We start from the raw sequence: 55,431 nt of genomic DNA on the forward strand, positions 1-55,431 counted from the left end.
TGCCGCTCGGCGAGACGGGCGAGCTGCTGCTCCGCGGCCCGCAGGTGTTCCAGGGGTACTGGAACCGCCCCACCGACTCCGCGGCGACGCTGCTCGACGGGGGGTGGCTGCGCACGGGTGACATCGCCTCGGTCTCGCCCGACGGGTTCGTCACGATCGTCGATCGCCTGAAAGAGATCATCATCACCGGTGGCTTCAACGTCGCCCCGAGCGAGGTCGAAGACGTGCTCACCTCGCACCCCGACATCGAGGGGGCCGCGGTCGTCGGCCTGCCCAAGGCGCGCGGCGGCGAAGACGTGGCGGCGGCGATCGTCGTGCGCGACGGAGTCGAGATCGCTCCCGACGCCGTGCGCGACTACTGCAAGACGCGCCTGGCCGACTACAAGGTGCCGCGTCGGATCGTCGTCGTCGACGACCTGCCGCGTTCGCTCATCGGCAAGGTGCAGCGGCGAGAGGTGCGCGAGCGCCTGATGGCCTGACGGACGGAGGGATGCCACGGCGTCGAGCCGTCGGCATCCCCCACGCCCCTCGCGTCAGCCGTAGAACAGCTTGTCGAACACGCGGCGGGCGCGTCGCGTGGCGCCGAGGTAGTCCTCTTCGACCTGCGTCGCGGAGCGCGGGGCGTACTCGAGGATGCGTCCGATCCCGTCGAGTCGCAGGCGGTCCGTGGGAAGCACGTTGCTGGTCTGTCCCGACAGCAGGGTGTTGGCCGAGCGCAGGCGACTGGCGAGATGCCACGCGGCCGCGAGTTTCTCGGCAGCGTCGGGCTCGACGATCCTTGCCTCGACGGCGGCCTCGAGAGCCCCCAGCGTCGAGGTGGTGCGCATTCCCGGAACGGTGCGCGCGTGCTGCAGCTGCAGCAGTTGCACGAGCCACTCGACGTCGCTCAGCGAACCCGGACCGAGCTTGAGATGGCGCGCGGGATCGGCGCCCTGCGGGAGGCGCTCGTTCTCGACGCGGGCTTTGATGCGCCGGATCTCGCGCAGGCCGTTCTCATCGGCGGTGACGGGGTAACGCACCTCATCGGCCAGCTCCATGAACGCGTTGATGAGCTTGACGCTCCCCGCGACGCCGCGGGCGCGCAGCAGCGCTTGAGCCTCCCACGACAGTGACCAGCGCCGGTAGTACTCGGCGTAGGACTCGATCGAGCGGACCAGGGGGCCGCTCCGCCCCTCGGGACGCAGTTCGGCGTCGAGGTCGAGCGGGAGGCGGTGGTCTTCGGAGTGCTCGCGCAGGCCCGCGACGAGCTTGAGAGCCAGGGTGCCGGCCCGCTGCGGATCGACACCGTTCGAGCGGTAGACGTACATCACATCGGCGTCGGAGCCGAAGCCGATCTCGCGCCCGCCGAAGCGCCCCATCGCGATGACCGCGAAATCGAGGTCGTCGTCTTCGGGCGGAACGACCACGCGCCGTACCGCCCGCAGGGTCGCCTGGATCGTGACCTCGGTGATCGTCGACAGCGCGTCGGACAGCTCCTCGAGCGAGACCGTGCCGAGCACGGCCGCCATCGCCACGCGCAGCATCTCGCGGCGTCGCAGCGCGCGCACCGATCGCATCGCGTCGTCGATGTTCTGCCAGCGCGTCTGAATCGCCCGCGCCTCTTCTTCGAGAGCCTTGCCGGAGCGGGGGCGCAGCAACGCGTCGTCGTCGAGCCATGCGACCGACTCGGGGATCCACTCCATCAACTCGCCGATGTACCGCGAGCCCGACAGCACGTGAGTGAGGCTTTCGGCGGCACCGGCGGAATCGCGCAGCATGCGCAGGAACCAGGGCGTGTTGCCGAGGCGTTCGCTGATGCGACGGAAGACGAGGAGGCCGTAGTCGGGATCGACGCCGTCGGCGAACCACCGGATCATGATGGGCATGAGGTGCCGTTGGATGGTCGACTTGCGGCTCAGTCCGCTGGTGAGGGCGGCGATGTGACGCAGGGCGCCGGCCGGGTCGCGGAAGCCGATGGCCGCCAGACGATCACGCGCCTGCTCGGTCGACAGGGTACGCTCGCCCTCGGGCAGCGCCGCCACCGCCGACAGCAGCGGGCGGTAGAACAGGCGCACGTGGATGTCGCGCACCTCGCGCTTGATGCCCTCCCACACCGTCTGCACCCCGGAGGCGGAGTCTGCCAGCCGAGACGCGCGCGCGAGGACCCGCAGGTCGTCGTCCTTCTCGGGCAGCAGAGCGGTACGGCGCAGGCCGCGCAACTGCAGGCGGTGCTCGAGCAGACGCAGCAGACGATAGTCGCGGCCGAACGCCTCGGCCTCGGAGCGGCCGATGTACCCCTCGGCGACGAGGGCGTCGAGAGCGTCGAGCGTGCCGCGCTGACGGATGCGCTCGTCGGTCAGGCCGTGCACGAGCTGCAGCAGCTGCACGGTGAACTCCACGTCGCGGATGCCGCCCGGACCGAGCTTGAGCTGGCGGTTCACCTCGCTGGCCGGGATGTGGTCGGTCACCCGCTCGCGCATGCGCTGCACGCCCTCGACGAAGTTCTCTCGCGCGGCGCTGTGCCAGACGAGCGGTTGCACCGCGGCGACGTACTCGGCGCCGAGGGTGGCATCGCCCGCCAGCGGGCGCGCCTTCAGCAGCGCCTGGAACTCCCAGCTCTTGGCCCAGCGGGCGTAGTACTGCTCGTGAGAGGCGAGGCTGCGCACCAGAGCGCCCTGCTTGCCCTCGGGGCGCAGGTTGGGGTCGACCTCCCACAGGGGCGGTTCGATCTCGGGCCCCGAGATACCCCGCATCGTCTGCACGGCGAGGCGCGTGCCGATGTCGATGGCGCGCGCTTCGGTGACGATGTCTTCGTCGGCGGAGCCGCCGACGAAGATCACGTCGACATCGCTGACGTAGTTGAGTTCACGGGCGCCGGTCTTGCCCATCGCGATGATCGCGAACCGGGTGGCCTCGACCTGCGCCCTCGGGAACGCCGCCGGGCCCGTACCGCTCACGCGGCCGCGCGCCACGCTCAACGACGCCTCGAGGGCCGCGCCGGCCAAGTCGGCGAGCGAGGCCGAGACGATGTCGATCGCGCCGGCGGGATCGTCTTGACCGAGGTCGTAGGCGGCGATGCGCGCCAGAAGACGCCGGTACCGCACGCGGAGCGCGACCCAGGCGGCATCCGAGGTATCCGTCGCGAAACCCTCGACGTCGCCGACGGATGCCAGCAGCTCGGCCCGCATGGTCGGCTCGTCGGGCAGGGTCAGACCCGCGCCCGAGAGGTGACGCAGTTCGTCGGGGTGACGCAGGTAGAACTCCGCGAACCCGTCGGAGGCGCCGACGATGTCCCACAGGGCCCGCCACGCTCCCGGATCGCCCGCCGCACCGCGCACCGCGTCGGCGTCGCGGCGCGCCACCTGAACGATCGCCCACAGGGCGCGGTCGGGATCGGCCACGCGCTGGGCGAGCTGCATGGCGCCGACCCGCTCCACGCCCACCAGCTCCGCGAGCTCGCCGAGCAGGGTGTCTGCTTCGGCGAGCTGCGAGAATCCGGTGCGGGCGAGTGCGGTGAGCGCGGTCGTGCGGTCACCTGAGGTCATGGCGGCTTCCGTCAGAGCGCTTCGAGGTTGCTCTCGAGCTCGAACGGCGTGACCTGGGCGCGGTACTGCTGCCACTCGCGTCGCTTGTTGAGCAGCACGTACTTGAAGACCTGCTCCCCCAGCGTCTCGGCCACGAGCTCGGACTCCTCGAGGTACTCGAGAGCGTGGTCGAGGCTCGCCGGCAGCGGCGCGTAACCCAGGGCGCGGCGTTCCGCGTCGGTGAGCGACCACACGTTGTCTTCGGCCTCGGCCGGCAGTTCGTACTCCTGCTCGATGCCCTTGAGCCCGGCCGCGAGCATGAGCGCGTACGACAGGTACGGGTTCGCCGCGGAGTCGAGCGCGCGGTACTCGACGCGCGTGGACTGCCCCTTGTTGGGCTTGTACAGCGGAACGCGCACGAGGGCAGAACGGTTGTTGTGACCCCAGCAGATGAAGCTCGGGGCTTCGTCGCCGCCCCAGAGGCGCTTGTACGAGTTGACGAACTGGTTGGTGACGGCCGAGATCTCGTTCGCGTGGCGAAGCAGGCCGGCGATGAAGTGACGGCCGACCTTCGACAGCTGGTACTGCGAGCCCTCTTCGTAGAAGGCGTTCATGTCGCCCTCGAACAGTGACAGGTGGGTGTGCATGCCGCTGCCGGGCTGGCCGCTGATGGGCTTCGGCATGAAGGTCGCGTACACGCCCTGCTCGATGGCGACCTCTTTCACCACCGTGCGGAACGTCATGATGTTGTCGGCCGTGGTGAGGGCGTCGGCGTACCGCAGATCGATCTCGTTCTGGCCGGGACCACCCTCGTGGTGGCTGAACTCGACCGAGATGCCGAGGTCTTCGAGCATGCGCACCGAGCGACGACGGAAGTCGTGCGCCGTCCCACCCGGGACGTTGTCGAAGTAGCCCGCCGAATCGACCGGCTGCGGGCGCCCATCGGCACCGAGCTGCGACGACTTGAGCAGGTAGAACTCGATCTCGGGGTGCGTGTAGAACGTGAACCCCGCGTCGGCGGCCTTCGCCAGCGTGCGCTTGAGCACGTGGCGGGGGTCGGGGACGGCCGGTTGTCCGTCGGGCGTGGTGATGTCGCAGAACATGCGCGCCGTCGGGTCGATCTCGCCGCGCCACGGCAGGATCTGGAAGGTCGTGGGATCGGGGTGCGCGAGCAGGTCGGACTCGTAGGAACGCGTCAGTCCCTCGATCGCCGATCCGTCGAAGCCCAGGCCCTCGGTGAAGGCCCCCTCCACCTCAGCGGGGGCGATCGCCACCGACTTGAGCGTTCCCACCACGTCGGTGAACCAGAGGCGGACGAACTTCACGCCCCGTTCTTCGATCGTCCGCAGGACGAAATCGCGCTGCTTGTCCATCGTCATCCCTCGTTTCGGTAAGGCTGTCAGGCCTTGACGCCGTCGGAGCCCCAGTCCGCGTCGCGGGCGTCGTCGTCATCCCACTTCTCGGAGCGCTGGCGCAGGATCTCGGGCGCACGTTCGGCTTCTTCGGCGGTGTCGAAGGGGCCGGCACGGTCGGCCATCGGAGAGGCGAAGCCCTGCTCGACCTGCTTGGTCTCGAGGTTGTACCAGTACTTGTTGCTCTCGTCGCTCACGATGGCTCCTTCGGTGGGTCTCGCGTCTCGGCGCAGAACCGCCGGTGCTCCCCCGATCCTACTGATCCCGACCGTGCGCCTGGATAGGCTGGGGGGTATGGCAACGAATGCATCGCGTGCGGTCGGAGTGGACATCGGCGGAACCGGCATCAAGGCGGGGATCGTCGACCTCGATGCCGGCGAACTCGTCAGCGATCGGGTGAAGGTGGCCACCCCCGCGGGGGCGGAACCCGCCGACGTGCTGGCCGCGGTGCGTCAGGTGCTCGACACCCTCGAAGCCCCGGCCGATCTGCCCCTCGGCGTCGCCTTCCCGGCAATCGTGAAGAGCGGCAAGACGCTGTCGGCCGCCAACGTGTCGTCGTCGTGGATCGGCTTCGAGGCCGAGAAGTTCTTCGAAGACGGGCTGTCGCGTGGCATCCACTTCGCCAACGACGCCGACGTGGCCGGCATCGCCGAGGTGCGCTACGGCGCCGCGAAGGGCGTCGACGGTCTCGTCATCCTCACCACCCTCGGTACGGGCATCGGCTCGGCCATGATCTACGACGGCGTGCTCGTGCCGAACAGCGAGCTGGGCCACCTGCAGCGCGCCGGGCACAAGAAAGACGCGGAGCACTTCGCCGCCTACTCGGCGATGGAGCGCGAGGAGCTGTCGTGGGACAAGTGGGCAAAGCGTCTGCAGTGGTACTACGACTACGTCGAGTTCCTCTTCAGCCCCGACCTGCTCGTCGTCGGCGGTGGGGTGTCGAAGCACTCCGAGAACTTCCTGCCGCTGCTGAAGCTGCGTGCCCCGATCGTGCCCGCGAAGCACCGCAACAACGCCGGCATCATCGGTGCGGCCTCGCTCGCGGTGGCCGTGCCCGAGGCGCTGCCCGCCATCAAGTAACCGTCCCGAGGCTGAGCTCGACGCCGGGTCGAGCTCCCAGGTGAATGTCAGGGTCGATAGGGTGACGGCATGAAGCGCCCCCTCGCCCTTGCCGCCGTCTCCTTCGCTCTCGTGTTCCTCGCGGGCTGTACCAGCGAGACGACGTCGGAGACGATCACCATCACCCCCGGCCAGTCGGGAACGTTCACCAACGGGGATTCCACCATCGTCGTCGGTGGGGACGCGACCGACGCCCCGCGGGACGAGACTGCGTACCTGAGCGAGATCCGAGACGGCGGCGCGGCCGACAGCGTCCTCCTCTCCGCCACCGACGCCGATCTGCTCGCCGCCGGGCAGGCCGCCTGCGACCAGCTCGCCCAGGGCGTCGACGACGACGACATCGCTCTCACGGTGGCGGGCCGGACGGTGAAGGCGGGTAGCGACGACGCCACCGCCATCGTCGACGCGGCGTCCATCGCACTCTGCGGGTGACGGCGGCCCGGGCCGCGGGCGCTTGCGTCGGCGGTACGCGGCTGTCGCGAGGCGACGACATTCGCGCTCTCCGACGAGCGGCACGAAGCTCCCTCTGCGGCTGAGACCAGGGCTCGCGCCCGCTCGGGTGGCGGCCCGGTTCGACCCGGTGATTCACGCCGCTCCCGAGCGGGACATCGCTTGGGCGCAGTGTGGGGCGCGAATGGGCCGGCCTGTACGCCGGGTTCTGTCCGGGGGCCGAAGCCCCGTGGACGGTCATCTCTCTCGGCGACACGTTGCCGTGCCACTCCAGCGGCCTACCCGGGGACTCGGCGAGCCGCGTCAACATCCCCTGTCTGGCCTTGCTCCGGACGAGGTTTACCTCGCGGATCGTGTCACCACGACCCCGGTGGTCTCTTACACCACCCTTTCACCCTTACCCGCTCCCACGACGAGCGTGGTGCGGGCGGTCTACTCTCTGTGGCACTGTCTCGCGGATTGCTCCGGGTGGGCGTTACCCACCGTCCTGCCCTGTGGAGCCCGGACGTTCCTCGGCACGGGCGAACCCGTGACGCGACCGTCCAGCCGACCCATTCGCGTCATTCAGTCTACCGGCGGGTCCGCCGTCGCCCCGCCGCCGCCTCGGTCGGGCCTACCCCGGGCGATCGGGACGATGGCTCAGCCCTTCTCGGCCGTCTCCGAGATGCGCAGATCGAGCGGGAAGTCGATGGGGAACGCGCCGAAGAGCAGCCGCCCCGCCGACGCGGCGGAAGCACGAACGGCGTCGGCGACCGCATCGGCGTGCACGGCCGGGGTGTGGACGACGATCTCATCGTGCAGGAAGAACGCCAGGTGCGGCACCCGATCGAAGACCGGGCCCGACGCGGGCGCCGCGTCGGCGGCATCCACCGCGGGGATCGTCGCCAGGCGCGCGCGCAGGTCGGCGAGCCAGGCCAACGCCCACTCCGCCGCGGTGCCCTGCACGACGAAGTTACGGGTGAAGCGTCCGCGGTCCCGAGCGGAGCGCCGGGCCCGCGTCTCGTCGACCCCCGACGCCTCGGCGTCGCTCGCACGGGACTGCACCGCCCGCCAGTCCTCGCCCGCCGTGGGTGACGTGCGCCCGAGCCAGGTGTGCACGAGCCCACCGTCTTCTCCCGTGCGCGCGGCGTCGTCGACGAGGCGCATGGCGCGGGGGAAGGTGCGCCGCAGGCGCGGCAGCAGGCGACCGCTCTCGCCCGTGGTCGCGCCGTACATCGCCCCCAGCATCGCGAGCTTGGCCTCGGGGCGGCTGGCCACGGCCCCGGTGTCGACGATGCCCGCGTATAGATCGCGACCGGATGCCGCCTCGGCCAGCGCCGTGTCTCGCGCCATGGCCGCGAGCACCCGCGGTTCGAGCTGCGCGACGTCGGCCGTCACGAGCGTCCAGCCCCGGTCTGCCCGCACGGCGGTGCGCAGTTGCCGGGGGATCTGCAGAGCGCCGCCGCCCGACGACGCCCACCGCCCGGTCACGACGCCGCCGGGCACGTAGACGGGGCGAAAACGCCCGTCGCGCACCCACTCGGCCAGCCACGCCCAGCCGTTCGCCGTGTAGAGCCGCATCTGCTTCTTGTAGACGATGAGCGGGGCCACCACCGGATGATCGTGCTCGCTCAGCTCCCACCGGCTGGTCGACTCGACGAGCAGACCGGCGCGGTGCAGCGACCGCAGCAGACGCGGATGGGAGTCCAGCGACACCGAGGGATCGCCGAGGGCCGCGCGCACCGCCGCCGCGGTCTGCTCGATGCGGGCGGGCAGGCCGCCACCGTGCCGGGGGCCGAGCTCGTCGTGCAGGATCCGCTCGTGCGTCTCGACGCTCCACGGCACACCGACGGCGTGCAACTCGACGGCGATGAGCGCTCCGGCGGATTCGGCGGCGCAGAGCAGCCGGAGCGACCCCGCCCCCGGTGAGCCGTCGAGGGCGGCGCGCTGACGCCGGTACTCCGCGAGCGCTTCGACGGCGGTGTCGGGCAGACCGGACGCCGCGTCGCCGAGGTCGAAGAGCGTGTCACCGCTCTCGGGGGCCGCGGCCGCGGCATCCCAGTGACGCGCATCGCGCAGGCCGTGGTCGGCGTCGATCGCCGCGGCGTCGCGGAGGAGGACGTGTACGAGCCGAAGGTCCCACGCTCGTGCGACCCGCACTCCCCCGGTCAGGAGCGGTCCGTACCAGGTGGGCGTGTCGGACCAGATCCATCGGACGTCGCCGGCCGCCTCACGCGCGGCGATGGTGGCGGCCAGCGCGTCTCGGGCGACCTCGGTCGTGCGGACCGGTGCCGCTTCGGCATCGAGGTCGATCAGGGCGATCTTGCCCGAGACCGCGCGCCCGACGACGACCGTGTCAGACGCCACGGACGTCGGCGGGGGTCACCGCGATTCTTCGGTGCGGACGAGGATGGCGCCGCACTCGGGGCAGAACACGACGTCGTCGGTCTGCGCGCGCCGGATCGTCGCGATGTCGCTCGGCGGGATCACCATGCGGCAGGCTTCGCAGGCGCCGGCGCGGAGCAGGCCCGCGCCGTTCCCGCGCGAGGCGAGGCGCTCGTAGAGCGCGAGGAGCGCGGCGGGGACCGAGGCCGCGACGGCGTCACGGTCGCGGCGGGCACCTTCGAGACGCGTCGTGGCGTCGGCGACGACGGTCTTGGCCTCGGCGCTGAGCTCGGCGCCGAGGGCGTTGGTCTCGGCGATCACGGCCTCTTGCTCGGCGATCGCCGCATCGGCCGTCTCGAGGCGCTCCATGAGCGCGATCTCCATGTCTTCGAGATCGCCCTTGCGGCGGTTGAGGGAGGTGAGCTCGCTCTCGAAGCTCTGCGCCTGCTTGGGGTTGGTCGCGGCGGCGAGACGCTGGGTGTCGCGGGCGATGCGGGCGTCGACCACGGCGACGTCGGACTCGAGCCGCGCGATCTCTGCGGTGATGTCGTCACGCGCGTTGGCCCGCGCCGACAGCTCTTGCGAGAGCGTCGCGCGCTGCGCCAGCAGCTCCCGCACGCGCGGCGCCTGCGGAGGGTTCGCCGACAGGTGCTGATCACGGAGGATGCGGGCATCGAGATCGGCGAGATCGAGCAGTTTGCGCTGGTCGGCGGGGTCGGCATTCACAGGACCCACGCTACCCCGGGGGTCCGACATCCGTAGCCGCGGGCGCCGCCGATGCACATCCGATGCGCGAAGGCTCGTAGACTCATGGCATCCCGGGCCTTTAGCTCAGCTGGTAGAGCGCCACGTTTACACCGTGGATGTCGTCGGTTCGATCCCGGCAGGGCCCACCGCACTCAGTTCAAGATGTTCACGCTGCGCGAGATCACCAGAGCGAGCAGGATGAACCCCGAGATGGCCTGCACCATCATGAACACCTTCGCGCGGCTGCTCAGTGGCATGACGTCGGTGGGGCTGAAGGCCATGGCGTTGGACGCCGAGAAGTAGAGGTAGTCCACGTAGCCGGGCGCCCAGTCCTCGACGTCGGACGAGCGGCGGGCCACCTCGCTGACCGCGTCGCGGTCGGAGTCCTGCGGGAACTGGAAGTCCGCCGCGGGCAGGGCGTCGCGCGCGTCGCGGCGCCGGGCGATGGGACCGCCGCGGTCCATCTCCCAATAGACGACGGCGTAACCGATGACGTTGATCGCCCACACCTGCGCCGCGCCGAGCAGGGTGGTCGCCCCACTCCCCTCTCCGCGCAGCAGCTGCTGGACGAGCAGAAGGAGCGCCACCTGGTTCGCGAGCAGCAGCACCGTGGTGAAGGCGAGGGCAAAACCGCGCCCCACGCGTGACTCCCGGGTGAGCCGCGCCGGGTTGGTCACGACCATGGGGATCGCGCACAGCACGCCGGCGATCACCACTACGTAGCGCAGGATGCCGGAGGCGTCGCTCGGGAGGACGGCGTAGAGCCCCGTGCCCACCGCCAGGGCGATCAGCACGGGCCATCGGTGCTCGGGCCGCGTGCGGAATCCCGCGTGATCGTGCGTGTTCACGCGCTCAGGCTAGACCTCCGCCCGGTGGCGGATGCTCGACATCGAGGCATCCGGGCACCCGGGAGAGTCGGCTCGGCCTTCATGAACAGCCGATGTCGTTGAGACTCGCTAGGCTGGACGCTGGTTGATTGTGCGGAGCGAACAAGGGTTGCCGCACTTTTATGGCGATTCTCTGGCATGACCTGCCAGACGACGAAAGGTCTTCCGTGACTGTTCACGACCAGGATCCGTATTCGCAGGGGCCGCAGGACAGCGACCCGGAAGAGACCGGGGAGTGGCAGGAATCCCTGCGACAGCTCGTCCAGGCGAAGGGTCCGGCTCGCGCCCGCGAGATCATGCTGAGCCTGCTCAAGGGCTCCAAAGAACTGCACCTCAATGTGCCGATGGTTCCGACCACCGACTACATCAACACCATCGCGCTCAAGAACGAGCCCGAGTTCCCCGGTGATGAGGAGCTCGAACGCCGCTACCGCAAGTGGATCCGCTGGAACGCCGCGGTCACCGTGCACCGCGCTCAGCGCCCCGGGATCGGTGTCGGTGGGCACATCTCGACCTACGCCTCGTCGGCCGCCCTCTACGAAGTCGGTTTCAACCACTTCTTCCGAGGCCTCGACGACCCCTCGGGCGGCGACCAGATCTTCATCCAGGGCCACGCCTCCCCCGGTGCCTACGCACGCGCCTACCTCGAGGGCCGCCTCACCGAAGCGCAGCTCGACGGCTTCCGCCAGGAGAAGTCGCAGGCGCCCAACGGCATCCCGTCGTACCCGCACCCCCGTCTCATGCCGGAGTTCTGGCAGTTCCCGACGGTCTCGATGGGTCTCGGCCCGATCAACGCCATCTACCAGGCGATGTCGAACAAGTACATCTCGAACCGCGGGATCAAAGACGTGGGCGACTCGCACGTCTGGGCCTACCTCGGCGACGGCGAGATGGATGAGGTCGAGAGCCGCGGTCAGCTGCAGGTCGCGGCCAACGAGGGCCTCGACAACCTCACGTTCATCGTCAACTGCAACCTCCAGCGCCTCGACGGACCCGTCCGCGGCAACGGCAAGATCATCCAGGAGCTCGAGAGCTTCTTCCGCGGTGCCGGCTGGAACGTCATCAAGGTCGTCTGGGGCCGCGAGTGGGACGACCTGCTCGCCCGCGACACCGAGGGCGCGCTGCTCAACCTCATGAACAGCACCCCCGACGGCGACTACCAGACCTACAAGGCCGAGAACGGCGCCTACGTGCGCGAGAACTTCTTCGGCCGCGACCCCCGCGCCCTCGAGCTGGTCAAGGACTTCACCGACGACCAGGTCTGGAACCTCAAGCGCGGTGGCCACGATTACCGCAAGGTGTTCGCCGCGTTCAAGGCGGCCAAGGAGCACAAGGGCCAGCCGACGGTCATCCTCGCCAAGACCATCAAGGGCTACGGCCTCGGTCCCCACTTCGAGGGCCGCAACGCCACGCACCAGATGAAGAAGCTGACGCTCGACGACCTCAAGTCGTTCCGCGACGCGATGGACATCCCGGTCACCGACGCGCAGCTCGAAGAGAACCCGTACCAGCCGCCGTACTACACCCCCGGTGAGCAGGACGAGACGATCCAGTACATGCTCGAGCGTCGTCGCGCGCTCGGCGGCTTCCTGCCCGAGCGTCGCACGACGCACGTCGGTCTGGAACTGCCCGGCGATGCCGCGTACGCGCTGCCCAAGAAGGGCTCGGGCACGCAGGAGATCGCCACGACCATGGCGTTCGTGCGTCTGCTCAAAGACCTGCTGCGGGTGAAGGACTTCGGTCACCGCATCGTGCCGATCATTCCCGACGAGGCGCGCACGTTCGGTATGGACGCGTACTTCCCGACGGCGAAGATCTACAACCCCAAGGGCCAGCACTACACCTCGGTCGACCGCGAGCTGCTGCTGGCGTACAAGGAGAGCCCGCAGGGGCAGATCATCCACGTCGGCATCAACGAGGCCGGTGCACTCGCGGCGTTCACCGCTGCGGGAACGGCGTACTCCACGCACGGCGAGCCGCTCATCCCGGTCTACGTCTTCTACTCGATGTTCGGCTTCCAGCGCACGGGCGACGCCCAGTGGGCGGCGGGCGACCAGATGGCGCGCGGCTTCATCATCGGCGCGACCGCCGGTCGCACGACGCTGACGGGCGAGGGCCTGCAGCACGCCGACGGACACTCGCAGCTGCTGGCGTCCACCAACCCGGCGACCGTGTCGTACGACCCCGCCTACGGCTATGAGATCTCGCACATCGTGCGTTCGGGTATCGAGCGCATGTACGGCGGCAACCACCCCGACCCGAATGTCATGTATTACATGACGGTCTACAACGAGCCCTACGTGCAGCCGGCCGAGCCCGAGGGTGTTGATGTCGACGGCATCGTCCGCGGCATCCACCACATCTCCTCCGGCGAGGGCGATGGCCCCCGCACGCAGCTCCTCGCGTCGGGTGTCGGTGTGCCGTGGGCGCACGAGGCCCAGCGCCTGCTGAAGGACGACTGGGGCGTGGTCGCCGACGTGTGGTCGGTCACCTCGTGGACCGAGCTGCGCCGCGACGGCCTGGCCGCCGACGAGCACAACTTCCTGCACCCCGAAGAGGAGCCGCGCGTGGCCTACCTCACCGACAAGCTGAAAGAGGCCGAGGGCCCGGTCGTCGCCGTGAGCGACTGGATGCACGCCGTCCAGGACCAGATCCGCCAGTGGGTTCCGCAGAACTACTGGACGCTCGGTGCCGATGGCTTCGGCTTCTCGGACACGCGCGCCGCGGCCCGTCGCTTCTTCAAGATCGACGGCCCCTCGCTCGCCGTCCGCGCCCTGCAGGCGCTGGCCGAAGAGGGCAAGGTCGATCGCGCTGTCGTCGGACAGGCGATCGAGAAGTACCGTCTGCACGACGTCAACGCCGGCACCAGCGGTAACGCGGGTGGCGAGGCCTGATCGCGTGAGCGATCCGGAGATCGGGACCGGCCCCGCCCTTTCGGGTGGGGCCGGTCCCGATCGCGTTTCCCCCGTCGGTGGCGAGACCGGCGCCGCGCCCGCCGGCACCGACCGCGTCGCGCGCGACAAGGCCGAGACCCTCGCGTGGCTCCGCCGCATCTCGGGCGACCTCGCCACGGCGACCATCCAACGCCTCGAGGACACGCTCCCCTGGTACGCCGGCATGCCCCCGGCGCGCCGCTCGGCCGTCGGGCTCGTCGCCCAGGCCGGCATCACCTCGTTCACCCAGTGGGTCGAGGACCCGGCGCAGACCCCCGCGATCGCGTCCGACATCTTCGCCGCTGCCCCCCGCGAGCTGTTGCGCAGCGTCAGCCTCACCCAGACGCTGCAGTTGGTGCGCGTGACCGTCGAGGTCATGGAGGAACGCGTCGCCGGGCGCAGCAAGACCGTGCGCGAGGCCATGCTGCTCTACTCGCGCGAGGTCGCGTTCGCCGCGGCCGACGTGTACGCCCGCGCAGCCGAAGCCCGAGGCCTCTGGGACGCCCGGCTCGAAGCCCTCGTCGTCGACTCGATCCTCACCGGCGAAGCCGATGACGAACTCCCCAGCCGCATCGCGGCCCTCGGCTGGCACGGCCACGGCGAGGTCGCCGTGCTGGTGGGCACCACTCCCCCGCAGTTCGACGTCGACCAGGTGCGTCGCACCGCGCGCAAGCTCGGCGTCGACGTGCTCATCGGCGTACAGGGGTCGCGGCTCGTGCTGGTGCTCGGACGCGCCGACCTCCCCGCCCGCGGGGGTGACGAGGTCACCGAGCTCGCCTTCACCGAGATCGCCAAGCGCCTCGAGCCCGGCTTCGGCACGGGGCACCTCGTGCTCGGGCCGCCCGTCGCCGCTCTCGTCGACGCGGGACAGAGTGCGCGCGCCGCGCTGGCGGGCTTCGCCGTCGCGCGCGCGTGGCGGAACGCTCCCCGCCCGGTCGAGGCCGACGACCTTCTGCCCGAGCGGGCCCTCGCCGGCGACGCCGTGGCGAAGCAGACGCTGGTGGAGCGTGTCTACCGCCCCCTGCAGGCGCACAGCGCCGACCTGGTCGCCACGCTCTGGAGCTACCTCGACAACGGTCGGTCTCTCGAGGCCACGGCGCGCGAGCTCTACGTGCACCCCAACACCGTGCGGTATCGCCTCAAGAGGGTGTCGGAGGTCATCGGATGGGATGCCACGGGGCCCCGCGAGGCGCTCATTCTGCAGACCGCGTTGATCCTCGGGTCGATCGGAACCGACGCCACGCGTCGACGCGGACCCGCCGGTCGGCGCTCCTCTCTGCCCCGCTGATGCACGGCGCGCACAAAGACACGTCGCATTTCTTTGTCGATATCTCCAGAACTCGGCGCCTGATCCTTGGCAGGATGGAACGGTGATCATCGCCGTCTTCCCCGGGCAGGGCTCGCAGACTCCTGGGTTCCTGTCTCCCTGGCTCGAGCTCGACGGAGCGCGGGAGCGCCTCGAGGCCTACTCCGAGCAGGCCGGCGTCGATCTCGTCGCCGCCGGAACCGAGTGGGACGCCGACCGTATCCGCGACACCAGCGTCGCGCAGCCGCTCATCGTCGCGGCGAGCCTGCTGTCGTGGTCGGCCCTGACGGCATCCGATGCCCCTCGACCCGCCGGTGTCGCGGGGCACTCCGTCGGAGAGATAGCCGCCCTCGCGGCATCCGGCGTCCTCGACGAGGCCGACGCCCTACGCCTGGTCGGACTGCGCGGGCGCGCCATGGCCGAGGCGGCCTCGGCCGTCGAGACGGGCATGAGCGCCGTGGTCGGCGGAGACGAGGCCACCGTGCTCGAGCGTCTCGAAGCGCTCGGGCTCACCCCGGCCAACTACAACGGCGGCGGTCAGATCGTCGCCGCCGGCGAACTGCCCGCTCTGGCGGAGCTCGCCGCCGACGCCCCGCGCGGCACCCGGGTGATCGCCCTGCAGGTCGCCGGTGCATTCCACACGCGCTTCATGGAACCCGCCGTCGAGGCGCTGCGCTCCGCCGCCGCCGACGTGTCGGTGTCGGACCCCTCGACGACGCTCTGGACCAACTCCGACGGCACGACCGTCGACGAGGGGCACCGCGCGCTCGACCTCGTCGTCGCCCAGGTGGCGTCGCCCGTGCGCTGGGATCGCTGCATGGCGTCGTTCGCCGAGCAGGGTGTGACCGGCATCATCGAACTCTCGCCCGCGGGCGCCCTGACCGGGCTCGCCAAGCGCGCCCTGCGCGGAACGCCGACCGTGGCGGTCAAGACCCCCGACGACCTCGACGCGGCCGTCTCACTCCTGAAAGAAGACCAGGCATGAGCACCCCCACCCTCCGTCAGCTGCAGGGCCCCGCCCACACGCGCATCTACGCGTACGGCGCCGCGCGCGGCGAGAACTTCGTGCCGAACGACGACCTCGTCGGCCCCATCGACTCGAGCGACGAGTGGATCCGCCAGCGCACCGGCATCGTCACGCGCGTTCGTGCGAACGCCGAGACCGACGTCATCGACCTCGCCTCGGATGCCGCCCGTGAGGCCGTCGAGAAGTCGGGCGTCGCGCCGGCCGACATCGATGCCGTGATCGTGGCGACCATCAGCAACCCCAAGCAGACGCCCTCGGCCTCGGCGATCGTCGCCGACCGGATCGGCGCCAACCCCGCGGCGGCGTACGACCTCAACGCGGCCTGCGCCGGCTTCGCCTACGGCGTCGCCCAGGCCGACGCCCTCGTGCGCGGCGGTCTCGCGAAGCACGTGGTCGTGGTGGGCGCCGAGAAGCTCAGCGACATCGTCGACCCCACCGATCGCAGCATCTCGTTCCTGCTCGGCGATGGTGCCGGCGCGGTCGTCATCGGCCCGAGCGACACCCCCGGCATCGGCCCCACCGTGTGGGGATCCGACGGATCGAAAGCGGATGCCGTGGGCATGAACGCCACGCTGACGCAGTTCCGCGACGGAGCCGCGCCGTGGCCGACGCTGCGCCAGGAGGGTCCCACCGTGTTCCGCTGGGCCGTCTGGGAGATGGTCAAGGTCGCGCGTCAGGCGATCGAGGCGGCCGGCATCGAGCCGTCGGACCTCGCCGCCTTCGTGCCGCACCAGGCGAACATGCGCATCATCGACGAGTTCGCCAAGCAGCTGGGTCTGCCCGAGACGGTGGTCATCGGCCGCGACATCGAGACCACGGGCAACACCTCCGCGGCATCCATCCCGCTCGCCACCCACCGCCTGCTCGAGGAGCACCCCGAGCTCAGCGGCGGGCTCGCCCTGCAGATCGGCTTCGGAGCCGGTCTCGTGTTCGGCGCGCAGGTCGTCGTCCTTCCCTGACGCAGCGTCGCCGAACTCTAGACTGATCGGGGCCCGTCAGGGTCCACCCCTAACAAACAGGAGACATCATGGCATTCACCAACGACGAGGTTCTCGCCGGCCTTGCCGAGCTCATCACCGACGAGACCGGTATCTCGGCCGACGAGGTCGCCCTCGAGAAGTCGTTCACCGATGACCTCGACATCGACTCCATCTCGATGATGACGATCGTCGTCAACGCCGAGGAGAAGTTCGGCGTCACCATCCCCGACGACGAGGTCAAGAACCTCAAGACCGTCGGCGACGCTGTCACGTTCATCACGTCGAACCAGTCCTGACTCTCCCGGTGGGGGCTTCGGCCCCCACCGGTCATGTCTTTCCGGTCGGACCAAGGATCCTTCACCCATGAGCACATCCCGCATCGTCGTCACCGGCATCGGTGCCACCTCGCCCATCGGCGGTACCGCCCCCGAGAGCTGGTCGGCGCTGCTCGCCGGCACCTCCGGCGCGCGCACCCTCGAGCACGAATGGGTCGAGAAGTACAACCTGCCCGTCACCTTCGCCGCCGAGGCGCTCGTGCGACCCGAGACGGTTCTGGATCGTCCCGTCGCCAAGCGTCTCGACCCCTCGGCGCAGCTGGCCATGGTCGCCGCCAAAGAGGCCTGGGAAGACGCGGGCTCGCCCGACGTCGACCCCGATCGCCTCGGCGTCGACTTCGCCACCGGCATCGGCGGCGTGTGGACGCTGCTCGACGCCTGGGACGTGCTGCGTGAGAAGGGCCCGCGTCGCGTCATGCCGATGACGGTGCCGATGCTCATGCCGAACGCGGCCGCCGGCAACCTCTCGCTGCACTTCAACGCCCGGGCGTTCGCGCGCACCGTGGCCTCGGCGTGCGCCTCGAGCACCGAGTCGATCGTGAACGCCGTGCAGCACATCCGCGACGGTCTGGCCGACGTCGTGATCGCGGGCGGAAGCGAGTCGGCGATCCACCCGATCACCATCGCCTCGTTCGCGTCGATGCAGGCGCTGTCGAAGCGCAACGACTCCCCCGAGACGGCCTCGCGTCCGGCGAGCATCGACCGTGACGGTTTCGTCATGGGCGAGGGCGCGGGCGTGCTGATCCTCGAGACCGAGGAGCACGCCCTGGCCCGCGGCGCCAAGATCTACGCCTCGATCGTGGGAGGCGGCGTCACCGCCGACTCGTACCACATCACCGCCAACGACCCCGAGGGCACGGGAGCCGCCCGCGCGGTGCGCCTGGCGCTCGAGATGGCGGGGGCATCGGCAGACGATGTCACGCACATCAACGCGCACGCCACCTCGACCCCCGTGGGCGACCCGAACGAATACAAGGCCCTCCACACGGTGTTCGGCGACCGGATCGACGAGATCCCCGTGTCGGCGACGAAGGCCTCGACGGGTCACCTGCTGGGTGGCACGGGAGCGCTCGAGGCCATCTTCACGGTGCTCGCGCTGAAGAACCGCGTTGCGCCTCCGACCATCAACCTCACCGAGCAGGACCCCGACGTGCCCTTCGCGCTCTCGGGTGCGCCGGTCGAGCTGGGCTCCGGCGACCAGCTCGCTATCAGCAACTCGTTCGGCTTCGGCGGTCACAACGCCGTCGTCGCGATCGCCTCGGTCTGACGCACGAAGAACGCCCCCGGCATCCCGAATCAAATCGGGACGCCGGGGGCGTTCTGCCTTTGTCGGGCGAGGGATACGCGGTCTCGATGCCGGGTGCGATCACCGGCCTCCGGTAGTGGCGCCTCCCCCGCCCGACGTCTTCACCCCACCTTGTGCAGCCAGACGATCTGCTGGTCGTCGCTGGCGTGGCGGAAAGGTTCGAGCTCTTCGTCCCAGGCGGAGCCGAGCGCGATGTCGAGTTCGCGCTGCAGCTCGAAGGCGTCGCCGCCGGCGACGTCCATCGCGTAGCGCACGCGGTCCTCGCCGATCACGACGTTGCCCGCAGCGTCCGTCTGCGCGTAGTGGATGCCGAGACCAGGCGTGTGCATCCAGCGGCCGCCGTCGCTGCGGGGGGTGGGATCTTCGCTCACCTCGAAGCGCAGGTGCTCCCACCCGCGGATGGCACTGGCCAGGGCGGCGCCGGATCCGACCGGGCCCTCCCAGTAGAACTCCGCGCGGCGGCTGCCCGTCAGCACGGGCTGTTCGGCCCAGTCGAAGTTGACGGCGCGGCCGAGAGCGCGTCCGACCGCCCACTCGAGGTGGGGGCACAACGCGCGGGGCGCGGAGTGGATCAGAATCACTCCGCGCGAAGACGTGATCGCCATGGTCTCTCCTTCGTCAGGTACGTCTTCCCCTACGACCTGTGATGGAGTGCCGGCGATTGTTCGGTTGTCCGGCCATTATCGCCCGTTCATAACGAAATCACAACACTGTGATTTCGATGGAGATGGTGAGGTCGTTCGGCCTGCTCCGCGCGGCGTCAGGGTCGCCGCAGATCAGCCGAACCAGAGGGCCCAGTACAGGGCGAAGTTGCGGTTGCCGTAGGCCGAGCACCCGTCGCCCGTCCCCCAGCGTGCCGCGAGAGCCGCGGCGTTGGGTTGGTAGGGCGTGTAGTTGTACAACGCCGCGGTGGCCTCGTTGGTGATCGTCACGTCGGAGCCGCCGCACGCGGCATCGGGCGAGTAGGCGATGTAGTGCGTGCCGGGTTGCCGCATGAAGTCGGAGGCGCTGTACGACTTCAGGTCGGTCGCGCCCTGGGCCACCTGGGCGGCGAAACCTTCGGCGCCCGTATCGCATGCGGCGTCGTCGGGGCAGCGAGCCCCCATCGCCGCGCCGAGCTCGCGCGGTTCGGGGGCTCGGGCTGTGCGACCGGCGACGAGACTCTGTTCTTTCTGCAGCGTGACCAACAGCACCTTCGCCGAGATGCCGCACGCGCGCTGGATGCGGTAGATGATCTCGGCCGCCGTCAGCTCCCCGCCGTCGTAGCCCTCGCAGACCGTCTCTCCCGTGGCATCCGAGACGATCGGCCCCCGAGGGGGAAGGGTGGTCCGCAGGACCGCGAGGCAGGAGTCGTTGCGACACTCACCCACCTGTGCGTCGAGGAAATCCTGGATCTCGCCGGCGGACAGGGCGTTCGCGTCGTAGAAGTCGGCGTCGCTGATGAGGGTGCCGGGATCGAACGTCGTCAGATCGATGGCCTGGCGGCGCGTCTCGGCGTTCCAGGCCGAGACGAGCCCGGCCAGCGGCACGATCGCCAGCACGACGAGGCCCGCGAGCAGGATGCCGACCACACCGACGATGATGCGCCGGCGACGCAGGACACGTGATGCGGGCCGACGCCGACGAGAAGGGCGAGCGCGGGGGCGTCCGGGGGTCGGGCGGCGGGTCCGCGTGCTGTTCGCCACCCCTCGATCGTGCCCCACCGCGCTGACCGCGCGCTGCACGCCGAGGGGCGTGGCGCGACGATCAGCGCGGGTGAGGTGTCACGAACCGGGCTGGGCCGGAGGCGTGGCGCCGGTGCCGGGCTCGGTGCCCGGGGCCGGAGGGGTGGGAGCGGTGCCGTCGGTCGGGGGCGTGGGACGCTCGCCGGCACCCGGTCCGGAGCCCGGGGTCGGCGGGGTGGGGGCGGAGCCGTCGGTGGGCGGGGTCGGGGCGGTGCCGTCGGTGGGCGGGGTCGGGGCCGTGCCGTCGGCGGGCGGAGTCGGCGCGCCGGGACCACCGGGTCCGCACTCGCCCGGCTTGGCTCCGGGACCCGGGGCCGCGGGGGCCGTGCCGTCGGCGGGAGGCGTGGGGGCCGAACCGTCGGCCGGTGCGGTCGGGGCACCGCTCGGGATCGTGCCCGGGGTGGGCGTGGTCGTGCTCGGCGAGACGCCGTCGGCGCTCGGCGCCGACGTGACCGACGCGACGGGCGTCGTGCCGCCCGACGACGCCAGAGCGGCGGTGCCGCCGGTGAGCCCGGCGGCCACGATGACCGCGCCGGCGATGAGGGCGGGACGCTTCCACGACCGACGAAGCGGCTCGTGCGCGTCGTCCATGCGGGGCAGCGGGAGGGTGGGGTTGTCGTCGTTCATGATCTCTTTCTGCGGCGGTGTCGGTCACCGTCTCGAGTACCAGCCTTCGAGCGGGGACTGAAGCGAACCTGAAGCCGCCGACCGTGCGGTCAACCCAGGCCGTTCGCATAACGGGCATGCAGCGATGGGCCCTAGCGTGGGGCGGATGTCCTCTGCTGCCCGCGTGCTCGTGCTCGACGACGACGAGACCATCCGTGTCGCCGTCGCGACCGCCCTGCGCGCCGACGGATTCGTCGCCGAGGCCGCGCCCGACGGCACCGACCTCGCCGAGCGCCTCGAGGCGTTCCGCCCCGACCTGGTGGTGCTCGACTGGATGATGCCCGGGCCCTCCGGCATCCGGTTGCTTCCGCTCGTGCGCTCCCGCAGCGACGCGGCGGTGATCATGCTCACCGCCCGCGACGAGGTCGACGATCGTCTGCGCGGCTTCGCCGAGGGCGCCGACGACTACGTCGTGAAACCGTTCACCATGGCCGAGCTCATCGCGCGTACGAGCGCCGTGCTCCGTCGCCGCGGTCGTCTGCCGCAGACCATCGAGGTGGCCGACCTCGTGGTGGATCCGGATGCCACGACCGCGCGCCGCGCCGGATCGTCGCTCGATCTGACCGCGACGGAGTTCCGCCTGCTGCGGCTGTTCGCCGAGAGTCGTGGTCGCACGCTGTCGAAGGCGCAGATCCTGACGCAGGTGTGGGGGTACGACGACTACGACCCCAACCTGGTCGAGGTGCACCTGAGCGCGCTGCGCCGCAAGATGGAGGCGCACGGTCCCCGGCTCATCCACACCGTGCGCGGGCTCGGCTACCGCCTGAGCGTGACGCCGTGAGCGACACCCGGCCGCTGCGCGCGGGGTCGCTGCGGCGGCGCACCATCGTCGCGGTCGTCGCCCTCGTGGCGCTGCTGCTCATCGTGCTCTCGGTCGTCGTCGACGTCGCCCTCGGCGCCCGCCTGCGCGGCCAGATCGAGGAGCGCCTGCGCGACCGCGCCGCCGCGGCCGCCTCGCTCGTCGGCACGGTCGACGACGAGGACCTGGCCGAGCGACTGTCGGATCAGGGCCTGTCGGTGCGCATCGACAGCGCGGGCGGCGACTCGGTCGTCGCGGGGCCGAGCCCCGAGCAGCTGCGCGACGGGCCGCCCGGTCCCGGCGGCCCCGGTCCCGCCGAGCGGTCGGTGCCTCTCCCCTCGGTGTCGACCGACGTGAGCGTCGTCGCCTCGGCCGTCACGGGCGACGCCGACCTCGTGACGCTGACTTCCACGCTGAGCGACGGTTCCACACTGAGCCTCACGGCATCCGCCGCCGGGATCGGCGAGACGCTCGTCCAGGTGCGGTGGATCATGGCGATCGCCTCGGTCGGCGTGCTCGTGGTGGCCGCCGGAGCGGTGACCCTCGTCGTGCGTCGCACGCTGCAGCCCCTGGACCGGGTGTCGGAGGTGGCCCGCTCGATCGGGGCCGGTGAACGCGGGCGACGCCTGCACCCCACGCGATCCGACACGGAGATCGGTCGGGTCGCGACGGCACTCGACGACATGCTCGACGACGTCACGGGCGCCGAGCAATCCGCGCGCGAGGCCGAGGCCCGCTTGCGCGTGTTCCTCTCGGATGCCGCACACGAGCTGCGGACGCCGGTCGCCGGCATCCGCGCCGCCGCCGACACGCTGGTGCGGGCCGATCTCGACGGACCCGAGCGCGAGATGCTCGCCGCGCACGTCGCCCGCGAGGCCCAGCGCGCCTCCCGTCTGGTCGACGACCTGCTCACGATGGCCCGGGTGGATCAAGGGCTCGAGTTGACGCGGAGTTCGGTCGATCTGCGGACGATCGTGGCGGCCGAGGTCGAACGCGCCCAGCTCGTGCACCCGTCGCTGCAGGTGTCGTCGGTGGTTCCGGATGCCGCCGTGCCGGTGCGCATCGACGCGGGGCGCATCGCGCAGGTGCTGTCGAACCTGGTCGAGAACGCCGCGCGCGCGACGAACGGGCGCGGCACGGTCGTCGTCGAGGCCGCGGTGACGGGCGGCGCCGCCACCGTCGCCGTCAGCGACGACGGTCCGGGCGTGCCGGCGGAGGAGCGGGAGCGCATCTTCGACCGTCTCGTGCGCCTGGACGCCGCGCGCTCGCCCTCGGGCGGCGTGGGCCTCGGCCTGCCCATCGCGCGCGGGATCGCCCGAGCGCACGGCGGTGACGTGCGAAACGTTGCCCGTGATTCAGGGGCGCGTTTCGAGCTGACGCTGCCGGTCTCGGACTGACCGGGCGCCGTCGCGACCGACCGCACCGGCGGACGCGATGACCACCGGTGCGAAGCGGGTCAGCGTCCGGCGCGCACCCCCGCGGGTTGACGGGTCGCGATCGGCAGTGGGGCGATGCCCGCCGCGGTGAGCGTGAGCCCATCGGCGCCGCTGGCGTCGTGCATCATCTGGTCGACGAGTTCGCGGTCGATGGCGGGTTCGCGTCCCCCGTAGAACTGCATGACGAGCGCGTTGGAGGCGTGGATCCAGAGGCTGGCCTGCCGAACGCCCTCGTTCACCGGCAGCTGGAGCATGAAGCCCTCGTTGCGGCGGAGCTTGTTCATCACGACGATGCGGAGATGGGCGAGGATGCGGTCGTCGATATCGAACGACGCGCGGTCACGGTAGATGAGGCGTCCCACGGCGGGTCCATTTCTGGCGCGACGAAGCGCACCTGTTGAGCAAGGGCGGGACCACGCCGGGAAGCGAGGCAATGCGGGACCTCTATTCTGCCACCCGGATCGAGGTCGGGGCGCGTTCGAGCGAGAGCATGCTCGGGTCGGGCGTGTCGTGTCAGAACTCGCTCTTGACACGCGCGCCACCCTTGTTAGATGGTTACTTAGTCAAGTAGGTAACCAACAGACGGAGGTCGCATGATCGACGACGGCCGAGCGCTGTTCCTCCAGATCGCCGAGAGCGTCGAGGACGCGATCGTCGACGGTTCGCTGGCCGAAGAGAGCCGTGCGCCCTCGACCAACGAACTGGCGGCGTTCCACCGCATCAACCCCGCCACCGCAGCGAAAGGAATCACCATGCTCGTCGACAAAGGCGTGCTGCAGAAGCGACGCGGCATCGGCATGTTCGTCGCGGTCGGAGCACGGGAACAGCTCCTGGGCGAGCGCCGCTCGGCATTCGCCGACCGCTTCGTCGAGCCCCTCCTCACCGAGGCCCGCACGCTGGGCCTCGGCCCCGACGATCTCGCCGACCTCATCCGCGAGCGCGCGGCGCTCGGCTCCTCCCCCGCCCACACCAACGAAGGGATCGCCCGATGACCGCTGTGATCGAGGTCGCCGGCCTCCACAAGCGCTACCGTGACGCCGCCGCCCTGGACGACGTGTCGTTCCGCATCGAGAAAGATGCCATCTACGGCCTGCTGGGGCGTAACGGCGCCGGCAAGACCACCCTGATGTCGATCCTGACCGCGCAGAACTTCGCCACCGAGGGGAGCGTGCGCGTGTTCGGCGAGGACCCGTACGAAAACCCGCGGGTGCTGTCGCGGATGTGCTTCGTGCGCGAGAGCCAGAAGTATCCCGATGATGCCAAGCCCGCCCACGCCTTCGCTGCCGCGAAGATCTTCTTCCCGAACTGGGACGACGACCTCGCCGCCGATCTCATCCGGCAGTTCCAGATCCCCGTGACTCGAACGATCAAGAAGCTCTCGCGTGGTCAGCTCTCGGCCGTGGGGGTCGTCATCGGGTTGGCATCGCGCGCCGAGATCACCTTTTTCGACGAGCCGTACCTCGGACTCGACGCGGTGGCCCGTCAGATCTTCTACGACCGTCTGCTCGAGGACTATTCCTCCCACCCGCGCACGATCATCCTCTCGAGCCACCTCATCGACGAGGTCGCCAACCTGCTCGAACGCGTCATCGTGCTCGACGGGGGCCGTGTGGTGATGGACGAAGACACCGATGCCGTGCGGGAGCGGGCCGCGACCGTCGTCGGAGACGCCGCCGCCGTCGACGCCTTCTGCGTGGGCCGTGAGGTGCTGCACCGGGAAGCGCTCGGAGGCGTCGCCTCGGTCACGATCCTGGGCGCCCTGACCCCGGGCGACCGGCGCGCCCTCGCCGAGGCGCGGCTCGAGGTCTCGCCCGTCTCGCTGCAGGAGTTCATCGTCCGCGCGACCCCGCACGCGGCGAGCGCGTCGGCCGCCATCCTTCCGGAAGGAGCGCTGCGATGAACCGCGCGCTGAACGTCGTCCGTCTTCAGCTCATCAACCGTCAGACCTTTGTCTGGATCCCCCTGATCATCCTGTTCGGCTCCCTCGCGATCAGCCTGCTGCTCTACGGCATCATCCAGTCAGCAGGAGTACGCGGAGTGATGATCAGCGGCGGGGTGCAGGCGCCCCTGTGGTACTTCGGCGTCATCGGCGCCCAGTCGCTGACGCGGACGTTCCCGTTCTCGCAGGCGATGAGCGTCACCCGTCGCGACTTCTTCGCCGGCACCCTCCTGACCGCTGCGCTGACGGCGGCACTGCTGTCGGTGGTCTTCGTCCTCGGCGGCATGATCGAGCGGGCGACCAACGGCTACGGGATGAACGGATGGTTCTTCTACATCCCGTGGGTGTGGGAGGCCGGTCCGCTCGCCGCGGGGGTCGTCTACTTCGCCCTGGCGATGTTCTTCTTCGTCATCGGCTTCTGGGCCGCCACCGTGTTCAAGCGCTTCGGCGGCCTGGTGACCACGGTCACCCTGGTCGGCGTCGGCCTGCTCCTCGTGCTCGTGGTGTGGCTGATCACGGTGACGCGGTCGTGGCAGGGGGTCGCCGACATCGTTCTCACGCTCGGCGCCCTCGGCCTCGCGGTCTGCGGGATCGTGCTCACCGCGGTGCTCGCAACATCGTCGTTCGCGACGTTGCGTCGCGCCGTCCCCTGACCCGGATGCGAAGGGGCCGGACCGTCTCGGCGGTCCGGCCCCTTCGCGTTCCCGCGCGGGCAGCGAGCCCCGGCGGCGAGGCGAATCCCCAGCTACGTGGGAGTGGCCTCGGTAGCATCGAAGGGATCTGCGATCACCCGACCCACGAGAGAGACAACCCCGTGAGCCCTCACCGCACCTCCACCGACCAGGAGGGCCGATCTTCGAGCCCCCTCTTTTCGAGAGGGGGTGAGATCTGATGCTGGCTGCGGCCTTGACGCTCCTGGTGGGCGTCATCGTGACTCTGGCGATCATCGTGGCGTGCGGCTTCTTCGTCGCGCAGGAGTTCGCGTACATGTCGGTCGACCGCTCGCGCATGGCGGCGTTGGCCGAGAAGGGCGACGCCCAGGCGAAGCGCGTCCTCGCCATCACCAAGCGCACGTCGTTCATGTTGTCGGGCGCGCAGCTCGGCATCACCGTCACCGGTCTGCTGATCGGCTACGTCGCCGAACCGCTCATCGGTGAATCTCTCGGGACGCTGCTCGGCGGGATCGGGATCGATCCGGCCGTCTCGGTGCTGATCGGCACCGTCGGTGCCCTGTTGCTCGCCACGATCGTGACCATGATCTTCGGTGAGCTGTACCCGAAGAATCTCGCCATCGCCGACCCCGAGCCGCTGGCGCGCGCCCTCGCCGTGCCGACGCGCATCTATCTCCTGCTGTTCGGCTGGTTGATCTCGGTCTTCGACCTCGCGGCCAACGCCCTGTTGCGGGTGCTGCGGATCGAGCCGCTCGAAGACGTCGACGAGAGCGCGACCGCGCGCGACCTCGAGGCCATCATCGAAGAGTCGCGCGCGAGCGGTGACCTGCCCGACGATCTGTCGATGATCATCGACCGCATCCTCGACTTTCCGCACCGCGACGTCGAGCACGCGATGATCCCGCGTTCCCAGATCGATTCGGTCACCCCCGAGACCACCGTGGGCGAGGTGCGCGCCCTGATGGCCACCGGCCACACCCGCTACCCCGTCATCGGTGACGAGGACTCCCCCGTCGGCGTCGTCGAACTCATCGACGTGCTGCGCGAGAACCCGTCGGACGAGACCCCCGTGGCCGCCGTCATGCGCGCCGCGGTCGTGCTGCCCACCTCGATGCCGCTCCCCGTCGCGTTGGATCGCATGCGCCAGACGCGCAACGAGCTGGCGTGCGTGGTCGACGAGTACGGCAACTTCGACGGCATCCTGACCATCGAGGACCTGACCGAAGAGGTCATCGGCGAACTCTCCGACGAACACGACGTCGAGGTCGCCGAGGCCGCCTCGGTCGGCGACGACGCGTGGAGCGTTCCCGGCGACCTGCACCTCGACGAGCTCGAGCGACTCATCGGCCACGACCTGACCGAGGGCGACGTCGAGACGGTCGCCGGTCTCGTCATCGAGACGCACGGCGACCTTCCGGCCGTCGGCGCCATCGTGCGCGTGGATCTGCCCGAGCGTGCGTCCGAGACGGTGCAGGGTCTCGACATCGAGCGCTGGCTCGCCATCGAGGTCATCGAGGTCGACCGGCACGTGCCCTCGCAGCTGAAGGTCGATCTGCACGAGGTGGACCGCGATGCCGAGCCCGCCGACGACGTCGTCGCGATCGACGGGGAGGTGGCCCGATGAACGGCTGGACCGTCGCTCTCATCACCACCGCGCTCATCGTCGCGAGTGCGTTCTTCGTGATCGTCGAGTTCGCGCTGCTCGCCGCTCGACGTCACCGGCTCGAAGAAGAGGCAGCGACCAGCGTCTCGGCGCGCGCCGCCCTGCGCGGCGTCAACGAGCTGACCGTCATGCTCGCCTTCGCGCAGATGGGCATCACCGCCTGCACGTTCCTGCTCGGCGCGATCACCAAGCCGGCCATCGACTACGCCCTGGCACCGGTTTTCGAGCAGTGGGGGCTTCCTCCCGTTCTGTCCGGGGTCATCGCGTTCATGCTGGCGCTGATCGTGGTGACGTTCCTCCACCTCGTGATCGGCGAGATGGCGCCGAAGTCGTGGGCGATCGCCCACCCGGAGACGGCGGCGAAGGCCACCGGCATCCTGGCCCGCGCCCTCACCTGGCCGCTGCGCCCGTTCCTGCTGTGGATCAATCACATCGCCAACCGCCTGGTGAAGGCCTCGGGCGTGGAGCCCGTCGACAAGGCCGCCGCCGGTGGGCAGGATGCCGACACGATCCGCGAACTCGTCGCCCACTCGCGTCGGGCGGGCACGCTCGAGAAGCAGTACTCCGAGCCGATCGCGCAGGCGATCGCGCTGGGGACGCTGACGGTCGGCGACATCGTGCGCACCGATCGCACGCCGACGTCGGTCGCCGCGGATGCGACGGTCGCCGACATCCAGGCGGTCGCCGCCTCGTCGACGCACCTGCGCATCCTCGTCGGGGCGGGTGCGACCTCGCGCGTCGCCCACGTGCGCGACACGCTCACCGTCGACCCGACGACCCCGGCGCTCGAGATCGCGCGCGAGCCCCTGGTGCTGGAGCCGTCGGCGTCGGCGTACGACGCTCTGGCGCGCATGCGGCGCGGGCGCGTGCAGTTGGCGACGGTCGTCGACGGTGAGCGGTTGATCGGGGTGGTCACCCTCGACGACCTTTTGCGCGAGATCCTGCCCGGCGCGGGGGAACTCGTTCCGCTCGCACGGTAGGTGGTGCGGGTCCCGCGTCGCGTTCGACGGAGGGGGACCCGCGGCGGCACTCGTGGTTGGGGGCTGGCTCGCGTGCGATCATTTCTCATGTCGAACCCGCCCGAGCGCCTTCCTGCCGCGCCGACCCGTCAGCCCGACCTCGACGACGACTTTCGCGCCGGGCTGAGCGCGGAACGATGGATCGCGAGCTATCTGCCGCAGTGGACGACCGCCGAGAGGGCGCGAGCGCACTATGAGGTCGTTGCCGACGGAGTCGCGTTGCGGATCGACGCCGACCAGCCCGACTGGCGCCTCGAAGATGCACCGCTTCGCGTCTCGAACCTGCAGACCGGTGTCTATGCCGGGCCGCTCGGTTCCGCACTCGGGACGCATCGCCACCGGCCCGACCTGCGTGTCCGCACCGAGACACCGCCACGGCTGCTGTTCGCACCCTCTCGCGGGCGAGTCGAGATCACCGTCTCGGCGACCCGAGACGCCGACTGCATGGTCGCGGCGTGGCTCGTCGGAACCGAGCACAGATCCCCGACGGAGTCCGGCGAGATCTGCATCTTCGAGATCGACTCCGACGCCATCGGAGAAACCACCGTGGCGCGCACCGGCGTCAAGGCGCACCACGACCCTCACCTCACGACCGACGTCGCCGAGGTCGCGATCCCCGTGAACGCATCGACACCTCACACGTGGACGGTGATCTGGGGCGAGGGCGAAACCGTGATCGGGTGCGAGGGCCTCGTCCTGCGGAGGATCGCACAGGCCCCCGACTATCCGCTGTTCCTCATGATCGACCTCTTCGAGATCGGACCCCGCGGCGGCAGCTATCCCAAGTCAGCGACGATCCACCGGGTTCGCGCATGGGACGGCGACGATCGAGGACGACCGTCCTCTCCTGGAGGTCGTTCGGCAGCCCACGTGACGGTGTGAGGGCAGAGGAAACGCCCTCCGATCACGCGCGGCCTGACGGAGGGCGAACGTAGGGCGGGTGGGACTTGAACCCTGTTCACGGGTGCGGAACGGCGCGAAAACCGCGGAAATACGCCCCATCGGGGCTCGTCAGAGCACATCGGAAAACGACGGTGGACGGTGAGCGTGTGGGCAAAATGTGGGCAGGTCAGCTCGCGTGCCGACGGCTTGTTTCAGCCCGACCGGCATCCCGTCGACGGCGGAGACGCCGCACCAGCATGGGCTTGGCCTCGAGTGCCTCGGCTGTGTCGATTGACCGGTGCAGGAGCTGGAAGTACCGCCGCGGGCGGGGCGTTGAATCGCGCGCGGATGGCGATGTCTTTCCGGCTCGACCAGCGTGGCCGATGCTCCTCGAAGTCGAGCAGCTCGATCGTGTCGATGCTCGTCATGATGACCATGATGCTCGGGGGTTCCGACATCGGCGCTTCTCTCCCGCGCGTGAGTGTTCCGCCGCCGATTGCGTGCCCGCTCTGCGGGACGATAATCGCGGCAACCTGGTGCCACGCGTGCCGGGTCGACGTAATCCCCGTGTCGGTGGGGTGGCGTAGCCTCCCCGGCATGGCACGACCTCTCGACCCCGCCACGCTGCTCGGGATCCATATCGGTGCGATCTGCTCTCGCAACCGGTACTCGGCTGACACCGCGCCCGTCATCGCCGAGCTGCTCGCGACCGCTGGGCCGCGGACGGACATTCTCGCGATGGAAACGGGCCGGTGGGCCGGGTACTACGACGACGTGCACACGAGAACCCTCGTCGCGGCGATCGTGGCGGACATCCCGGGCGCCGCGTCGTGGATCGCTGATGGTGCGCGGAGGCGTGACGCTCCCCCGCACGGGACGACAGGGTTCGGGCCCGCGTACGTGCCGCCGACGCCGAGGTGATCCTGCGGGTGAAGTCTGCCGCCGACGGGCCAGACTTCGTGGGGCGTGGTCGTAGCGTGACGGGCATGAGCCGACTCCGCCGCCGTCACACTTCCCGCATTCTCGACGTGCCCGTCGCGACCCTCCGCGCGTGGGCGGATGCGGGGGTGGGCCCGCAGCCTGACCGCCGCGGCCGCTACGACCCCGACGAGGTGGATGCGTGGGCCGGGGAGATGTCTGCCGCCCTACCTACTATGGACCCATGCTGATCGGAACCATCCGCCCCGTCGAAACCCGCACCCTTGAAGAGCAAGCCTTCTAAACCTGGGCTTTCGTATGAGCACTGTCACCTGCCCCTTCTGCCTGAGACCGATGGGCGGCAAAGACCGTTCGAGTGAGCACATCATCCCGCGCTGGGTGCACAAACTACCCGGCATTGTCGCGTCCTATCGCCTGCCTGCGAATAGCGGACGTTCATGGATGGTCTGGGACCACACTTTCGTGCGCTCGCAGCAAGGCGACTCGGTGGCGCATCTTCCGGCAATGCGACCAGCAATACGGAAACCGCTTCACGCGCACAATCTGACAATCCCCGTTTGCCGCGCATGCAACAACGGCTGGATGTCTCAACTCGAGGATTCCGCCCGGCCACACCTCATCCCGCTCATCGAAGGGCAGACAGACGAACTCACCGCGGCGGCGTCTACCGACGTCATGCGGTGGGCCGCGAAGACTGCCGTGGCCTTTCAGCAGACAGACCCTCCGGGCGCCACAATGCTCTCCGCGCAGCTTCGAGACCTCGTGCACGGACGGCTTCCGCGGTGGGTATCCGTCGCCATCGCCCGGTGCGATGACCCTGGCGAAGCGATCATGATTCACGCCCCAATGGCGGTGAAACTCAGCAACCCGGTTGGGGAGAGCGACACGATCGTCGGTGGCCGCACGATCATAAGCGTCGGCGAGGTGGCGCTATTTGTTCGCCAGTACGACAGGCCACGCGAATTTCTCGAGGACCAATTCGCCGTGTATCCCGAGCCGGATCCGCCCCCTCCATGGCGACGGGTCATGGCCGGACAGGCAACAACTCTGTGTCCCAATCCGATTAGCTACGACACCTCGATAGCAATGGTCCGGCCGAAGCCGAACGGACCACCGGTGTTCTGGTAACCGCGCTCAATACGCCGTGTCGGCTCTGTCATACTGCTCCCAGCATCGTCCGACAACAGGGGGCAACGACGTGCGCATCTACGGTCTGGACGCCATCCGCATCATCTGCGCAGCGGTAGTCGCACTCGGTCACTTTCGCATGGAGTTCGCGCAGAACCTTGCTCCGGTGATCGGCCCCCAGGGCGCGCGGCTCGTCGAGGTCGCTCTCGGCAACTCGTTCAACGGACCCGCCGCCGTCATCGTCTTCTTCGTGCTCAGCGGCTTCGTCATCCACCTGCCCTACAGCACCGGCCGCCCGTTCCACTGGGCCGAGTTCGCGGCGCGCCGATACACCCGCATCATCCCGCCCGTGCTCGTCTTCATGATCGTCGCTTTCGCGGTCGGCCGTCCGCTCTCGGACTGGGACTGGAACAACACCGTCCTCTGGAGCGTCATCTGCGAGCTCATCTACTACACGATGTACCCGGCGCTGCGCCGGCTGCCGGTCTCGTTCCTGACACAATGCTTGATCTCGTTTGCCCTGCCTATCGGCATCGCCGTCCTGGGATGGAGCACCATCGCCGCACACGGGGCCGACTACAACGCCTTCGGCTACGCGACCTTCCTCCTCGGTCTTCCTGCATGGCTCGCCGGGTGTGCGATCGCCGATCACCGCCTGCGATTCCCAGCGCTGAGCCCCGCCGCGATGTGGAGCATGCGAATCGGCATCATCTTGCTGTCGATAGCCTTCCGCGTCGTCAAGTTCCACGGTGAGCCCTACGTCGGGGTCGGAGCCTCCAACGTGTGGCTGCTCACCGCGTTCGCCGTTCCGGCCGCTATCTGGCTAGGCTTCGAGGCCCGGTACTACGAGGACCGCTCCAACCCGATCCTGCGGAGGCTGGAGCGGGCAGGGATGGCGAGCTACTCGCTGTACCTCGTTCACCCGCTGATCTTGTCTGGTCTCGCGGGAATCATTGCGCTCGGCGATATGTCGTCGTTCCTCTTGTACATCGTCGCGGCGGCGATCGGCACGGTCGCGTTCTACTTCGCGGTGGAGCGGCCAAGCCACCACCTCGCTCGACGGTTCGGCGGTCGGCTTCGCGCCCACCGCGAGTCCCGCTCCGCTGTACCGACACGCTGAAAGCCCCCGTCAGCACGCCCCCACCGAATTGGGGAGCGCGCCGACGGGGGCTCAAGTGTTCGACTTTCAGGGTGTGCCGTAGAACGCCTTCACGTTAGCCTCACCGGTAATGCGCTGGGTGTCGGTCAGAGCCGACGACCACGTGATGACCTCGCCGATCTGGCCTCCGAAGAAGATGCCCGGTGTGCCCTGGATGGATCCTCCGACGCTCGCGCGATCGACGCTCACGGCACCACTTCGGACGTAGGACGACTGCGCGCCTACAAGCGCCCCATCGACGCGCAGAGAGATGGACGACCCGGTGTCGACCATGCTGCCTGCGTGGAGTGTCGCGTTGTCGTGACCCGCTCCGGTGATGCTGGAGAGGTTCACCGACGTCTCCGTGCGGGTCTGCTGCCCCAGGGCTCCCGTGCTGGTCGCGTACTCGAGCAGGTAACGGGAAGCGCTATTGGCGGCACCGCCCTCCGCCACGATCGCTCCAGTGCTGGTGCTGGTGCCCTTCGCGACAGTGAGCGAGGTGGCAGCCCCGGCGGCGTAGAGGCCCACCCCGGTTGTCGAGAACAGGATGTCGTCGGTGCCGTCGAACGTCATCGAGGGTTTACCGTTCACGGTCAGGACGGACCCGCCGCTGACGAGGGTGGGCTGCGCCGCGGTCGTCGCCTGCGTGAGGTGACGACCGTTGCCGGACTGGTCGTACAGCGTGTCAACGTATCCGGATCCCGAACCGACGAACGCGAGCAGCGCCGCGGTATCGAGGACACCGTTCCCGTCGAACCCGATGTCCGACGTCGTGCTGTCGCTCGAGCGTCGGACCTTGACCGCCGCCCCCGTGTAGGCGGAGCGGAGCTTGCGGCTGACCGAGAGCGCACGGAACGCCGACACACCCACGTCGTTCAGGAGCGGCGCAATGTTCGCGGTGGCCGTCGGGCCACCCTGAATGGCCGCGGCGGACGCTCGCGCGTTGCGGGCGGTGACGCGGTAGTCGTACGACGTCGACGGCGACAGACCGATGATGGTCGAATTCGTCGATGTGACCGTGCCAGACGTCAGCCACGTCGAGCTCGACGTCTGTTTGTACTCGACGAGGTAGCTGGTCGCCTCCGAGTGGGTGGCGTCCGTCGCCGGGGCGTTCCACGAGATCGGCAGCGCCGACCCCGACGCGACGCCGGCGCTAACGCCGGTGACCGGGTTGGGGGCGTATGCCATCGTCAGCGTGGACGAGGCGGTTGCCGAGCTCGTGCCTTGACCGTTGACGGTGGAGACGCGCGCGCGCACCGCCTGGCCCGAGGACAGGCCGGTAATCGTCTGCGACAGGGCCACCGAGACGTCGTGGTCGAAGGTCGTCCAGTCCCCGCTACCGATGCGGTACTCCACGAAGTAGTCGATCGCGCGACCCTGAGCCGCGCTCCAGGACACGATGACACTGGACCCCGACTGCCGCAGGGTCACGGTCGCTGGTGCAACGGGCGCGACTCCAGAGACGTTCTTGAGGGCCGCGAGATACGCGCGGTGAAGGTTGCCACCGATGGTGCGCTGGGCGGTGGCCGAGTAGTGGATGAGGTCCGTCGGCCCGTTGCTGTTGCCCGAGCCGAGGCCGTAGGCGAACGCAGAGCGCACGACGCGGCGCGGAGTATCGATGAGCGCAGCGTTGATCTGGGACGGGTATCCAGCGGCAGCCGACGCGACGCCCTCAGCGATCCACTCGGCGGTCATACCGCCCGCGACGAAGGGAAGGTCCGGAACGTCGAGGTCCGATCGGAGCGTGGCGATCATGTCGTCGAGCGCGGCGGAGTACTGCGCCTTTGTGAGGACGGATCCGGTGGTGCTATCCGCCTCGCCCTGCACCCAGAGGGCGGCCACAATGCGGGCACCGGAACCGGCGGCATCGAGGGCCGCACGTGCCTGGGCCACGGCGTTCTGGTACAGGTTGACGCCGGATCCGTTCGGGCGCCAGGTGCCGCCGCCGGCTACGCCTGGGACTCGCTGGTTTGCTCCCGGGGATGCGGAGACGGTCTGGAAACCGGTGTCACCGTGCGCGACAGGAACGAACAGGACGCTCCGGTTCACAGGCACCGCGGCGAGGTAGCGGCGCGCGAACGCGAGCGCGGGGCCGACGCCGCTGCTTGACTCGTGGTGTGCGAGGGGCTCGGAGGCCAGCGCGATGCGGTTGGCGTACCCGCCCGAGTTTCCGAAACTCCGGATGCGGCGGTCCTGGACGTCGAGGTTGGGGTCGGCGGGGTTTCCGCGGCCGGCCATGTTCGACTGACCCATGAGGAGGATGATGTCGAACCCGATGTCGTCGGGGTTGGCGACAGCCTTGGTGAGCGCGGCGCGCGCTGCGGTGCCCGGCGTCTCAAGACGGGATGCGATGACGCCGTCCGTGACGCTCGTCGCGTCGGCGATGTCGTCGGCGAGGTCTTCGAGGCGCTGAATGGTGGCGGCGTCGGGCGTGACCCAGGGCAGCTCGGTCCACAGCGAGCTGCCGTCTCCGACCTTCATGCGGCGGCGGGTGGTGTCGATCCCGATCTCGCCGCTACGGAGAGGGACATTCGAGTCAGCCCACTGCGACGACGTGCCGCGCTTGTGCTGGATGGGGCCAACGACATCGGCCATAGCGGAGCCTCCTGGTCTTTCGGAGCGTCAGCGGGGCGTGTGACGCCGCGCGACGGTGGGTGAGAGGTAGATGGTGGCGAGGAAGACGGCGGCCCCCGCGAGGGAGGCCGCCGTCACGAGGAACCGGGTCACTCGTTGTGCGCGCCGGGGTCGCGGTAGCGCGCCGTGTGGGGGTCGACCGCGGCCTGGTACTGCTCGCGGGTCGACAGGCTCGGGTCGGGCAGGGATCGGTCGGTGGCGCGTTCGACGGCCTTCGCGGTGCCGCGGGTGACGAGGGCGTACGACGCGGCGACGAGCACGACGGCGAGCAGCATGAACACCCAGATGTTGCCGATGGGTTCGCCAGTGATGTTCTGGTAGAACATGACGACGATCGCGGCGAGGACGACGGCGACGAGGATCGAGACGAGCTTCTTCTGCCACGGCTTCCGCACGAACGGCAGGACGCCATTGAGCGCGCCGATCGCGTACGGGGCGAAGAACGCGAGCAGGGTGAGGATGCCGGCGGGAGCGGCGGGGATTGCAATGTCCATGAGGGTGTCCTTCCGGGACGAGAAAGACCCCGGCGGATGCCAGGGTCAGGGCTTGTCGCGGCTCGGCCGCGGCGGGTAGGGATCGAGGTCCCCAGGGTCTGTGCAGGGGGCGTCGATGTAGCGGCGCCGCACGAGGGAGACGTGCTCCTCGAGGATGCGAGTCCACCGCTCCCACCAGCCGACCTCTGCCAGCGCATCGTCTCGCTCTGTGCGTGCCTTGTCGCGCTCGGCGATGGCCGCGTCGACCTCGGCGCGGCGCTGCTGCAGGTGCCCCTTCCGCGCGTCGCGGATCCAGTCGAGGATCTTCACGAGCAGACCACCGGAGGTCAGCGCGATGACGAGCTTCACGGTGTCTTCGATGGTCACGGCGGGGTCACCTCCGAGGCTCGAAGCTGTACCGCCGGATGATGATCCACCGGACGAAGAACAGCCCGGCGCCCATCAGGATCCACCCCATCTGTGTCAGGCGGGATCCTGACTGGGCGATGTGCAGGGACAGCACGACGATGAAGTAGATGCCGGCGCCGAGCCAGATCATGACGATCGACAGGCGTTCGGCGAACCACCATCCGGGGAAGACGGTGAGCATGCCGCCGAAGCCGCCCATGATCACGAATGCCGCCCACAGAGCGGTCGTCGACGCGCCGAGCGCGCCCTCGATGGACTGTGGCGGGCGGATGAGCGTCGCGAGCCCGGTCAGCAGCGCCAGTCCGTAGAACACGAAGTAGGTCGCTTTGAGGTGACGGGGCTCGGTAATCGACTCCCATGCCCGCTGGACGCGAGCACGCACGCTCAGGCGTCCGTGACGAGCGTGAGCGCCGCCACCGCATTCCGCGCGCCGTCCTCGTCGCCCGAGCGAACAGCGGCGCCAACGGCGTCGGTCAGCGTCTTGAACTGCGCCGAGGTGAGCACGAGGGGCGCGGACTTGATGCCCTCGACGAGGCTGTCGACGGACGCGCTGTCGAGCTTGAGGATCTTGCTCAGCTCGGCCTCGGCGTGGAACTCGTTGCGGCCGTCCGGGACGAGGCCACCCAGCAGCTGGTTCGTGAGGAAGTCGAACTCCGCTCGCTGCATGGCTCGGATGGGGGTGGCCTGCGACAGCTTCTGCGCCTCGACGAGGGTCGCGTAGGCGGGGCTGGGGACGGCCCACCAGCGACCGGACGGGCCGATCCAGACCCAGCCGCCGGCGCCGTTCTCGTCGACGAGGGCATAGAGCTTGAGCGGGCGGAGGAAGCTCAGCTCTCGCATCTGGTCCGCGTGCCGGTTGGCGGCGTCCTGCTTGGCGTTGTCGTCGTACATGTCGTCCTCCTCGGACTGGGTTCCGGCCGGAGTCCCGGCGGGGTTGTTGCGGTGGTTGTCGAGGTGCGCGAAGTACTCAAGGTGCCAACGCTCGGCGAGCTTGCCGTTGCGGTAGACCGTCCAGTACCAGCCGTTGTCGTTCCAGATGCGCATCTGCGCATCGGAGGTGTCGTCGGTGTCGACGGCGTAGCCGAAGCAGTGGACAGACTTGTCGCCCGGCAGCGCGATCGGTGCCCACGGGCCGCCGTTGAGGAAGCTGATGTAGTTCCGGTAGTTCTCATCGGCATCGGCCGGCGAGCGCCATGCCTCGTTGATATCGGCGGCGCGCCCGAAGGCAGAGCGCATCGCGACGTCGACGCGGGCGAGCGAGGCGGCGGCGTCGCGTGCGAGACGCCCGCGGCCGTGGCCGATGTCGACGGCGTTGCCCCAGGCGAGCACCATCAGGCACCCCCGGTGATGTCGACCTCGACGAGCTCGCCCGCGTCACCGAGCGCGACGTAGACGGTGGTGCCGTCCGTGCGGGTCGTGAGGATGCGCGGGGCCCCGGTGTCGCGGAGGGTTTCGAGCAGGGTGGGGTCGGTGTAGTCGTTCGGATCAGCCATGCGAGGCGTTCCTTCCATGACGAAGCCCCCGACGAGATGCCGGGGGCGAGGGGGCGGAGTCGGGATTACTGGAACGCAATCCAGTCGAACTCGACGGGGTTGTTCGGCAGGAGCTGCGCCTGCAGGTCGTAGTTGTCGCCGACCTTGACGATGCGCGGGACGTACACGGCGAACTGAATCTGCGTGGCGTTGCGCGCGGTCACGACGACCTTTCGCAGCGACGGGACGCCGCCCTCGTTGCGGTCCGTGACGACGACAGCGCGCGGAGTGAAGCCGAGCCCGTGCGTCACGGTGATGATGCCGTCGTTCGTGGCCCCGTCCTGGTCCTTGGTGGAGGTGACGTCGACAACGAAACCGCCGCCGACGGGGCTGAGACGCACCCAGGCGTTGTTCCGCCGCCAGAACAGGCGACCAGTGTCGCTCTCGGCGAAGATCCAACCGTTGCGGACCTCAGCGCTCGTGAGCTCCGCACGCTGCGCCGCCGTGCCGGCGATAAGACCACCAATCTCCTCGACACGGTTGGCGATAGCCTGCATGTCGGCCACGGTCTGTGTCGGCGTGGGGGTGACGGTGATCGCCCCGCTCGCGCCCTTGCTATGTCCCATCGTCTCTACCTCCAGGTGATGCGCAGCGCGCCGGACATACCGTCCTGCGCGAGCGACTTGAACTCTTCCCAGCCGCCCTGGTCCAGGCCGACGCCATACCGCCCGCCGGCAGCCTTGAGCGAGCCGAACCACCCCTCGGCATTCGGGGGCGTCTGCCACCCGTCGTTGGGGTTCCACTCCGTCACCGCACCCATCGACGGGATACCCGCCTTGTACGGGTCGGTGTGAAGCGCGAATCGGGAACCGCCGTAGCGGCGGCGACTCCACGCGACGTAGAACTCGAGCGCGACGAACTCAGCGCCCGGGGGGATCGTGTCTTTGATCTGCGTGCCGTAGAACCAGGCGCCATAGGTGCTATCCGACGACCACGGCTGCCCCGTCCACCATCGCGGACGGTCACGATCGGTAGAGCCAGCGTCGATCGCGCGGAACTCGGCGGTACGCGTGGTCCCGCCGCCCCCGATCGGTGCCGGCGGCGGCGCGGTCGGATCCGGCACGTCGATGAGAAGCGTGCACCACGGCTGCGATGACCATTGGATGCCGACGGTGTCGCCGGAGGTCGGAAGCGGGTTCGTCGGGGCGACGATGAGGGTGTGCTTGCCGAAGTCGGTCTGCACCACGGCGGACGTGCCAGCGGTGTTGATCGTCTCTACGACGCCGATGCCCGGCTTCGGGCTGGTGGGGCCGACCAGGCGGAGGCGACCGTCGACGGAGTCGACCCACACCGGCTCGTTGATCGTCGGGACCCACGGCGTCGCGAACTGCACCGGGACGCGCTGGTCGCCGAGGTCGACGAGCGCGTGTCCGCCGTCGGCGCCGACGTAGCGACCAATGCGGGGAACGACTTTCGACTTCTCGTCGTTGGCGCGCCGTGCTGCCTCACCCATCGCGCCTCCTACTGGTCGGGGACCTCGACGGTGTATTTCGTCTCGGCGCCGCTGTGAGTGAGCTTCGTGATGCGGACCGGCCCGCCGTCGAAGGTCAGAACGTCACCGACCTCGCGGAGCGGGTTGAAAGGCTCAACCACCTCGCGGGTCACGCCGCGCAGCCGGGACACACGCTCGAGCAGCTCAACGGCGTAGTCCGCGCACTGCTGGTAGCTACGGAGGAACTCGGACGCATACCGGAAGGGCTTCACCCCGAAGGGCGACATCCCACCGCCGGGGTTGGCGACTCGGAGGAAGCCGTCCTGCACCTCGGCGATCGCGTAGATCGGCGCGCCAGCGTCGTCTTTGCCTTCGACGATCACGCAGTTGTACGTGTTCTCCGCGGTCATCTCGATCGGCGAGGAAACGACGCCGCGCACCCTGTCGACGGGAGAACCCCACGCCTTCGGCATGCCCGTGAGCACCCCGTCGGCGGTCAGGTGCGGCCACTGCCCCATCAGGTCGAACAGCTTCGAGACGACGTCTTCCTTCTTGCCCTCATACGCCATCGCCGCGGGCACCGTGGCATCCGTCGACGAACGAACGATGGGAAACCGCGTCACGGACTGGATCTCGCCCCACGCCGACCGCGACGTCGCCGCCGTCGGCACCCGGAACTCGTCCCGGGCCACCTTCACCATGCGATCGGAAACGTTCACGGTGAACGACTCCCCCGGGGTGAACGCGACGCCCTGAAACAGCATCCGCCGGTCCTCGGCCGCCGGCACCGACTCGATCACGAGCCGCGCCATGGGGATGCGGTCCACGTACTCGCCAGCACGGATGAGCACGTCGACCTGCAGTTCAGCACCGAACGGTGAGAACCAATCGCCGATCTCCTTCGGGATCATGCTCGTGCCGAACGCATCTGACCAGACCACGGGCACCGACCCGGACGCGACGGTGAACCGGCCGAGGTCCCAGGAGATGCTGGGCTCGCCGATGTCGAGGCCACGGAGACGTCGATCGCCGTCGTACATCAGGTCCGCCGTCCACTCGACACCGAAACCGCCACGGCCGTCGGCGAGATCGCGGATCAGTTGACGAGTGGTGTCCTGCGCGGGTCGCATCCCGCCCCCTTCCCGTCAGCCTGCAGCGCCCGAGAGCGCCCAGTCGGTGTCCATGAGGTCGTACGACCCGTACGCCGCGTCTCGGGCCGTGTACGAGGCGTAGGACGCGTCGAGGTCGGCGTACGAAAGGGGCGACAACTGCAGGCCGGGCGCGGGGCGCGCGATCTCCGCCACCGTCGCGGTGAACTCCGACCACCACTCGTCATCGCCCATGCGATCCAGGTCGGTCTCTTTGAGCGATTTCACGTGCGCGTAGAACCGGCGGGGCAGGATGCCCTGGTGCGTGCGGATCAGCCACACCGGGAGCTGCGGCTCCGACTGCGAGCCCAAGGTCGCGCGCACCCGAGCGGCGACGGATCGGCTCGGCGCGCCGAAGTCGACCGCCACCTCTTCCGCCGCCTGGCGAGGGCCCGCGCCGACCAGCGTCGGGTAGCGGGCTCCCTGCACACGCACGAGCTCACCGGGGGCGTTCCAGGTGAGTGAAGGCCACGACCCATCGAGGTTCGTGACCACGGCGTTGAGGTAGGGGTTCAGCGGCTGCTGGACGATGCACCCGTCGGGGTCGCCCGTCCAGGGCAGCATCGCGGACCCGAGCCATACCCGACCGAGGGAGCGGGTGCCGTCGAAGCACTCGACCTCGTATCCAGTGTTGACGTCGAATCCTGCTTCCACGTCGAGGTGCCCGAATGCCGTCGTCATGGGACGCCGCACGGCGCCGGCGACGAGGTCCGTGACGCCCTCGCTTCGCCACCACAGGGTGACGGTGTCGGTGCCCTCCGGGAGATTCACTGACCGAGAGATCGGCGAGCCCGCGTCGAACCCGAAGCTTGAGGTGGTCGGGCCGCCACCGTTCACGCTGTCGGGGCCCGTGGTGAGCGGACTGCCCCCGTCCCACGCATCCGCTTCAACGATGCTGATGCGAATGTGCGGGACGGGGGTGAACGCGGACTCGGGGCTCAGGGTGGCGATCACGGCGACTTCCTCCCTCCGGCCCATGCCCGGTCATCTGCCTCGGCTGCAGCGCGCACCTGGTCGGCCGCCTCCACCTTCATGCGACCGACGAGCACCCCGTCGACGTCGCGGACCACGATCTCGGACGGCATGCCACCGTTCTTCATCGCGTCCCACTGGTCGCCCGTCAGAATCGGCTCGGGCCGACCCGACATGTTGATCGCCATGCCACCGTGCGGGAGCCACCCGCCCTGGTCGTACAGCTTCGGCAGCACACCGCCGTTCGCCATCGCCAGGTGCACGTGGTTGAAGTGCTGCGCGCGGACGGCGTCGCTCCACCCGTCGAACGGCTGCCCGTTCAGGAGCTGCCGCTTCCCGGCCGGGCTGTAGATCAGCTCGGACGCGTTCGGGAACATGCTCGCCACGGCGTTGAAGGTGGCCATCGAGGCGGGGATGAGGTCGATCGCGCGCCCGAGGGCGTGGTACGACTGGCCGCCGTTCGCGGTGACTGCGCCCGGCCGCGCAGCGCTCGTGAGCACCGCCCCCGGGATACCCGCCTGGACGACCCGCCACATCGCCTCCCAGCCCATGCCAGCGCTACCCGCGGCCGCCGGGGCGGAGGGAAAGATGCCGGACATGGACTTGAGGGTGTTTGACGCGAGGCCCGCGACGGTGCGACCGAACAGGTTCTGATCGGCCGCCATAGGGGAGATGATCCCGTCGACAACGCGCTTCTGAATCGCCTGGTCGGGGTTGGTCAGGAACTCCCAAGCGATCGCCGCAATGCCCGCTAGCGAGTCGAGCACGTCGCCCGCGATCATCCCGGGCCCGTCACCGAACGGAAGACGCCCAGAGATCGCCGCGGCGTTCAACGCGTCGACGCCGGCAGGACCGCCGACGAGACGTGCGAACTCCGGGCGCATGATCGCCTCACCACCGGAGAGCGCGAGCCCTCCCGCGGTGGCCGACCAGAACTGGTGCACGTCGCGCCCCGGGGTGTAACCGGGAAGGACGCCACCCGACGCGAACTTGATCAGCGGCGCCGCGGGCAGCGCCATGTCCTCGATCTTCAGCGTCCGAACGAGGTCGTTCCAGAACGAACGCAGACCGTTGTTCCAGATCGTGTCGAGGACGAAGTTGATCGGATCCGCCGCAGATCGCTTGATCCCCTCCCACGCAACGGCGATTGCAGCGCCGACGACCTCGAAGGACCGCCCGATGGAATCGATTGCGGTGCCGAGAGGCGAAAATACGTTGTCTCGCAGCCACGCGTATCCCGTGCCGAGCACGTTCATGATCCCGTTGAACACCGGCTGCACGATCGTGTCGTAGAGCCATCCGAAGATCGCGCCCCAGAGGCGGATCTGGCCCACGATGTTGGCGACGATCGGAGCGATGACGTTCTGGTAGAGCCAGACGAACACCTCGCCGATCTTCGCGAACCCAGGGGCAAGGACGTTCTCCCACAGCCAGACGGCGACGGCACCCCAGAACCGGTAGTAGCCGACGATGAAGTCGAAGATCGGCTTCATGCCCTGCCACAGGAACGCGAACGCCACTCCGATGCCGTTGAACACCGGCTGCAGCACGTTCTCGTACAGCCACGTCGCCAAGGTGGCAACTCCGGTAGCGAACCCCGCCCAGAGCTGCTGTCCCAGCTCCGTCTGCGTGAAGAACCACACCAGCGCACCAACCAGCGCCGTGATGGCAAGGATGATGATGCCGATCGGGTTCGCCGACAGCGCAGCGTTGAGCAGCCACTGACCCGCCGCCGCAACGCGAGAAGCGGTGGACGCCGCGAGGGTGGCGATCGTGCCGCGCGCCGTCGCCGCCGCCGCCACGTTCGTCGCACCCGAGGACGCGGCCTTGGCCAGCGCGAGCTCACGCTCGATGCGCACCGAGTTGTTGCGCATGACGTTGTTGGCGAAGTAGACCGGCGTGGCCATCAGCTCGGCCGTGCGCAGCGCCAGTGTGGCGTTGGCGACGGCGGTGCCGGCGACGCGCCAGGCGATGAACCCAGCCACGATCAGCGGCATGAACTGGATGATCGTGTCGACGTTGTCGGCCAGGAACGACAGCACCTGCGTGAGCACGTCGACGCCGCCCGCGGTGATCTTCGCCGCGGCCTGGCCGACCTTGGGAAGCTGGGCCCCGAAATCCGACAGTGCGGGCGACAGCGTCTGCAGAGACGTTCCGATGCTGGATGCTGCCCCGGAGAAGTCCCCCGAGGTGAGCGACGAGAAGAACGAACCGATCGCGTCGCGCGCGCCGAGCACGAACGTGACGAACCCGGAGTCCTCTTCGAAGCCGAACGCGTCGCGCAGCTTCGAGGTGAAGTCGCCCTTCACGACCAGGTCGTAGATACCCGCGATGCTGTTGTGCGCGAACTGCAGCCGGTCCGCCGCTTCCGGCGAGATCATGGCGCTCAGCTCGTTCTCCGTGAAGCCCGTGCCGAGCAGATCCTTGATGTCGATCGCGGCCTGGTACACCTGTCGGAAGTCGACGGCGGCGATCTTGGTCGTGAGGTTGTCGATCGCGGGGCTCAGCCATGTAGCGATCGACGTGCCGACCTCTGCAGCGATCTCCTCGAGCGGGCCAAGGGCCTTCGTCATTGCCTGGATGGCCGGCGCGACCTTCGGGAACAGGCCCGACATGAGACCGGCGCCGATACGGCCAAGGGAGGCGATGAAGTTCGCCCAGGAGCCCTTGACGGTGCCGCCCATTTCGGAGGCGACGGTGCCGGCGGCAGAGGTCATCGCGGCGGAGAACTGCTCGAAGTTGATCTTGCCGTCGGAGGCGAGCTTGAAAACCTCGTCGGTGGAGACGCCGAGCGAGCGAGCGAGCTCCTGGTAGATCGGAATGCCACGCTGGGCGACCTGCTGCAGGGAGTCGTTCTGCGCCTTGCCGACGGAGGCGACCTTGGCGTAGATGGAGCCCATCTCGCCGATGCCGGTGCCCGCTGCCGCTGCGCTGTTCGCGACGGACTTCATCACGCCCTCGAGCTGCTCGCCGGGCTTGATCTGCGCAGCGACGAGCTGCGCGGCCACGGTCGACGCGTCACCGAGACCGAAGGCGGTCCCCTTCACCGCGGCGAGGGCGTTGCCCATGACGGCCTGCACGGTCGCAGCGTCGTTACCGAGGCCCGTGAGCTTCGCTCGGGCGGTGTCGATGGCGTCGAGGCGCTGGAAGCCCTTGAACAGGGCCGTGCCGATGGCGGCGCCGGCCACGGTGCCCAGGGCGACGGCGCCGCCCTTGAGCACCGAGCCGACGCCGGAGAGGATGCTGGATCCGATGTTCCGGCCCACGGATGCCGTCGCCGGGGCCGCGCGGCCCAGCTCGACGGCGATATCCCGGGCGGCGCCGGGCATCTTCACCTGCAGCGCGACGTATGCGTTTGCGATCTCGACGCCAGAGGGCATGCCGATCTCCCCCCTACGTCGTCGACCGCCTTAGCTCGCGTTCTGCGTGCTTGCGTGCCTTCGTGGCCATGCGGTCGTGCTGCTCGCGCTGCTCGGCGCGCATCTCGGCGGCGGGCCGCGGGAGGGGTATGCGCTCCGGCTTCGGGCCCTTCTGCTCGGTCTCGTACCAGAGGAGACCGTCGAGGCGGTAGACGGCCTCACGCAGCAGAAGAGCCTCCTCCGTGAGAGCGAGCGGCCCACCGGCCTCGACCCATAGGGGGCAGCCATGCGGAAGGTGCGCGACGTAGTCGCAGACCTCGGTGAGCGTGCGAGCAGGCTCGGTCCGACCGCTACGGAGTAGGCGCAGACCGTACACGGCCTGCAGGGAAGCCCGCAGGGCGCCCTCGTGCTCAGCGAGGGCGCCCGCGAGCGTCACGAGTTTGGGTTGAGCGCCCCGAACACGTCCCAGACGAACTGCGAGCCCTTGGCGGCGGAGACGCGGTGGGTGACCGGGTCGCGGAGCTCGTCCAGGATGCGCTTGTAGTCGTCGCCGACGAGGCGTCGCAGCAGCGACGGCAGACGAGATGCGTCGCCGTTGTCGCCCGCGGCGCGAATGTCGTCGAGCAGCTCGAAGTCGTCGAGCGCTTCTTCGAGCACGGTCACCTCGATGTCGTTCACCGTGGTGCGGCGAGCGTCGACGGTGCGCGTCTTCTGGTTGCCGTCGTCGTCGAACGTGGGCATGCCCTTCGCGTCGAGCTCGGGCACCTCGATCTGGACGTTTTCGACCTTCGGCTTCTCGGTCTTGGTCTGGTGGTCCTGGGGCACGGTCGCGCCCTCGGGGATCTTGGCCATTTCAGTCTCCTCCGACTGTGTTCTCCGACGTGATGGGAAGGGGCGGTGGGCGGAGCCGTCGGAGGAAACTCCGCCCACCGGTCTGTGCGGGCTCAGTCCGCAGGGAGCGCAGGATCGGCCGCAGCCTCGTCCGTGGCGCCCCCGCGGTGAGCCTCGATCCGCTTGAGGCGATCGCTCTTGTTCTTCACGCCCGTGAAGTCGACGCCGTCGCGAACGGCGAGGCTGTCGAGCTGCGCGTTCGTCCACTCGCGCGAAGGCGTCCCCTCCGGGATGCCGGCGGGCTCGTTCTCACCCGGCTGGGCGATCTCGTGCCGGTGGCCGTTGCGGTCGAAGTAGTGCGGCGCCTCGTCGGCGACCGACTGAGATGCGACCTGGACGACGACCTCCGTGACCTCGTTCTCCGCGGACATCAGGCCGCCGCCACCTTCATCAGGTGGGTGTACGAGCCGATGATCTCTCCGATGAAGGGAAAGCCCGCGATGTCCGACGACGCGAAGGTGCGGTCGCCGTTGGGTGCGATCTCGAAGCGCGGGATGATGAGCCGCTCCTTAGCGGATTCGTCGTCCGCGTCGAAGAGGTCGATGACGGCGGAGCGCACAGCGATGCGCTGGCCCGCGCTGCGCGTTGCCTTGCGCACATCGGAGGTGATGCTGACGGCGGTCTCCTTGTAGCGGAGGTTGAGGATCTTCGACTTCGTCTCGAGACCGATGAACGAGATGGAGGTGCCGCTCTCGTTCATGCGGGTGCGGATGATGCCGTTGCCCTGGTGTCCGCGCTTCTTCTCGACCGAGCCGCTGAGGGCCTCGGTGATTCCGTCGCTGTGCAGCCAGCCGACGTCGTCGAAGGCTGCGTCGAGGACGCCGTCGATGGTCGTCGGCAGGGTGGTGCCGAGCGGGGCCAGGTTGACGGCGTCGGAGTACGACCCGTAGATACGGGCCAGGTCCGCGTTCACGGCCATGGGTGTCTCTTTCCTTCGTGGTGAGCCGGGCATGACCGGCGTTGGGCGCTCACGCGGGCGCGCGAGCGAGTCAGCGGGCGGCCCGAACCCGGAGGCGGGCGGTGAACCGGTAGCGCGGGACCTCGGAGTCGGGATCCGGGATGAAGTAGGGGCGAGTCGCATCGACGCGTCGCACGAGCGGCATGGCCGCGTACTCCTGGAGCAACAGGTCACGGATGCGGAGCGCGAGCGCGGCGGCGTCAGCGTCGTCTTCGGCCCACACCTCGATCGTGAGCTGCACGTCGTCGACGATGCGGTTTAGGCCGTCGCCGCCACTCCCCCAGACCCTGACGAAGTTCGAAGGTCGGGGCGACGGCACACGCAGACTGACGGGAGGATCCACTCGCTCATCGATGAACGCGATGACCTCAGCCTCGGTGTCGGTGAACCTCACCGCTGCACCTGGCCCAGAGCGCGCTCGAGCGCGGCGTCCTTCGCCTGCTGGCGTCGGGCGCGGGCGCTACCGGTCTGCACGTAGCCGCGAGCGGTGTGCGGGTGCGGCCGGGCGACGTACACGAACCCGTCACCGGCTGCTGCCGCCATCTCGCGTCCGATGCTGTCGACGATCGCCTGCGCGGGGGCGGACGTCATGATCGCGTTGATGGCGCGGAGGTTGAGTTTCACGTCCTCGGCCATCGCGACCTCCTATCCGTCGGTGCGGCCCGCTTCGCTCGGGCGGTTCCAGCGCGTCGGCGCGCCCATGTAGGACTGGGGGTCGCCGACGATGTTCAGGGGCTCGCCGCCGCGGATGATCACGCGGCACCCGGCGAGCGATTGGGTGTAGGTCTTGGGCCAGTAGAGGGACCACTCGACGCGGACGCCGCGGGGACGCATGGCATCCGTGACGTCGGCGAGCGGCCCAGGGATGCAGAGGACGTTGTCGACGGGCTCGTCCCGCCATTCGAGGCGGGGCTCGTTGCGAGAGTTCTTCCCTACCTCGACGGCGCGCTGGACGATGACCCGCTCGCCGCGGATCACGAGTACTTCTCCGGCCACATGCGGCCGATGAAGCCCGGCTCCGGGAACGAACCCACCGGGAGGCTGGGGGCTGCCGTAGCGCCGCACAGCGACCGCAGCGACTCGACGTCGTCCACCGAGAAGCATGATGCGACGTCGCGGTACGACTCCCGCATGGGGCCGACGCCCTGAGATGCGAGCGATCGGGGCGGCATCGCGGATGCCTCGGCAGCCACGCCGCGGAGGATCGCCAGGGCATCCTCCCGCAGCGGGCTGCCGTCGGGCATCGCCGCGAGGCAGGGGGCGATGATGCGAGCACGGACCAGGATCCGGCGCGCGAGGTCGGCGTCTCCACCGAGCTCCTCAGGTGTGATCGGCATCATCGCCCCCTTCTCTCAGGACTGGGCCTTGGGCGCGGCCGCGGGCCTCGCAGCCGGAGCCTGCTTCGCCGCCGCGGTGGCCGTGGCGAGGGCTTCCTTGGATGCCGCGAGCTCCTGGCGCAGGGCCTCGAGTTCAGCGTTCTTCTCGTCGACGGCGGCGGTGACCGCCTCGTCGATGTCGGTCTGCGTCGGGGCGGCCGCGGCCACCTCGACGACGTCGGGGACCACGTTGAGTCGGTCGAAGCGCTCGAGGTCGTCCTTGTGCACCTTGACGTCGTCACCGAGGTATCCGGTGGCGGGGCGGCCATCGACGTCGGTGTAGACGACGAAGCCGAGCTTCACGGTCCGGTCAGCCATCAGCCGGCCAGTCCCGTCAGCTTGAACACCGAGTAGGGATCGGTGACGAAAGACACGAAGCGCGCGTCGGTCTGGACCCATGTGCGCTGCGAGCCGGGCTCGCGCCACGTTTCGGTGCTGAGCGGCTTCTCGGGACGCATCTCACCGGGCTGCTGCGCCGCGAGGGCGAAGGCAGTGCCAGCAGCGACGCGGTTGGAAGCCCGGAGGTTCTCGACACCCGCGTTCGCAAGCACGTCGTTGAGGTTGTCGCCGTAGACGATGCTGAGCTGCACCGCCTGCATGGGATTCACGATGAGCGTGTCGATCTGGACGCCCAGCTCCTGCGTGTCGGCGAGGCCCTGCACGCGAGCGATGTCCGACGCGGGCCACAGGGCCGCGTTGGTCTGGCTGACACCGCCGGTGACGACGTTGTTCCAGTTCGACGCGACGACCGTCTGCGAAGGGAACTGCGCGAGCGCGGCATCCAGGATCGCGATGCTGCGCGCATCCTGGCGACGCACCATGGCGTTCATCTGCTTGCGGCTCTCGCGCTGGATCTTGCCGCTGTCGTTGCGGTCGCGAGCTTCGTCGGTGACGAAGTACTTGCCACCGTGCTTCTCGACGGCAGCGACCTTGGGCTCGCCGTCCTCGGAGGTGAGGTTCGGGAACTCGGCGCCGGGGGCGACCTCCTGGACGTCGCGAGTCGGGAAGAGGTCGTTCAGCGTGAGCTGGTCGTAGATGACAGCGCCGCCGGAGACACCTCCCGGGGTCGCGAAGATTAGGGGGCTGATGTAGTTCCGCAGGGCGATGTCCGACATGTATCGGGTGATACGCGTCGGCTGGTTGAGCATCGTCTCCACGGTGATCGTGGAGCCGTTGACGGACGGCGCCGCGAAGGGGTACGCGGTGGCGTTGGCGTTGGCCATGGTTCGCTCTCCTTTCTCAGTAGAGCTCGATGAAGACGTCGGATCCGGCGGCGCCGGCCGACCAGGCACGCCCGCGGGCCTTGCCTGCTGCGAGCGTGACGGCTCGCCCGTTGGCGCCGGCCTCGACCTCGGCGCCGACGGCGATGTTGCCGCCCGCCGTGACGGGGACGACGGACCCCTTGCCCCGGAGGACGTGGAGCTTCGCGCCGGAGGCGGTGTCGCGCGAGGCGACGCCGACGGTGGCGCCCGCGGCCGTGGCGGTGACGACCGTGAGGGTCGTGCCGTTGGCGGCGTTGACGCCCGCGGAGATGTCGACGAACGTCTTGCCGGTGATGGCACCGGAGGCGGTCGCGGTGACATCGTCACCGGGGCGGTACAGCGGGATGGTTTCGTTGGCCATGGCGTCGCTCCTCAGCGCTTCCAGTTGGACGGGTAGGCGGTGTCGTCGTCGGTGAGGCCGACGCCGTGGCCGAGCTCCTCGACGGGGAGCGCGGTGTTCGGCTGCAGCGACGCGATCGCGGCGGCCGTTCCGGTCTCGTCGGTGTCGAGCATCTTGCGGAAGTGCTCGCTCGAGGTGGGGGCGATGCGGCCCGCGGCGATCGCAGTCGCGATGATGCCGTCGCGGCGGGTCTTGTCCTGCTCGGCGCGTGCCAGGGCGCCAGCGCGGGCGTCGCGCTGCACCTGGTCCCAGACGTTCGCGTCGACGGCGACCGTGCCCGAGAGCAGGCCGGGGTTGGTGGGCTGGGCGGCGGTCGAGGCGGCGGCGGTCGGAGCCGTCTCCGCCTCGGCGACGGGCTCGGGCGTGCCGAGCCGCTCGTCGACCGCAGCCGTGGGGGCGTCGTTCGTCACGACGTTCTCCTTTCGGATGGGGGTACCCGGCTCGGACGAGCTCGGGGGCTTGGGGGCCGATGCGCGGGCGGATGCCGCGACGGCACGGATGCGGTCGGTGACTGCGTCGTCGGGCTCGTCGTCGACGAGGATGACCGTGTCCACCTCGTCTTCCTCGACCCCGACGGTGGAGGCTGCGCCGGCGTCCATGACGACACCGATGCGGTCGGCGAGGCCGAGCTCGACGGTGGCGGCCGCGGTCAGCCACGTTTCGTCGGCGAGCATCGTCGCCCAGTCCTGGTCGCCGGCCTTCTCGGTGTAGATCTCGATCGAGGACGCTTCGACGACGTCGAGGAAGGCGGCGACCTTCCGCATCTCGGTGGCGTTGCCCCAGGCGATCGACGAGGGCGAGTGGATCATCATCTGGCTGCCCTTGCTCATCACCGTCTCGTCGCAGCCTGCGGCGATGAATGATGCGGCGGATGCCGCGATTCCGTCGACGACGGCGGTGACGCGGGCGCTGTTCGCGCCGAGCATGTTGAGGATGGCCATGGCTTCCCACACCTCGCCGCCGGGGCTGTTGATGCGCAGGACGATCTGCTCGACGGAGGTGGGCAGCGCGTCGAGCACTCGCGCGACGTCCTCTGCCGAGATACCCCACCAGCCGCCCCACGAGTCGATCGGGCCGTAGAGGCGGATGGTTGCCACGGTGACGTCCTCGCCCTCGGGCGCCGGCGCTGTGACGGCGGAGAAGAACGATGCCTTCGACTTCGGCGGCTCGACTGACCCCCAGTAGCGGCGCTCCTGCCGCTCTTTGGCGTCCGCCGCGCGGGGGCGGACGGGCGGTGCGGTTCGAGTGGTCACGATGCCTCCTGGATCTGGGTGGACGGTTCGTCCGGGTCGAGAGCAGCGCCGGCACGACGAGCGATCGCACGGGCCTCACGGCGCGTGAGGAACGGTGCGCCGACGGCGGGGGTGGACTTCTGCACGGTCTCGGCGATCGCTCGCGCCGCGCGCGGGTCAACGTCGTCGTCCGGGTGGTCGGCGCCGACAGCGCGGACGGGGATGCCGAACTGCGCGCGCAGGTGAGCCTCGAGCGCCGGGTCCCACCTGATGGCGCCGGAGTCGAGCAGCGCGCGCATCGATTCGGCCGTGGCCGGGTGCTCGTTGCCGATCTTCGGCGGGACGAGCCGCGGAGCGGGCTCGTTGGGTCCCCAGTTCTTGTCGACGAGATCCTCGATCACGTACTGCTGGGTGATCGTCGCGATGTGCCGAGCGAGGGCGTTCAGCGACTTCGTGAAGAAGTCTCGGAACGTGTCGCCGAGCGCATACGAGCCGGTGGAGTTGTCGCCGCCGAGGTTGAGGAAGTTCGTCAGCGCCGCGCGGCCGATCTGCTCGTCGTAGTAGCGGATCTGCTTGTCGAGGTCGGGCAGATTCCCCTCGACGCCGCTGAAGGTGAGCGTCGCGCCGTTCGGCAGCGAAGCGCCTGCAGTCTCGCCTGCGCGCGATCCCCGCGCGATCTGGATGCCGCGTTCGATCTCGGCGTCCAGCCACGCCTTGACCTTCGCGTCGTCCTTGAAGTCGGGCGGCGGGGCGCTCGTGTAGATCGGGAGGCCGAGCCCGTTGCGATCGGATGCGAGCGCCTGGACGCGCAAGGCGCGGTCTTTGAGCAGCCACATCTTGTACGCCGGCCGGAGCATCGACACCCCGGCCCAGTTGGCGCCCTCGCGCTGGTGCACGTAGACGACGAGCCGGCTGACGGGGATGGGCTTGTCCATCCAGGTGGTGAGAATGAACGACGCGCGCTTCGGGTCACCGCTGGAAAGTCCGATGCCGTACTGGCGGACGGCGACGAGGCCTCCATCACGGGCGACATCGAAGCTGGCGATCGTGCGCGGCGGCCGCCAGGCGAGCTTGACCAGGTGCGCTCTGCCGAATGCGTCGGGCTCGTACACCTGCTCGAACACGGAGTGCCCGAAGGCGAGCTCGAGCAGCGCGAGCGGCAGGTGCTCGTTCCAGGAGAATCGGCCCTTCGTACGCAGCGGGGCCTCCCACACCTTGCCCTTGATCTCGATGCCGAGATCCTGGGAAACGTGGCGGGCGACCTCCGGACGCACCCCGGTGCAATCGAGCTGCCAGTCGGACTCCAGCAGCGGGAGCGTGACGGCGAGCAGCACCGACGCGATCTGCGGGTCGTCGCGGCGCATGCGGTCGACGAGCGGGACGGACTTGGGCCACTGGAACTCGGGGTCGGCTTCCGACTCGTCGATGAACGTGTTCCATCCGGCGAGCGGGGCGGTGACGTAGCCGATCTCGGTCAACGTGGGGACCTCCTGGTTCAGGGGCGGGAAAAGCTCGCCCAACCGTTCTGGGGCGTCACGTCGCGGGCGACGAGTTGCGCGGCAGGCGGCGGGGGCGCGACCCTCTCGGGCGGTGGAGGCGTGAGCATTTCGAGGCCGTACAGCGCCTCGCTCTCGGCGACGAGGCCGGAGATGTCGACGGGCTTCGACTTGCGACGCGACCACGCCTTGTTGTCGGCGTAATCCATGACCACGCCGCCCTCAACGGCCGTGTCGATGTCTGGCTGCTCGACGACGACGAGCTGGCGATCGCGGACGCGGTCACGCATGCGCGCGGTCGCGTGGGCGAACTGTCCGCCGTCGAGTGCGTGGACGACGAGGCCCGCCTCTTCGAGCAGGGGCGCGAACTCCGCGGCGCGGCATCCGCGGCTCTGCACGACCACCTCGCGGTGGCCGGACTTCTCTGCGAGGTCCGTCATGAACTTCGGCACCCAGAGCATCCCGGTGCGCTTCACGCGCGTCGTGACGAACGGGCGGCCGTCGGTGGTGAGTACTGCGGCGGCCAGCCAGGTCATGTCGTCCTCGCTGGTGTCGAGCGCCCACACCGTGCGCGAGCCGCGCGCGACGCTGACCTCGGCGGGCAGGACGCGGCGCGGCCGCCAATCACGCGGTGAGATGTACGACTGGACCTTCGACGTGACCCACTGGCAGAGCACCTCTGTGCGGTACGACGCCTCGAGCATGTCGCGGGAGTCTTGGAGGCACATCTCGACGGTGATCTCGCCGTGCCCGATGCTCGGGTTCGCCTGCAGGATCGCGTCGACGTCGTCGAGCCGGCATCCGTCGGGCGCCGACCATTCGAAGAGGGCTAAGGTGGGAGCGACCAGCTCGCCGTTGGCGTACGCCTCCAGCTCGTCGAGGCCGCGGGACAGCCAGTCCTCGATCTCGGCGATGCGAGTCTCGCGCTGCTTGCGGAGCACGACGGAGCGGACGTCGCCGGCGTTCGAGATGCCCCAGAGCTGGGAGTTGAACACGGCCTTGGTGGTCTGTGCGACGGAGTCCCACGCGTCCCACGTCTGCTGCTCGCGCATCTCGTCCATCAGGACGCGGGCAGCGGACTTGCCGCGGCCGCCCTTTCGGGATGCTGCGCGGACCTCGTAGTGTGCGCCGTTGCGGAGGTAGATGCCGGGCTGGCCGTTCTTCCGCTGGAGCTTCTGCACGGCCTTCGCGAGTGAAGGGACGTGGCCGTCGTTCTCGGTGTCGCACCAGCGGCCGGTGAGGTTCCAGACGTCCTGGGCGGTGTCGAGGTTCTGAGCGGTGCCGAGCACCTTGAACCGGAACGGGGGTAGGCGTTCCTCGAAGCGGTCAGCGTCGACGAACAGCCACCAGGCGGCGAGTACTGCGGCGAGCATGCTCTTGCCGTTCTGGCGCGCGACGAGCACGATGACGCGGCGGAACCGGAAGGTGCCGTCGGGGTTCAGCTCGAGCGCGTGGATGAGCAGCCACTTCTGCCATGGGTACAGCGCGACCTTGAGGAACACGAGCGCGAACTCGATCACCTCGAACCCGAGCGACGTCTCCGGCGTCAGCGGGCGTAGCGGGCGCGTCCACAGGCGGGGCTCCTCGCTGCCGCGCAGGTCGGAGTAGTCACCCTGCGGATCCGCGGTTGCGGTTCTTCCAGTCGTCGAGGTCAACCGGGCCCTCCTTCGGAGGCTCGACCGCGGCCTCCGTGCTCGGGGGCGGGATCGACGCGTTGAGGGCGGCGCGAGCGGCGGGCGTGGCGCCCAGCTCGCGAAGCCCGTTCCACAGGTGCGGCAGCAGGTACAGCGCCTTCGTCGCTTCGAGCGACGTGCCGTTCGCGACGGCGTGGTCGATCTGGCGAGCCACCTGACGGCAGGACGCGATGAGCGCCTCATCCGCGGCCGTGGTCGGGATCTCGCGCAGCGTGTTCTCGAAGGCGTCGGTGATGGCGTCCTTGACCCGCGTGGGCTCGCCCAGCAGACGTTGACGCTCCTGCATGAGCTTCACGACGCGGTCGGTCGCCGCGGCGTCGCCGTTGATGGCCTTCTGCCAGTGCGCGCGGTGCAGCGCGTCGATGCGCTCGAGGTCGACGATGCGGGCGGCCGTCTGGTCGAGCGCGACGGTGGATGCCGCGATCGCCTTCTGCACGGCCGTCTTCGCCTGCGTGAGCGTGCACGAGAGCTGCGTGGCGATCTGCTCGTACGGCACCGCGGCGCGGAACAGCGCGAACGCCTTCTTCTGGTCAGGCGCCGGCATCCGCGGTCCCGGTGAAGTCGACGGGCACACCGTCGCGGACGGGGACCGTCCCGGTGTGCTCCTGGAAGCGTCGGCAGATGACGTCGGCGTACGTCGGGTCCAGCTCGACGAGCAGGGCCTTCCGGCCGAGTCGGTGCGCGGCGATCATGGTCGACCCGGATCCTCCGAAGCCGTCGATGACCCATGCGCCCGGGGCGCACGAGTTCGTCAGCATCGCCTCGACGAGCTCGACCGGCTTCATGGTCGGGTGCACCGCCGAGCGCGACGGGCGCGCGATGTCGAACACGGTGGATGAGCGGTTGTCGCCGTGCCAGTGGTCGCCGCCGCGACCGAGCCGCCCCGTGCCGTCGGCGGTGAAGCCGTAGGCGATGGGGTCGAAGTCTCGGGGCGCGGCGTCGCCGATGACACCCTCAGCGATGGGCTCGGACTGGTAGTGGTAGTCGGCGCGCGAGAGGACGAACCGGTCCTTCACCCACATCAGCGTCTGGCGGTACCGGATGCCGAGGCGCTCCATCGCCGTCTGCAGGGGAACGCGCAGCACGTCGGAGTGCGCGACGTAGATGGGCGCGCCCGGTCGGCACACGGCCGCGGCGACTTCGAGGAACGCCACGGACACGGCGATCGCGGCATCCGCGCCGTCGTTCTGGATGCGGAGGCCCGTGCCGCCCTTGTACTCGACGCCGTAGGGCGGGTCGGTCCAGCAGCAGTCGAACGTGATGCCGGCGGCCGCCGCGCGCACGGCGCCGAGGTCGCCCGACGAACCGACGAGCAGGCGGTGCTCGCCGAGGTGCCAGACGTCGCCAGCGCGGGAGATCGCGTCTGCCGGGTCCGGGCGGTCGGGCACGTCGTCGGGATCGGTGAGCGACACGGGCGTCGACAGCTCGGCGATCAGCGCGTCGAGGTCACCCTGCGTGTAGCCGGTCCCGTCGAGGTCGCCCGCGGATGCCAGCGCGGCCACCAGGTCGGCGTCGTCGTACGAGCCGAGGTCGGCCAGCCGGTTGTCCGCCAGGACGATCCGCGTCGCCGTGACGTCGTCGACATCGACCGTCGTGGCCTGCACCGTCTCCCACCCGAGCGAGCACGCCGCCAGGAAGGTGTGGTTCCCGGCCAGGATCTCGTTCGCCCGCCCCGTGAGCGTCCCCACGTTCACCACGAGCGGGCGGTACTGCCCGTGCGCCGTCAGCGACTTCGCGATCTCGCGCACGTCACCGCGGCGAGGGTTCCGG

The 55,431-nt window shown here is 69.4% G+C and carries 59 protein-coding genes, 1 tRNA gene and 1 other RNA gene (2 of these 61 only partly in view); 22 read left to right on the top strand and 39 right to left on the bottom strand.

What is annotated here, in order from left to right:
* Positions 1 to 479, top strand: the 3' portion of a protein-coding gene (locus IFU40_RS05845) for a long-chain-fatty-acid--CoA ligase (RefSeq protein WP_191925704.1). Its footprint begins 1,216 nt before the window's first position; the window shows 479 of its 1,695 coding nt (coding positions 1,217-1,695); its start codon lies off the left edge, out of view; the stop codon is at positions 477 to 479.
* Positions 480 to 533: 54 nt separating this feature from the next.
* Here the strand turns inward: IFU40_RS05845 and IFU40_RS05850 are convergent, their stop codons facing one another.
* The 3 genes from IFU40_RS05850 to IFU40_RS05860 are packed head-to-tail and all read right to left on the bottom strand — an operon-like array spanning position 534 to position 5,112.
* Positions 534 to 3,524: a bifunctional [glutamine synthetase] adenylyltransferase/[glutamine synthetase]-adenylyl-L-tyrosine phosphorylase gene (locus IFU40_RS05850; protein ID WP_191925705.1), complete on the bottom strand. Its 2,991-nt coding sequence runs from the start codon at positions 3,522 to 3,524 to the stop codon at positions 534 to 536.
* Between the two features lie 11 nt (positions 3,525 to 3,535).
* Positions 3,536 to 4,876 carry a type I glutamate--ammonia ligase gene (gene glnA, locus IFU40_RS05855; protein ID WP_191926039.1) on the bottom strand — a complete coding sequence of 447 codons (1,341 nt, stop codon included), beginning with the start codon at positions 4,874 to 4,876 and terminating at the stop codon, positions 3,536 to 3,538.
* 26 nt (positions 4,877 to 4,902) lie between these two features.
* Positions 4,903 to 5,112 (bottom strand): hypothetical protein, encoded by a 210-nt coding sequence (locus tag IFU40_RS05860; RefSeq protein ID WP_055837140.1) that lies wholly within the window; start codon positions 5,110 to 5,112, stop codon positions 4,903 to 4,905.
* A gap of 97 nt (positions 5,113 to 5,209) precedes the next feature.
* Here IFU40_RS05860 and ppgK point away from each other — a divergent pair, with 97 nt between their 5' ends.
* Both ppgK and IFU40_RS05870 read left to right on the top strand, forming a co-directional pair.
* Positions 5,210 to 5,995: a polyphosphate--glucose phosphotransferase gene (ppgK, locus tag IFU40_RS05865; RefSeq protein ID WP_191925706.1), complete on the top strand. Its 786-nt coding sequence runs from the start codon at positions 5,210 to 5,212 to the stop codon at positions 5,993 to 5,995.
* Between the two features lie 69 nt (positions 5,996 to 6,064).
* Positions 6,065 to 6,466 (top strand): DUF732 domain-containing protein, encoded by a 402-nt coding sequence (locus tag IFU40_RS05870; RefSeq protein WP_191925707.1) that lies wholly within the window; start codon positions 6,065 to 6,067, stop codon positions 6,464 to 6,466.
* Positions 6,467 to 6,665: 199 nt separating this feature from the next.
* On the opposite strand, the gene rnpB is transcribed toward IFU40_RS05870, so the two are convergent.
* The 3 genes from rnpB to IFU40_RS05885 form a co-directional block, all read right to left on the bottom strand.
* An RNA gene (gene rnpB, locus IFU40_RS05875) (RNase P RNA component class A) lies at positions 6,666 to 7,038 on the bottom strand.
* 85 nt (positions 7,039 to 7,123) lie between these two features.
* The gene (locus tag IFU40_RS05880) at positions 7,124 to 8,830 is read right to left on the bottom strand and encodes a bifunctional 3'-5' exonuclease/DNA polymerase (RefSeq protein WP_191925708.1); all 1,707 of its coding nucleotides are present in this window, start codon (positions 8,828 to 8,830) and stop codon (positions 7,124 to 7,126) included.
* Positions 8,831 to 8,845: 15 nt separating this feature from the next.
* Positions 8,846 to 9,574 (bottom strand): zinc ribbon domain-containing protein, encoded by a 729-nt coding sequence (locus tag IFU40_RS05885; protein ID WP_342343490.1) that lies wholly within the window; start codon positions 9,572 to 9,574, stop codon positions 8,846 to 8,848.
* Between the two features lie 94 nt (positions 9,575 to 9,668).
* On the opposite strand from IFU40_RS05885, the gene IFU40_RS05890 reads away from it, so the two are divergent.
* Positions 9,669 to 9,741 (top strand) — tRNA-Val (locus IFU40_RS05890).
* A gap of 6 nt (positions 9,742 to 9,747) precedes the next feature.
* On the opposite strand, the gene IFU40_RS05895 is transcribed toward IFU40_RS05890, so the two are convergent.
* Positions 9,748 to 10,443 (bottom strand): DUF1345 domain-containing protein, encoded by a 696-nt coding sequence (locus tag IFU40_RS05895; protein WP_191925710.1) that lies wholly within the window; start codon positions 10,441 to 10,443, stop codon positions 9,748 to 9,750.
* Positions 10,444 to 10,649: 206 nt separating this feature from the next.
* On the opposite strand from IFU40_RS05895, the gene aceE reads away from it, so the two are divergent.
* The 6 genes from aceE (at position 10,650) to IFU40_RS05925 (ending at position 18,330) form a co-directional block, all read left to right on the top strand.
* Complete coding sequence (gene aceE / locus IFU40_RS05900) at positions 10,650 to 13,376, top strand: pyruvate dehydrogenase (acetyl-transferring), homodimeric type (protein WP_055837128.1); 2,727 nt, start codon at positions 10,650 to 10,652, stop codon at positions 13,374 to 13,376.
* Positions 13,377 to 13,533: 157 nt separating this feature from the next.
* Positions 13,534 to 14,703, top strand: coding sequence for a PucR family transcriptional regulator (locus tag IFU40_RS05905; RefSeq protein ID WP_055837903.1), 1,170 nt, complete (start codon positions 13,534 to 13,536; stop codon positions 14,701 to 14,703).
* Between the two features lie 82 nt (positions 14,704 to 14,785).
* A complete protein-coding gene (locus IFU40_RS05910; RefSeq protein WP_191925711.1) occupies positions 14,786 to 15,706 on the top strand; it encodes an acyltransferase domain-containing protein in 921 nt (306 codons plus the stop codon).
* Complete coding sequence (locus IFU40_RS05915) at positions 15,703 to 16,707, top strand: beta-ketoacyl-ACP synthase III (RefSeq protein ID WP_055837120.1); 1,005 nt, start codon at positions 15,703 to 15,705, stop codon at positions 16,705 to 16,707. The genes IFU40_RS05910 and IFU40_RS05915 overlap by 4 nt, the downstream gene beginning before the upstream one ends.
* 68 nt (positions 16,708 to 16,775) lie before the next feature.
* Entirely contained in the window at positions 16,776 to 17,024 is a 249-nt protein-coding gene (locus IFU40_RS05920) for an acyl carrier protein (RefSeq protein WP_022880558.1), read from the top strand.
* Positions 17,025 to 17,091: 67 nt separating this feature from the next.
* A complete protein-coding gene (locus IFU40_RS05925; protein ID WP_055837117.1) occupies positions 17,092 to 18,330 on the top strand; it encodes a beta-ketoacyl-[acyl-carrier-protein] synthase family protein in 1,239 nt (412 codons plus the stop codon).
* 140 nt (positions 18,331 to 18,470) lie between these two features.
* Here IFU40_RS05925 and IFU40_RS05930 read toward each other — a convergent pair whose 3' ends face one another.
* From IFU40_RS05930 to IFU40_RS05940, 3 genes are all read right to left on the bottom strand, one after another.
* Positions 18,471 to 18,974, bottom strand: coding sequence for a DUF3145 domain-containing protein (locus IFU40_RS05930; protein WP_191915060.1), 504 nt, complete (start codon positions 18,972 to 18,974; stop codon positions 18,471 to 18,473).
* Between the two features lie 171 nt (positions 18,975 to 19,145).
* Entirely contained in the window at positions 19,146 to 19,940 is a 795-nt protein-coding gene (locus tag IFU40_RS05935; RefSeq protein WP_191925712.1) for a hemagglutinin, read from the bottom strand.
* A 192-nt stretch (positions 19,941 to 20,132) separates the two neighbouring features.
* Complete coding sequence (locus IFU40_RS05940; RefSeq protein WP_191925713.1) at positions 20,133 to 20,720, bottom strand: hypothetical protein; 588 nt, start codon at positions 20,718 to 20,720, stop codon at positions 20,133 to 20,135.
* Between the two features lie 145 nt (positions 20,721 to 20,865).
* Here IFU40_RS05940 and IFU40_RS05945 point away from each other — a divergent pair, with 145 nt between their 5' ends.
* On the top strand, positions 20,866 to 21,540 hold the full coding sequence (locus tag IFU40_RS05945; protein ID WP_191925714.1) for a response regulator transcription factor: 675 nt from the start codon (positions 20,866 to 20,868) through the stop codon (positions 21,538 to 21,540).
* Positions 21,537 to 22,955 (top strand): ATP-binding protein, encoded by a 1,419-nt coding sequence (locus IFU40_RS05950; RefSeq protein WP_191925715.1) that lies wholly within the window; start codon positions 21,537 to 21,539, stop codon positions 22,953 to 22,955. The genes IFU40_RS05945 and IFU40_RS05950 overlap by 4 nt, the downstream gene beginning before the upstream one ends.
* A 59-nt stretch (positions 22,956 to 23,014) precedes the next feature.
* Here the strand turns inward: IFU40_RS05950 and IFU40_RS05955 are convergent, their stop codons facing one another.
* The gene (locus IFU40_RS05955; RefSeq protein ID WP_070407949.1) at positions 23,015 to 23,356 is read right to left on the bottom strand and encodes a DUF7882 family protein; all 342 of its coding nucleotides are present in this window, start codon (positions 23,354 to 23,356) and stop codon (positions 23,015 to 23,017) included.
* 231 nt (positions 23,357 to 23,587) lie between these two features.
* On the opposite strand from IFU40_RS05955, the gene IFU40_RS05960 reads away from it, so the two are divergent.
* The 6 genes from IFU40_RS05960 (at position 23,588) to IFU40_RS05985 (ending at position 29,168) form a co-directional block, all read left to right on the top strand.
* Positions 23,588 to 23,986 carry a GntR family transcriptional regulator gene (locus IFU40_RS05960; protein WP_055837101.1) on the top strand — a complete coding sequence of 133 codons (399 nt, stop codon included), beginning with the start codon at positions 23,588 to 23,590 and terminating at the stop codon, positions 23,984 to 23,986.
* Positions 23,983 to 24,894 carry an ATP-binding cassette domain-containing protein gene (locus IFU40_RS05965; protein WP_191925716.1) on the top strand — a complete coding sequence of 304 codons (912 nt, stop codon included), beginning with the start codon at positions 23,983 to 23,985 and terminating at the stop codon, positions 24,892 to 24,894. The genes IFU40_RS05960 and IFU40_RS05965 overlap by 4 nt, the downstream gene beginning before the upstream one ends.
* Complete coding sequence (locus IFU40_RS05970) at positions 24,891 to 25,586, top strand: hypothetical protein (protein ID WP_191925717.1); 696 nt, start codon at positions 24,891 to 24,893, stop codon at positions 25,584 to 25,586. The genes IFU40_RS05965 and IFU40_RS05970 overlap by 4 nt, the downstream gene beginning before the upstream one ends.
* A gap of 238 nt (positions 25,587 to 25,824) precedes the next feature.
* Positions 25,825 to 27,228, top strand: a complete 1,404-nt coding sequence (locus IFU40_RS05975; protein ID WP_191925718.1) for a hemolysin family protein — start codon at positions 25,825 to 25,827, stop codon at positions 27,226 to 27,228.
* Entirely contained in the window at positions 27,225 to 28,247 is a 1,023-nt protein-coding gene (locus IFU40_RS05980) for a CNNM domain-containing protein (RefSeq protein WP_191925719.1), read from the top strand. The genes IFU40_RS05975 and IFU40_RS05980 overlap by 4 nt, the downstream gene beginning before the upstream one ends.
* Before the next feature lie 87 nt (positions 28,248 to 28,334).
* Positions 28,335 to 29,168: a hypothetical protein gene (locus IFU40_RS05985; protein WP_191925720.1), complete on the top strand. Its 834-nt coding sequence runs from the start codon at positions 28,335 to 28,337 to the stop codon at positions 29,166 to 29,168.
* Between the two features lie 187 nt (positions 29,169 to 29,355).
* Here the strand turns inward: IFU40_RS05985 and IFU40_RS17295 are convergent, their stop codons facing one another.
* Positions 29,356 to 29,553, bottom strand: coding sequence for a DUF3263 domain-containing protein (locus tag IFU40_RS17295; protein ID WP_446724822.1), 198 nt, complete (start codon positions 29,551 to 29,553; stop codon positions 29,356 to 29,358).
* Between IFU40_RS17295 and IFU40_RS05995 the strand changes: the two genes are divergently transcribed.
* The 4 genes from IFU40_RS05995 (at position 29,517) to IFU40_RS06010 (ending at position 32,355) form a co-directional block, all read left to right on the top strand.
* A complete protein-coding gene (locus IFU40_RS05995; protein WP_191926062.1) occupies positions 29,517 to 30,089 on the top strand; it encodes a hypothetical protein in 573 nt (190 codons plus the stop codon). The two genes, IFU40_RS17295 and IFU40_RS05995, sit on opposite strands and share 37 nt — an antisense overlap.
* Before the next feature lie 65 nt (positions 30,090 to 30,154).
* Positions 30,155 to 30,337 (top strand): DNA-binding protein, encoded by a 183-nt coding sequence (locus tag IFU40_RS06000; protein WP_191925721.1) that lies wholly within the window; start codon positions 30,155 to 30,157, stop codon positions 30,335 to 30,337.
* 67 nt (positions 30,338 to 30,404) lie between these two features.
* Positions 30,405 to 31,235 (top strand): hypothetical protein, encoded by an 831-nt coding sequence (locus tag IFU40_RS06005; protein WP_191925722.1) that lies wholly within the window; start codon positions 30,405 to 30,407, stop codon positions 31,233 to 31,235.
* A 70-nt stretch (positions 31,236 to 31,305) separates the two neighbouring features.
* Positions 31,306 to 32,355 carry an acyltransferase family protein gene (locus tag IFU40_RS06010; protein WP_191925723.1) on the top strand — a complete coding sequence of 350 codons (1,050 nt, stop codon included), beginning with the start codon at positions 31,306 to 31,308 and terminating at the stop codon, positions 32,353 to 32,355.
* 66 nt (positions 32,356 to 32,421) lie between these two features.
* Here the strand turns inward: IFU40_RS06010 and IFU40_RS06015 are convergent, their stop codons facing one another.
* The 27 genes from IFU40_RS06015 to IFU40_RS06145 all read right to left on the bottom strand — a co-directional run.
* Entirely contained in the window at positions 32,422 to 34,968 is a 2,547-nt protein-coding gene (locus tag IFU40_RS06015; protein WP_191925724.1) for a sialate O-acetylesterase, read from the bottom strand.
* Positions 34,969 to 35,096: 128 nt separating this feature from the next.
* On the bottom strand, positions 35,097 to 35,501 hold the full coding sequence (locus tag IFU40_RS06020; protein ID WP_191925725.1) for a hypothetical protein: 405 nt from the start codon (positions 35,499 to 35,501) through the stop codon (positions 35,097 to 35,099).
* A gap of 45 nt (positions 35,502 to 35,546) precedes the next feature.
* The gene (locus IFU40_RS06025; protein ID WP_191925726.1) at positions 35,547 to 35,867 is read right to left on the bottom strand and encodes a hypothetical protein; all 321 of its coding nucleotides are present in this window, start codon (positions 35,865 to 35,867) and stop codon (positions 35,547 to 35,549) included.
* Between the two features lie 7 nt (positions 35,868 to 35,874).
* The gene (locus IFU40_RS06030) at positions 35,875 to 36,291 is read right to left on the bottom strand and encodes a hypothetical protein (RefSeq protein ID WP_191925727.1); all 417 of its coding nucleotides are present in this window, start codon (positions 36,289 to 36,291) and stop codon (positions 35,875 to 35,877) included.
* Between the two features lie 2 nt (positions 36,292 to 36,293).
* On the bottom strand, positions 36,294 to 37,241 hold the full coding sequence (locus tag IFU40_RS06035) for a hypothetical protein (RefSeq protein ID WP_191925728.1): 948 nt from the start codon (positions 37,239 to 37,241) through the stop codon (positions 36,294 to 36,296).
* Entirely contained in the window at positions 37,241 to 37,402 is a 162-nt protein-coding gene (locus IFU40_RS06040; protein WP_191925729.1) for a hypothetical protein, read from the bottom strand. The genes IFU40_RS06035 and IFU40_RS06040 overlap by 1 nt, the downstream gene beginning before the upstream one ends.
* A 65-nt stretch (positions 37,403 to 37,467) precedes the next feature.
* Positions 37,468 to 38,007, bottom strand: a complete 540-nt coding sequence (locus IFU40_RS06045) for a hypothetical protein (RefSeq protein ID WP_191925730.1) — start codon at positions 38,005 to 38,007, stop codon at positions 37,468 to 37,470.
* A 5-nt stretch (positions 38,008 to 38,012) separates the two neighbouring features.
* Positions 38,013 to 38,894, bottom strand: coding sequence for a hypothetical protein (locus IFU40_RS06050; protein ID WP_191925731.1), 882 nt, complete (start codon positions 38,892 to 38,894; stop codon positions 38,013 to 38,015).
* Positions 38,895 to 38,902: 8 nt separating this feature from the next.
* Complete coding sequence (locus tag IFU40_RS06055) at positions 38,903 to 40,003, bottom strand: hypothetical protein (protein ID WP_191925732.1); 1,101 nt, start codon at positions 40,001 to 40,003, stop codon at positions 38,903 to 38,905.
* A 15-nt stretch (positions 40,004 to 40,018) separates the two neighbouring features.
* Positions 40,019 to 40,975: a hypothetical protein gene (locus tag IFU40_RS06060; RefSeq protein WP_191925733.1), complete on the bottom strand. Its 957-nt coding sequence runs from the start codon at positions 40,973 to 40,975 to the stop codon at positions 40,019 to 40,021.
* Positions 40,972 to 44,373: a tape measure protein gene (locus tag IFU40_RS06065; protein WP_191925734.1), complete on the bottom strand. Its 3,402-nt coding sequence runs from the start codon at positions 44,371 to 44,373 to the stop codon at positions 40,972 to 40,974. The genes IFU40_RS06060 and IFU40_RS06065 overlap by 4 nt, the downstream gene beginning before the upstream one ends.
* A gap of 13 nt (positions 44,374 to 44,386) precedes the next feature.
* Positions 44,387 to 44,788, bottom strand: a complete 402-nt coding sequence (locus IFU40_RS06070; RefSeq protein WP_191925735.1) for a hypothetical protein — start codon at positions 44,786 to 44,788, stop codon at positions 44,387 to 44,389.
* Complete coding sequence (locus IFU40_RS06075; protein ID WP_191925736.1) at positions 44,785 to 45,204, bottom strand: hypothetical protein; 420 nt, start codon at positions 45,202 to 45,204, stop codon at positions 44,785 to 44,787. The genes IFU40_RS06070 and IFU40_RS06075 overlap by 4 nt, the downstream gene beginning before the upstream one ends.
* A gap of 92 nt (positions 45,205 to 45,296) precedes the next feature.
* The gene (locus IFU40_RS06080; protein ID WP_191925737.1) at positions 45,297 to 45,614 is read right to left on the bottom strand and encodes a hypothetical protein; all 318 of its coding nucleotides are present in this window, start codon (positions 45,612 to 45,614) and stop codon (positions 45,297 to 45,299) included.
* Complete coding sequence (locus IFU40_RS06085) at positions 45,614 to 46,162, bottom strand: phage tail tube protein (RefSeq protein ID WP_191925738.1); 549 nt, start codon at positions 46,160 to 46,162, stop codon at positions 45,614 to 45,616. The genes IFU40_RS06080 and IFU40_RS06085 overlap by 1 nt, the downstream gene beginning before the upstream one ends.
* Before the next feature lie 70 nt (positions 46,163 to 46,232).
* Entirely contained in the window at positions 46,233 to 46,595 is a 363-nt protein-coding gene (locus IFU40_RS06090; protein ID WP_191925739.1) for a hypothetical protein, read from the bottom strand.
* A complete protein-coding gene (locus IFU40_RS06095; RefSeq protein WP_191925740.1) occupies positions 46,592 to 46,837 on the bottom strand; it encodes a hypothetical protein in 246 nt (81 codons plus the stop codon). The genes IFU40_RS06090 and IFU40_RS06095 overlap by 4 nt, the downstream gene beginning before the upstream one ends.
* A gap of 9 nt (positions 46,838 to 46,846) precedes the next feature.
* Entirely contained in the window at positions 46,847 to 47,179 is a 333-nt protein-coding gene (locus IFU40_RS06100; protein WP_191925741.1) for a hypothetical protein, read from the bottom strand.
* Positions 47,176 to 47,538, bottom strand: a complete 363-nt coding sequence (locus tag IFU40_RS06105; protein WP_191925742.1) for a hypothetical protein — start codon at positions 47,536 to 47,538, stop codon at positions 47,176 to 47,178. The genes IFU40_RS06100 and IFU40_RS06105 overlap by 4 nt, the downstream gene beginning before the upstream one ends.
* A gap of 15 nt (positions 47,539 to 47,553) precedes the next feature.
* On the bottom strand, positions 47,554 to 47,895 hold the full coding sequence (locus IFU40_RS06110; protein ID WP_191925743.1) for a hypothetical protein: 342 nt from the start codon (positions 47,893 to 47,895) through the stop codon (positions 47,554 to 47,556).
* On the bottom strand, positions 47,895 to 48,800 hold the full coding sequence (locus tag IFU40_RS06115; RefSeq protein WP_191925744.1) for a major capsid protein: 906 nt from the start codon (positions 48,798 to 48,800) through the stop codon (positions 47,895 to 47,897). The genes IFU40_RS06110 and IFU40_RS06115 overlap by 1 nt, the downstream gene beginning before the upstream one ends.
* A 16-nt stretch (positions 48,801 to 48,816) precedes the next feature.
* The gene (locus IFU40_RS06120; protein WP_191925745.1) at positions 48,817 to 49,200 is read right to left on the bottom strand and encodes a capsid cement protein; all 384 of its coding nucleotides are present in this window, start codon (positions 49,198 to 49,200) and stop codon (positions 48,817 to 48,819) included.
* A gap of 11 nt (positions 49,201 to 49,211) precedes the next feature.
* On the bottom strand, positions 49,212 to 50,492 hold the full coding sequence (locus IFU40_RS06125; protein ID WP_191925746.1) for a head maturation protease, ClpP-related: 1,281 nt from the start codon (positions 50,490 to 50,492) through the stop codon (positions 49,212 to 49,214).
* Positions 50,489 to 51,949 (bottom strand): phage portal protein family protein, encoded by a 1,461-nt coding sequence (locus IFU40_RS06130; RefSeq protein ID WP_191925747.1) that lies wholly within the window; start codon positions 51,947 to 51,949, stop codon positions 50,489 to 50,491. The genes IFU40_RS06125 and IFU40_RS06130 overlap by 4 nt, the downstream gene beginning before the upstream one ends.
* Positions 51,950 to 51,966: 17 nt before the next feature.
* Positions 51,967 to 53,622 carry a terminase gene (locus tag IFU40_RS06135; protein ID WP_191925748.1) on the bottom strand — a complete coding sequence of 552 codons (1,656 nt, stop codon included), beginning with the start codon at positions 53,620 to 53,622 and terminating at the stop codon, positions 51,967 to 51,969.
* Complete coding sequence (locus tag IFU40_RS06140) at positions 53,576 to 54,205, bottom strand: terminase small subunit (RefSeq protein WP_191925749.1); 630 nt, start codon at positions 54,203 to 54,205, stop codon at positions 53,576 to 53,578. The genes IFU40_RS06135 and IFU40_RS06140 overlap by 47 nt, the downstream gene beginning before the upstream one ends.
* Positions 54,192 to 55,431: the 3' portion of a DNA modification methylase gene (locus tag IFU40_RS06145; protein WP_342343491.1), read on the bottom strand. Its footprint extends 77 nt past the window's final position; only the last 1,240 of its 1,317 coding nucleotides appear in the window; the start codon falls outside the window, past its right edge — the gene reads right to left on this strand; its stop codon occupies positions 54,192 to 54,194. Before IFU40_RS06145 ends, IFU40_RS06140 begins: the two co-directional genes overlap by 14 nt.

It is taken from the genome of Microbacterium sp. CFBP 13617, from assembly GCF_014839445.1.
In the GTDB taxonomy this organism is placed as follows: Bacteria; Actinomycetota; Actinomycetes; order Actinomycetales; family Microbacteriaceae; genus Microbacterium.

Bases quoted from the DNA above. Each gene is read 5' to 3' on its own strand.
- IFU40_RS06105 (WP_191925742.1), bottom strand. From the start codon at position 47,538: ATGCCGATCACACCTGAGGAGCTCGGTGGAGACGCCGACCTCGCGCGC.
- IFU40_RS05920 (WP_022880558.1), top strand. From the start codon at position 16,776: ATGGCATTCACCAACGACGAGGTTCTCGCCGGCCTTGCCGAGCTCATC.
- IFU40_RS05980 (WP_191925719.1), top strand. From the start codon at position 27,225: ATGAACGGCTGGACCGTCGCTCTCATCACCACCGCGCTCATCGTCGCG.
- IFU40_RS05940 (WP_191925713.1), bottom strand. From the start codon at position 20,720: ATGAACGACGACAACCCCACCCTCCCGCTGCCCCGCATGGACGACGCG.
- IFU40_RS06075 (WP_191925736.1), bottom strand. From the start codon at position 45,204: ATGGCCAAGATCCCCGAGGGCGCGACCGTGCCCCAGGACCACCAGACC.
- IFU40_RS06120 (WP_191925745.1), bottom strand. From the start codon at position 49,200: ATGGCCAACGAAACCATCCCGCTGTACCGCCCCGGTGACGATGTCACC.
- IFU40_RS06115 (WP_191925744.1), bottom strand. From the start codon at position 48,800: ATGGCCAACGCCAACGCCACCGCGTACCCCTTCGCGGCGCCGTCCGTC.
- glnA (WP_191926039.1), bottom strand. From the start codon at position 4,876: ATGGACAAGCAGCGCGATTTCGTCCTGCGGACGATCGAAGAACGGGGC.
- IFU40_RS06040 (WP_191925729.1), bottom strand. From the start codon at position 37,402: ATGGCTGATCCGAACGACTACACCGACCCCACCCTGCTCGAAACCCTC.
- IFU40_RS06055 (WP_191925732.1), bottom strand. From the start codon at position 40,003: ATGCGACCCGCGCAGGACACCACTCGTCAACTGATCCGCGATCTCGCC.
- IFU40_RS05970 (WP_191925717.1), top strand. From the start codon at position 24,891: ATGAACCGCGCGCTGAACGTCGTCCGTCTTCAGCTCATCAACCGTCAG.
- ppgK (WP_191925706.1), top strand. From the start codon at position 5,210: ATGGCAACGAATGCATCGCGTGCGGTCGGAGTGGACATCGGCGGAACC.
- IFU40_RS06000 (WP_191925721.1), top strand. From the start codon at position 30,155: ATGAGCCGACTCCGCCGCCGTCACACTTCCCGCATTCTCGACGTGCCC.
- IFU40_RS06110 (WP_191925743.1), bottom strand. From the start codon at position 47,895: ATGGCTGACCGGACCGTGAAGCTCGGCTTCGTCGTCTACACCGACGTC.
- IFU40_RS05915 (WP_055837120.1), top strand. From the start codon at position 15,703: ATGAGCACCCCCACCCTCCGTCAGCTGCAGGGCCCCGCCCACACGCGC.
- IFU40_RS06080 (WP_191925737.1), bottom strand. From the start codon at position 45,614: ATGTCCGCGGAGAACGAGGTCACGGAGGTCGTCGTCCAGGTCGCATCT.
- IFU40_RS06065 (WP_191925734.1), bottom strand. From the start codon at position 44,373: ATGCCCTCTGGCGTCGAGATCGCAAACGCATACGTCGCGCTGCAGGTG.
- IFU40_RS06085 (WP_191925738.1), bottom strand. From the start codon at position 46,162: ATGGCCGTGAACGCGGACCTGGCCCGTATCTACGGGTCGTACTCCGAC.
- IFU40_RS06020 (WP_191925725.1), bottom strand. From the start codon at position 35,501: ATGGACATTGCAATCCCCGCCGCTCCCGCCGGCATCCTCACCCTGCTC.
- IFU40_RS05985 (WP_191925720.1), top strand. From the start codon at position 28,335: ATGTCGAACCCGCCCGAGCGCCTTCCTGCCGCGCCGACCCGTCAGCCC.
- IFU40_RS05925 (WP_055837117.1), top strand. From the start codon at position 17,092: ATGAGCACATCCCGCATCGTCGTCACCGGCATCGGTGCCACCTCGCCC.
- IFU40_RS05975 (WP_191925718.1), top strand. From the start codon at position 25,825: ATGCTGGCTGCGGCCTTGACGCTCCTGGTGGGCGTCATCGTGACTCTG.
- IFU40_RS06140 (WP_191925749.1), bottom strand. From the start codon at position 54,205: ATGCCGGCGCCTGACCAGAAGAAGGCGTTCGCGCTGTTCCGCGCCGCG.
- IFU40_RS06045 (WP_191925730.1), bottom strand. From the start codon at position 38,007: ATGGGACATAGCAAGGGCGCGAGCGGGGCGATCACCGTCACCCCCACG.
- IFU40_RS05945 (WP_191925714.1), top strand. From the start codon at position 20,866: ATGTCCTCTGCTGCCCGCGTGCTCGTGCTCGACGACGACGAGACCATC.
- IFU40_RS05870 (WP_191925707.1), top strand. From the start codon at position 6,065: ATGAAGCGCCCCCTCGCCCTTGCCGCCGTCTCCTTCGCTCTCGTGTTC.
- IFU40_RS05995 (WP_191926062.1), top strand. From the start codon at position 29,517: ATGGCGATGTCTTTCCGGCTCGACCAGCGTGGCCGATGCTCCTCGAAG.
- IFU40_RS06015 (WP_191925724.1), bottom strand. From the start codon at position 34,968: ATGGCCGATGTCGTTGGCCCCATCCAGCACAAGCGCGGCACGTCGTCG.
- IFU40_RS06035 (WP_191925728.1), bottom strand. From the start codon at position 37,241: ATGGTGCTCGCCTGGGGCAACGCCGTCGACATCGGCCACGGCCGCGGG.
- IFU40_RS06050 (WP_191925731.1), bottom strand. From the start codon at position 38,894: ATGGGTGAGGCAGCACGGCGCGCCAACGACGAGAAGTCGAAAGTCGTT.
- IFU40_RS06005 (WP_191925722.1), top strand. From the start codon at position 30,405: ATGAGCACTGTCACCTGCCCCTTCTGCCTGAGACCGATGGGCGGCAAA.
- IFU40_RS06095 (WP_191925740.1), bottom strand. From the start codon at position 46,837: ATGGCCGAGGACGTGAAACTCAACCTCCGCGCCATCAACGCGATCATG.
- IFU40_RS05960 (WP_055837101.1), top strand. From the start codon at position 23,588: ATGATCGACGACGGCCGAGCGCTGTTCCTCCAGATCGCCGAGAGCGTC.
- IFU40_RS05965 (WP_191925716.1), top strand. From the start codon at position 23,983: ATGACCGCTGTGATCGAGGTCGCCGGCCTCCACAAGCGCTACCGTGAC.
- IFU40_RS05930 (WP_191915060.1), bottom strand. From the start codon at position 18,974: ATGGCGATCACGTCTTCGCGCGGAGTGATTCTGATCCACTCCGCGCCC.
- IFU40_RS05850 (WP_191925705.1), bottom strand. From the start codon at position 3,524: ATGACCTCAGGTGACCGCACGACCGCGCTCACCGCACTCGCCCGCACC.